General features: G+C 65.4%; 58 protein-coding genes and 1 pseudogene. 27 read left to right on the forward strand and 32 right to left on the reverse strand.

From position 1 onward, the window contains the following. Positions 1-644 precede the first annotated feature (644 nt). A complete protein-coding gene (locus tag KUG43_RS16105; RefSeq protein WP_216910767.1) occupies positions 645-977 on the forward strand; it encodes a hypothetical protein in 333 nt (110 codons plus the stop codon). Positions 978-1,767: 790 nt separating this feature from the next. Here KUG43_RS16105 and KUG43_RS16110 read toward each other — a convergent pair. The 7 genes from KUG43_RS16110 to KUG43_RS16145 form a co-directional block, all read right to left on the reverse strand. After that, complete coding sequence (locus KUG43_RS16110) at positions 1,768-1,980, reverse strand: hypothetical protein (protein WP_216910769.1); 213 nt, start codon at positions 1,978-1,980, stop codon at positions 1,768-1,770. A 90-nt stretch (positions 1,981-2,070) separates the two neighbouring features. Then, entirely contained in the window at positions 2,071-3,192 is a 1,122-nt protein-coding gene (locus KUG43_RS16115; RefSeq protein WP_216910771.1) for a baeRF11 domain-containing protein, read from the reverse strand. 1,074 nt (positions 3,193-4,266) lie between these two features. Next, positions 4,267-5,001: a YIP1 family protein gene (locus KUG43_RS16120; protein WP_216910773.1), complete on the reverse strand. Its 735-nt coding sequence runs from the start codon at positions 4,999-5,001 to the stop codon at positions 4,267-4,269. Between the two features lie 406 nt (positions 5,002-5,407). After that, positions 5,408-5,752, reverse strand: coding sequence for a 4a-hydroxytetrahydrobiopterin dehydratase (locus KUG43_RS16125; protein WP_216910775.1), 345 nt, complete (start codon positions 5,750-5,752; stop codon positions 5,408-5,410). Positions 5,753-6,096: 344 nt separating this feature from the next. Beyond that, the gene (locus KUG43_RS16135; RefSeq protein WP_286194900.1) at positions 6,097-6,252 is read right to left on the reverse strand and encodes a hypothetical protein; all 156 of its coding nucleotides are present in this window, start codon (positions 6,250-6,252) and stop codon (positions 6,097-6,099) included. 387 nt (positions 6,253-6,639) lie between these two features. Continuing rightward, positions 6,640-6,810, reverse strand: a complete 171-nt coding sequence (locus KUG43_RS16140) for a transposase (protein WP_502988623.1) — start codon at positions 6,808-6,810, stop codon at positions 6,640-6,642. Positions 6,811-6,918: 108 nt separating this feature from the next. Next, on the reverse strand, positions 6,919-8,028 hold the full coding sequence (locus tag KUG43_RS16145; RefSeq protein WP_353618066.1) for a DUF2252 domain-containing protein: 1,110 nt from the start codon (positions 8,026-8,028) through the stop codon (positions 6,919-6,921). Between the two features lie 364 nt (positions 8,029-8,392). On the opposite strand from KUG43_RS16145, the gene KUG43_RS16150 reads away from it, so the two are divergent. Continuing rightward, entirely contained in the window at positions 8,393-8,578 is a 186-nt protein-coding gene (locus KUG43_RS16150; RefSeq protein WP_216910777.1) for a hypothetical protein, read from the forward strand. A 313-nt stretch (positions 8,579-8,891) separates the two neighbouring features. On the opposite strand, the gene cynS is transcribed toward KUG43_RS16150, so the two are convergent. Next, positions 8,892-9,338 carry a cyanase gene (gene cynS, locus KUG43_RS16155; RefSeq protein ID WP_216910779.1) on the reverse strand — a complete coding sequence of 149 codons (447 nt, stop codon included), beginning with the start codon at positions 9,336-9,338 and terminating at the stop codon, positions 8,892-8,894. An 846-nt stretch (positions 9,339-10,184) separates the two neighbouring features. On the opposite strand from cynS, the gene KUG43_RS16160 reads away from it, so the two are divergent. Beyond that, on the forward strand, positions 10,185-10,937 hold the full coding sequence (locus KUG43_RS16160) for a lysophospholipid acyltransferase family protein (RefSeq protein WP_353618062.1): 753 nt from the start codon (positions 10,185-10,187) through the stop codon (positions 10,935-10,937). A gap of 25 nt (positions 10,938-10,962) precedes the next feature. Continuing rightward, positions 10,963-11,739, forward strand: coding sequence for an alpha/beta fold hydrolase (locus KUG43_RS16165; protein WP_353618063.1), 777 nt, complete (start codon positions 10,963-10,965; stop codon positions 11,737-11,739). A gap of 158 nt (positions 11,740-11,897) precedes the next feature. Here KUG43_RS16165 and KUG43_RS16170 read toward each other — a convergent pair whose 3' ends face one another. Beyond that, entirely contained in the window at positions 11,898-12,209 is a 312-nt protein-coding gene (locus KUG43_RS16170; protein WP_216910783.1) for a hypothetical protein, read from the reverse strand. Between the two features lie 291 nt (positions 12,210-12,500). Next, positions 12,501-13,406, reverse strand: a complete 906-nt coding sequence (locus tag KUG43_RS16175; RefSeq protein ID WP_216910785.1) for a YihY/virulence factor BrkB family protein — start codon at positions 13,404-13,406, stop codon at positions 12,501-12,503. A 331-nt stretch (positions 13,407-13,737) separates the two neighbouring features. On the opposite strand from KUG43_RS16175, the pseudogene KUG43_RS16180 reads away from it, so the two are divergent. Continuing rightward, positions 13,738-14,949: pseudogene (locus tag KUG43_RS16180) on the forward strand (cytochrome P450); the annotation flags it as partial. Between the two features lie 12 nt (positions 14,950-14,961). Then, entirely contained in the window at positions 14,962-15,231 is a 270-nt protein-coding gene (locus KUG43_RS17390) for a CAB/ELIP/HLIP family chlorophyll-binding protein (protein ID WP_353618067.1), read from the forward strand. 28 nt (positions 15,232-15,259) lie between these two features. On the opposite strand, the gene KUG43_RS16185 is transcribed toward KUG43_RS17390, so the two are convergent. Next, the gene (locus KUG43_RS16185) at positions 15,260-15,439 is read right to left on the reverse strand and encodes a hypothetical protein (protein ID WP_216910787.1); all 180 of its coding nucleotides are present in this window, start codon (positions 15,437-15,439) and stop codon (positions 15,260-15,262) included. A gap of 122 nt (positions 15,440-15,561) precedes the next feature. On the opposite strand from KUG43_RS16185, the gene KUG43_RS16190 reads away from it, so the two are divergent. After that, positions 15,562-15,717, forward strand: a complete 156-nt coding sequence (locus KUG43_RS16190) for a hypothetical protein (RefSeq protein ID WP_216910789.1) — start codon at positions 15,562-15,564, stop codon at positions 15,715-15,717. Between the two features lie 234 nt (positions 15,718-15,951). Here KUG43_RS16190 and KUG43_RS16195 read toward each other — a convergent pair whose 3' ends face one another. The 3 genes from KUG43_RS16195 to KUG43_RS16205 are packed head-to-tail and all read right to left on the reverse strand — an operon-like array spanning position 15,952 to position 18,667. Further along, a complete protein-coding gene (locus tag KUG43_RS16195) occupies positions 15,952-16,821 on the reverse strand; it encodes an ABC transporter permease (RefSeq protein ID WP_216910791.1) in 870 nt (289 codons plus the stop codon). Beyond that, complete coding sequence (locus KUG43_RS16200; protein ID WP_353618064.1) at positions 16,818-17,489, reverse strand: ABC transporter ATP-binding protein; 672 nt, start codon at positions 17,487-17,489, stop codon at positions 16,818-16,820. Before KUG43_RS16200 ends, KUG43_RS16195 begins: the two co-directional genes overlap by 4 nt. A gap of 38 nt (positions 17,490-17,527) precedes the next feature. Next, complete coding sequence (locus tag KUG43_RS16205; RefSeq protein WP_216910793.1) at positions 17,528-18,667, reverse strand: hypothetical protein; 1,140 nt, start codon at positions 18,665-18,667, stop codon at positions 17,528-17,530. A gap of 150 nt (positions 18,668-18,817) precedes the next feature. Between KUG43_RS16205 and KUG43_RS16210 the strand changes: the two genes are divergently transcribed. After that, positions 18,818-19,498, forward strand: coding sequence for a potassium channel family protein (locus KUG43_RS16210; protein ID WP_216910795.1), 681 nt, complete (start codon positions 18,818-18,820; stop codon positions 19,496-19,498). Here the strand turns inward: KUG43_RS16210 and KUG43_RS16215 are convergent. Beyond that, positions 19,483-20,502 (reverse strand): glutathione S-transferase family protein, encoded by a 1,020-nt coding sequence (locus KUG43_RS16215; protein WP_216910797.1) that lies wholly within the window; start codon positions 20,500-20,502, stop codon positions 19,483-19,485. The genes KUG43_RS16210 and KUG43_RS16215 overlap by 16 nt on opposite strands. A 107-nt stretch (positions 20,503-20,609) precedes the next feature. On the opposite strand from KUG43_RS16215, the gene KUG43_RS16220 reads away from it, so the two are divergent. The 5 genes from KUG43_RS16220 to KUG43_RS16240 all read left to right on the forward strand — a co-directional run bounded on the left by KUG43_RS16220 (position 20,610) and on the right by KUG43_RS16240 (position 23,806). Next, positions 20,610-21,782 (forward strand): glycoside hydrolase family 10-like protein, encoded by a 1,173-nt coding sequence (locus KUG43_RS16220; protein WP_216910799.1) that lies wholly within the window; start codon positions 20,610-20,612, stop codon positions 21,780-21,782. Positions 21,783-22,525: 743 nt separating this feature from the next. After that, entirely contained in the window at positions 22,526-22,669 is a 144-nt protein-coding gene (locus KUG43_RS16225; RefSeq protein ID WP_216910801.1) for a CAB/ELIP/HLIP family chlorophyll-binding protein, read from the forward strand. A 164-nt stretch (positions 22,670-22,833) separates the two neighbouring features. Next, on the forward strand, positions 22,834-23,070 hold the full coding sequence (locus KUG43_RS16230; RefSeq protein WP_216910803.1) for a chlorophyll a/b-binding protein: 237 nt from the start codon (positions 22,834-22,836) through the stop codon (positions 23,068-23,070). Positions 23,071-23,103: 33 nt separating this feature from the next. Then, positions 23,104-23,349 (forward strand): hypothetical protein, encoded by a 246-nt coding sequence (locus KUG43_RS16235; protein ID WP_216910805.1) that lies wholly within the window; start codon positions 23,104-23,106, stop codon positions 23,347-23,349. Between the two features lie 13 nt (positions 23,350-23,362). Continuing rightward, positions 23,363-23,806, forward strand: a complete 444-nt coding sequence (locus tag KUG43_RS16240) for a nuclear transport factor 2 family protein (protein ID WP_216910807.1) — start codon at positions 23,363-23,365, stop codon at positions 23,804-23,806. Between the two features lie 99 nt (positions 23,807-23,905). On the opposite strand, the gene KUG43_RS16245 is transcribed toward KUG43_RS16240, so the two are convergent. Both KUG43_RS16245 and KUG43_RS16250 read right to left on the reverse strand, forming a co-directional pair. Then, a complete protein-coding gene (locus KUG43_RS16245; protein ID WP_216910809.1) occupies positions 23,906-24,109 on the reverse strand; it encodes a Nif11-like leader peptide family natural product precursor in 204 nt (67 codons plus the stop codon). A 12-nt stretch (positions 24,110-24,121) separates the two neighbouring features. Then, positions 24,122-24,448 (reverse strand): hypothetical protein, encoded by a 327-nt coding sequence (locus KUG43_RS16250; RefSeq protein ID WP_216910811.1) that lies wholly within the window; start codon positions 24,446-24,448, stop codon positions 24,122-24,124. A 241-nt stretch (positions 24,449-24,689) separates the two neighbouring features. Here KUG43_RS16250 and KUG43_RS16255 point away from each other — a divergent pair, with 241 nt between their 5' ends. Beyond that, complete coding sequence (locus tag KUG43_RS16255; protein WP_216910813.1) at positions 24,690-25,061, forward strand: CopD family protein; 372 nt, start codon at positions 24,690-24,692, stop codon at positions 25,059-25,061. A gap of 15 nt (positions 25,062-25,076) precedes the next feature. Here KUG43_RS16255 and KUG43_RS16260 read toward each other — a convergent pair whose 3' ends face one another. Beyond that, a complete protein-coding gene (locus KUG43_RS16260) occupies positions 25,077-26,108 on the reverse strand; it encodes a magnesium transporter CorA family protein (RefSeq protein WP_216910815.1) in 1,032 nt (343 codons plus the stop codon). 156 nt (positions 26,109-26,264) lie between these two features. Here KUG43_RS16260 and KUG43_RS16265 point away from each other — a divergent pair, with 156 nt between their 5' ends. Then, positions 26,265-26,462: a DUF2256 domain-containing protein gene (locus KUG43_RS16265; RefSeq protein WP_216910867.1), complete on the forward strand. Its 198-nt coding sequence runs from the start codon at positions 26,265-26,267 to the stop codon at positions 26,460-26,462. A 55-nt stretch (positions 26,463-26,517) separates the two neighbouring features. On the opposite strand, the gene KUG43_RS16270 is transcribed toward KUG43_RS16265, so the two are convergent. From KUG43_RS16270 to lysA, 8 genes are read right to left on the reverse strand one after another with little or no spacing between them, the layout of a single operon-like run. Then, on the reverse strand, positions 26,518-28,107 hold the full coding sequence (locus KUG43_RS16270) for a M10 family metallopeptidase C-terminal domain-containing protein (protein ID WP_216910817.1): 1,590 nt from the start codon (positions 28,105-28,107) through the stop codon (positions 26,518-26,520). A gap of 34 nt (positions 28,108-28,141) precedes the next feature. After that, on the reverse strand, positions 28,142-28,642 hold the full coding sequence (locus KUG43_RS16275) for a hypothetical protein (protein ID WP_216910819.1): 501 nt from the start codon (positions 28,640-28,642) through the stop codon (positions 28,142-28,144). Beyond that, complete coding sequence (locus tag KUG43_RS16280; RefSeq protein WP_216910821.1) at positions 28,636-29,631, reverse strand: DUF952 domain-containing protein; 996 nt, start codon at positions 29,629-29,631, stop codon at positions 28,636-28,638. The genes KUG43_RS16275 and KUG43_RS16280 overlap by 7 nt, the downstream gene beginning before the upstream one ends. A 4-nt stretch (positions 29,632-29,635) precedes the next feature. Further along, positions 29,636-30,580, reverse strand: a complete 945-nt coding sequence (gene trhO, locus KUG43_RS16285) for an oxygen-dependent tRNA uridine(34) hydroxylase TrhO (RefSeq protein ID WP_216910869.1) — start codon at positions 30,578-30,580, stop codon at positions 29,636-29,638. Then, positions 30,577-31,557, reverse strand: coding sequence for a biotin synthase BioB (bioB, locus tag KUG43_RS16290; RefSeq protein ID WP_216910823.1), 981 nt, complete (start codon positions 31,555-31,557; stop codon positions 30,577-30,579). The genes trhO and bioB overlap by 4 nt, the downstream gene beginning before the upstream one ends. After that, positions 31,554-32,342 carry an undecaprenyl pyrophosphate synthase gene (uppS, locus tag KUG43_RS16295; RefSeq protein ID WP_216910825.1) on the reverse strand — a complete coding sequence of 263 codons (789 nt, stop codon included), beginning with the start codon at positions 32,340-32,342 and terminating at the stop codon, positions 31,554-31,556. Before uppS ends, bioB begins: the two co-directional genes overlap by 4 nt. Then, positions 32,339-33,154 (reverse strand): diadenylate cyclase CdaA, encoded by an 816-nt coding sequence (gene cdaA / locus KUG43_RS16300; RefSeq protein WP_216910827.1) that lies wholly within the window; start codon positions 33,152-33,154, stop codon positions 32,339-32,341. The genes uppS and cdaA overlap by 4 nt, the downstream gene beginning before the upstream one ends. 48 nt (positions 33,155-33,202) lie before the next feature. Beyond that, positions 33,203-34,618 carry a diaminopimelate decarboxylase gene (lysA, locus tag KUG43_RS16305; RefSeq protein ID WP_216910829.1) on the reverse strand — a complete coding sequence of 472 codons (1,416 nt, stop codon included), beginning with the start codon at positions 34,616-34,618 and terminating at the stop codon, positions 33,203-33,205. Between the two features lie 56 nt (positions 34,619-34,674). Here lysA and KUG43_RS16310 point away from each other — a divergent pair, with 56 nt between their 5' ends. The 5 genes from KUG43_RS16310 to KUG43_RS16330 all read left to right on the forward strand — a co-directional run bounded on the left by KUG43_RS16310 (position 34,675) and on the right by KUG43_RS16330 (position 40,446). Beyond that, positions 34,675-35,145, forward strand: a complete 471-nt coding sequence (locus KUG43_RS16310; RefSeq protein ID WP_216910831.1) for a GNAT family N-acetyltransferase — start codon at positions 34,675-34,677, stop codon at positions 35,143-35,145. 177 nt (positions 35,146-35,322) lie between these two features. Further along, on the forward strand, positions 35,323-37,884 hold the full coding sequence (locus KUG43_RS16315; RefSeq protein WP_216910833.1) for an ATP-dependent Clp protease ATP-binding subunit: 2,562 nt from the start codon (positions 35,323-35,325) through the stop codon (positions 37,882-37,884). Positions 37,885-37,938: 54 nt separating this feature from the next. Beyond that, positions 37,939-39,042 (forward strand): iron-containing alcohol dehydrogenase, encoded by a 1,104-nt coding sequence (locus KUG43_RS16320; protein WP_216910835.1) that lies wholly within the window; start codon positions 37,939-37,941, stop codon positions 39,040-39,042. Beyond that, complete coding sequence (locus tag KUG43_RS16325; RefSeq protein WP_216910837.1) at positions 39,039-39,935, forward strand: alpha/beta fold hydrolase; 897 nt, start codon at positions 39,039-39,041, stop codon at positions 39,933-39,935. Before KUG43_RS16320 ends, KUG43_RS16325 begins: the two co-directional genes overlap by 4 nt. 49 nt (positions 39,936-39,984) lie before the next feature. Beyond that, positions 39,985-40,446 carry a DUF1499 domain-containing protein gene (locus KUG43_RS16330; protein ID WP_216910839.1) on the forward strand — a complete coding sequence of 154 codons (462 nt, stop codon included), beginning with the start codon at positions 39,985-39,987 and terminating at the stop codon, positions 40,444-40,446. Here the strand turns inward: KUG43_RS16330 and KUG43_RS17395 are convergent. Further along, positions 40,397-41,878, reverse strand: coding sequence for a DUF8671 domain-containing protein (locus tag KUG43_RS17395; RefSeq protein ID WP_353618065.1), 1,482 nt, complete (start codon positions 41,876-41,878; stop codon positions 40,397-40,399). The genes KUG43_RS16330 and KUG43_RS17395 overlap by 50 nt on opposite strands. 72 nt (positions 41,879-41,950) lie before the next feature. Between KUG43_RS17395 and KUG43_RS16340 the strand changes: the two genes are divergently transcribed. Then, positions 41,951-42,256, forward strand: coding sequence for a DUF8646 family protein (locus KUG43_RS16340; RefSeq protein ID WP_216910872.1), 306 nt, complete (start codon positions 41,951-41,953; stop codon positions 42,254-42,256). Between the two features lie 32 nt (positions 42,257-42,288). After that, positions 42,289-42,951 carry an LmeA family phospholipid-binding protein gene (locus KUG43_RS16345; RefSeq protein WP_216910843.1) on the forward strand — a complete coding sequence of 221 codons (663 nt, stop codon included), beginning with the start codon at positions 42,289-42,291 and terminating at the stop codon, positions 42,949-42,951. 16 nt (positions 42,952-42,967) lie between these two features. Here the strand turns inward: KUG43_RS16345 and KUG43_RS16350 are convergent, their stop codons facing one another. The 3 genes from KUG43_RS16350 to KUG43_RS16360 are packed head-to-tail and all read right to left on the reverse strand — an operon-like array spanning position 42,968 to position 45,850. Then, positions 42,968-43,873, reverse strand: coding sequence for a phosphatidate cytidylyltransferase (locus tag KUG43_RS16350; RefSeq protein WP_216910845.1), 906 nt, complete (start codon positions 43,871-43,873; stop codon positions 42,968-42,970). Positions 43,874-43,883: 10 nt separating this feature from the next. Then, complete coding sequence (cbiT, locus tag KUG43_RS16355; protein WP_216910874.1) at positions 43,884-44,483, reverse strand: precorrin-6Y C5,15-methyltransferase subunit CbiT; 600 nt, start codon at positions 44,481-44,483, stop codon at positions 43,884-43,886. A 5-nt stretch (positions 44,484-44,488) separates the two neighbouring features. After that, positions 44,489-45,850, reverse strand: coding sequence for an aminotransferase class I/II-fold pyridoxal phosphate-dependent enzyme (locus tag KUG43_RS16360; RefSeq protein ID WP_216910847.1), 1,362 nt, complete (start codon positions 45,848-45,850; stop codon positions 44,489-44,491). On the opposite strand from KUG43_RS16360, the gene KUG43_RS16365 reads away from it, so the two are divergent. The 4 genes from KUG43_RS16365 (at position 45,849) to KUG43_RS16380 (ending at position 51,277) form a co-directional block, all read left to right on the forward strand. Beyond that, positions 45,849-47,564 carry an ABC1 kinase family protein gene (locus KUG43_RS16365; RefSeq protein ID WP_286194905.1) on the forward strand — a complete coding sequence of 572 codons (1,716 nt, stop codon included), beginning with the start codon at positions 45,849-45,851 and terminating at the stop codon, positions 47,562-47,564. The two genes, KUG43_RS16360 and KUG43_RS16365, sit on opposite strands and share 2 nt — an antisense overlap. 66 nt (positions 47,565-47,630) lie before the next feature. Next, positions 47,631-50,483 (forward strand): hypothetical protein, encoded by a 2,853-nt coding sequence (locus KUG43_RS16370; RefSeq protein WP_216910849.1) that lies wholly within the window; start codon positions 47,631-47,633, stop codon positions 50,481-50,483. A gap of 43 nt (positions 50,484-50,526) precedes the next feature. After that, complete coding sequence (locus KUG43_RS16375) at positions 50,527-51,024, forward strand: hypothetical protein (RefSeq protein WP_216910851.1); 498 nt, start codon at positions 50,527-50,529, stop codon at positions 51,022-51,024. Between the two features lie 73 nt (positions 51,025-51,097). Continuing rightward, a complete protein-coding gene (locus tag KUG43_RS16380; RefSeq protein WP_216910853.1) occupies positions 51,098-51,277 on the forward strand; it encodes a hypothetical protein in 180 nt (59 codons plus the stop codon). A gap of 10 nt (positions 51,278-51,287) precedes the next feature. Here KUG43_RS16380 and KUG43_RS16385 read toward each other — a convergent pair whose 3' ends face one another. Further along, positions 51,288-51,533, reverse strand: coding sequence for a hypothetical protein (locus tag KUG43_RS16385; RefSeq protein WP_216910855.1), 246 nt, complete (start codon positions 51,531-51,533; stop codon positions 51,288-51,290). Positions 51,534-51,671: 138 nt separating this feature from the next. On the opposite strand from KUG43_RS16385, the gene rbp reads away from it, so the two are divergent. Further along, positions 51,672-51,965, forward strand: a complete 294-nt coding sequence (rbp, locus tag KUG43_RS16390) for an RNA-binding regulator (protein ID WP_216910857.1) — start codon at positions 51,672-51,674, stop codon at positions 51,963-51,965. 65 nt (positions 51,966-52,030) lie between these two features. Here the strand turns inward: rbp and KUG43_RS16395 are convergent. Beyond that, positions 52,031-52,392, reverse strand: a 362-nt coding sequence (locus tag KUG43_RS16395; protein ID WP_286194907.1) for a sigma factor-like helix-turn-helix DNA-binding protein, incomplete at its 5' end; no start/stop codon positions are given.

The following is a 52,392-nucleotide window of genomic DNA, read 5'->3' on the forward strand; positions in this document are numbered from 1 at the left end:
GAGACACACGAATACATGTAACTATCCCCCCCCCCCCGGATGCCGGACAGGCCAGACAGGGGTGCCGGCTCTCTTAACGTGTTCTACTCTTCGCGCTAGGGTGGACGAATCGAAAGATTGGGTGCGGGGTGTCCGCCCTGTCTGGCGCCTGAGGGTTGAGGTGTGGACGTGGTTGAGGCGGGAAATGCTGCCATGTCCACCCCTTGGCCGCCCCTGTTTCGAGCTGGCTTGCTATTGGGCCCTAGCCATTGGGGCCCATCGGATCGCACCTTTAAAGAGTAAGAAGGGATGCAGCCAATTCGAGACCCAGTCTAAGGCTGAGGCCGACGTCCGTGGCAAGCCACCAGGCTCTCTACTCAAAGCCATGCCCACGTCCTCCCAACCTCGGAAGCTTGGGGCAGGCTGGAGGCGCCTAGACAGCTGCCCAGGCCGGAGTTACGGAGGTCGTGAGTTCAGGAAACAGCAGTCCCCAGAATCGTTTGCCACGGCAATCGACGCAAGCTACAAGATCTTGAGCGTCTTTCGGAGGCACTAAAACTATTCGCCAGACCTGAGTCAGGCCAGATGGCGGACTATCAGCCACGGTACTGAACTCGATGAGATTGCTGCCAAAATCAAGTAGTTGCAAAAGTTTGTGAAGGCAGATGGCAGTCCGGCAATTGAATCGTTACACTTGCAAGCCGCTCGGCGAGATCATGGTTAAAACTCTAGGCATCCTTCAGGCTGCGATCCTCGCACTGCCAATACTGTTGGCCGCCCCAGGAAATGCAGGCAAGTGGAACGACAGGGACTGTAAAAGGGATAAGGACGAAAACGGCAATCGCGTAGAGGTCTGCCGCGACAATGAGTCTATTGGTATTTTCTGGGAAGACGGAGCCTACGTCAATGGCTGGTGCGACGGACGCCAATATGAAATTGATTATACGGGTATAAGCAAGAACGACGCACTAACATGGGTGGACTACTACTGTGAATGAGAACATATGAACAGCATAGAAGATGGCATTTGGATGCAACCAACCCTTCAACTTATGAGACTATGTCCAAGCCGCTTAATTCGGAGGACATTTGTCGCATTCTCGCCAGTGAAACGAATATGAGTCGTTTTTGGCTCTAGAATTCTGCGCTGGGGGGCAATCGGACCGTATGTCCACGTTTCCCGCGGTTCAGCCGCTTGCTTTGCGGCTTGTTGACTTCCGCAAGCCGTGCATTTGGACCCTTCGGGGCGAAGACCCCATCGATGGTCCGGCCGTAGCGGTCCTTGGTCTGAGTCTTCAGCATGACTGTCGATCCGACAAAGCGATTCCATCCCGCCATCGGGGTGCCGGATCAGGAGGCGCGCCCCGCCGCGCTGCTCGCGCACGGACCAACCGCGAGCATCACGCAGGCTGGACTCCCAGGCCTCTGAATGGCTGACGCGTGGCACCAGTGAGCACAAACTGAGCACAAAACCACCCGATTCTGCCCAATCAGTGCCGTTCACGCTCAGTCAGGAAGCCAGTTCTGTCGCGGCATCCGACTTTCTGACTGGCTCCGCGAGGATCTGTTGGAGCACTCGGCCGCAGGTTCGAATCCTGTCGCCCCGATTGACTTTTCAGGGATTGGCTTCTCGGCCTGGTTGGACATGGGTTGGACAGAAGCCCATCGGACTTGAGGTAACGCCTTCTCCTGGAAGGAGATCCCGACACCCCTCGCCTACTCAGGCTTTGGAGCAGTGGCAACAGCTCAAGAAGGTGGGCTTTGAACGCGTTGAGCAGTAGTGGTATTTCAGATCACTCCATCAGGGCTGGTGCGGTCGATAACCTCCATCAGCTCTTGAAGAAACCGCCGAACCTTAGGGCCTTGCTTCGGGTTGTGGACAGTTCCGAAGGCGCGAGCAGTCATCCGCCCCTCGATTTCCTGGACTGTTTTGCTTCCACGGATCACGGCCGTGGCGTCCCTTGCCTTGAACTCTGGACGATGGGTGCGGTGATTGCTCATGTGTGAGCGCCCCTGCTTAGAGGCGGTGCCTCGCCTCACAGAATCACGACAAGTTCTGACCAGACAATCCAGACCACCTAATCCTGCACGTCACAGGGCGTATCGGAGGATGGCGGCTACGGCGGCACCTTCGGGCATGTCCCCTTGCCGCACAGCGAGCACCTCGCCTCCGGAGAGCAGAACCCGCCGCGCGATCTCATCGAGCAAGCCATAGCTGTCTGCCCCAGGCGTCTCTGCCTCGTCGATCCGACCGTCCGTTTCGTTGATCTGCCCATCGATCACCCGGTCCATGTCCACCAGCAGGCTGTGCACCGCTTCAAACGTGGCCGCCCGGGCCACCTGAGCTAAATCTGTGCTGGCCCGGCCCGTGTTGCGGCGCCGATCGAACAAGTCGTGCCAGTCGACCAGCCGCTGGCTGTGGAGCGAATCGAACACAGGGCGAGCGGCCTCGGCTAGCTCCGCATCCGAGCGGCGCTCCGGGCTGCCCTCGATGCCGGCGCTGGCCAGATGGGGATAGGTATTCACCGAGCGGTAAATCGCCCCGAGGCTCTCCACTGCCGCCAGAACCAGCGGCAGCCCCTGACCGGTCAGGTGGTCTCTCAGAGCCCTCTCCACCTGGCGGGCATACTGCCGCAGCCGCACCTTCTTGCCCTCCGAGCCCGTGAGCCGGCCACTGGGGGAGCGGTCATTGATGCTGGCTTTGCCCACGGCCGACGCAGCATCGTTGGGTAGACCGGCCATCGTCACAGTGCTGGCCGGCAGATCAGCCGACACATCGATCAAACGCACACCACCATCGGCAAGCGCCAGCACGTAGCCGCAATGGCCAAAGCTGGTGGCCCGCAGCAGGGGCTTGAGGTGGAATCGGTCGGAGACGGCCACCAGTGACTCGACCGATGTCGGCAGGCGGTAGGTGATGAGGTTCTCGGGGGTGGCATAGGCCACCAGGGAGCGGGCCTGCAAACGCCAGAAAGCGTCGTGGTCGACCAGATCGGCGAAGGCTTCAGCCAGGGCCTCGATGCTGGAGCGTTCGGTGCCGGCGACCTCCAGCTGGCGGATCGCCTCTTTGCCCAACGCTCGGAACTGCAGCCGATCGGCATCGGTGTCGGCGGTGATCGGCGTGGTGGGCAGCACGATCGACACACACGGCCTGTGGATACGCCGGGCGAGGGCGCTGAGTTCCTCTTGGCTGGGCAGGTCGATGTACAGCATGCCGATGTGATGAACGTCAGATGGTGTGCAGTCTGACCCATCCATCTGAAGGCCGGCTCACCGGGTTGCGCTGAGGTGAGTCCTTCGTCGCTCGTCCCAATTCTGCAGCAGATCGCTGCACTCATGGGTGGGCCGCTTCATTGGTGTCGCGGTGTCCATCGAACACTAGTCTCGCCCGACGATCTCATCGTTGCGGTACAGGTGGATGACTCTCCTTTGACAAAAGTGACACCAGACATGGCTATCAACTCACAGATCTTTCAGACGAGTGCCTGTCGTTCTACCATTTTGATCACCTCAGCGTTGCACAGGCCCCTCCATCAACAACAGCTGGGCCCGATCCAATGACCCCACGATCCCGCAGTACCACTTCCTTCCTGAAATGCTCCCTGAACCAGGCCCGCCATTGATGATCATCAGAGTCACTGGTTGCTGAGGTCTTGCCGCCAGGTGGCTCTGCCTTCCCCCCTCCGAGAGCCGGACAGCCCTGACATGCCGGACAGGGGTCTGCCCGCCTCTCTGAGTGGTCTCTTCTACGAGAGAAGGGATCTCATCAATTGTCTGGCTTGATGGTGTCAGCCCTGTGTCCGAGACTGCCGGCGATTGATGCCCATGCTGTCAGGGGCAAATCGGATCGCGTTCTCGGGGGTGGTAGTGGAGGGGGATTCTGCTAGAGATTGGGCCCCAGAGGGGTGACCGAATTCCGTGGTTATCCACCTGTCGTGTTCGTCAGGACCTAGTCTAAATCCCCAATCACCGCGGCTTTGTCAGGCTCGATCGGGAGTGAGAAAAGTTCCGCGGCTGAGGCCACAAAAATGCGAGATCATCTCTAGACATTGCATGCAATCTCGATCGCTGATCACAAAGTCGGCATCGGGATGATGTTGGGGTTGTTGAAGGGGCAGGCGGTGCCGGTCAGCAGTCCCACCATCCAGGCTCAGCCGCGGCCCAGCAGAATGAAAGTGGAGACGGAGTCGTCGTTGACTGGAGTGTCCTGTTGGGTACTTCAGTATCAATTGCCTTAGACCCTATGGAACATCCACTGATGGTGAGGATGAGTGGCTACGACCTCTTTCAGCGCAATGGTGGTATGTGCGTACCGAACATGCCGAGAAGCACGTAATTCAGACTCGGAAAGAAGATGGACGCCGCGGCAAACGTTGCGATGCCAGCCAGTGCGCTGCGCCAGCGGGCTACGGCATGGACTTTTGTTAGGGCGCCCCAGCAGGCGATGAACCAGCCGAAGACCACGAATACTCGTACAGAAATGAGCAAGCCGTAGGCGAGTGCGAGACCAGGCGCAGCATCCGTGAATGCCTGCATCCGCTCCGAGTCCGCCAAGAGTTGACTCGGGTTGATACGCTCAGCCACACCGACCGCAGGGTCGTAGGCACGCAAGACTCCGAGTGTGGCCGTCTCCACGATCACGAGAACGAGATAGAGCGGGCTGACGATATAGAGATAGGCTGAGAAGGTCGCGTCAAAGCTTGCTCGCCCTCTCAAAAGCTTGAACAGGACATGGATGATTGCTGCGAACAGCAGCAAGGCAAGAATTTTGAAAACGGCCATGCTCGCGACGAGGGTTGTAAAATCGGCCTCTTTCCCGAGCTGTGGGAGCTGTAGAAGAAAGCCGATTGCGACTGACACGCCGACGAAGATGAGCGGGCGTGTAAGGTCGCCAGCTTCTTCTTCAATCCACCGTCGGATCGCCGTCTTAGGCCCCGTGACGAGGCTGACAAGGTCCGGGAGATAGCTCGGCAGCTGCTTGAGAACCCGTTCGAGCAGATCTTTCACACTCTTCTCCGTCAAAGGGTGGGTACGGTCAATAGAGTGACATACAAGCCTGACTCACGTTCAACTTGTTATTGGGTGATTCCGCAAACCAGGCACCGCATCTCCCACTTTCCCGCAAACAGGTCTGGTTCATCAGGCTGGTTTCTCTGGTAACCATTGCTTCACAACGCACCCTGGGCAAAGGCCCTTTAGGCATAGGCTTAGATCATGGTTCCAATAATCATCCGTACGTTGCGATACTCAAGTAGGGTTCTTCCGATTTCGTGGTCACCGATCAGAAGGGCACTGATAGGCATAGGTGGGAGAGTGCTCGGGGCAGTTTGCCGGGCTTGGGGAAGGGGTGAGCTGGCCCCCTCACAAACTGTGCTGAGGTTGAGGGCTGACAGGTCAATCTGAAAGTTGTTGAGACAGGGGACTCGCCTCAGGCGTGACCCTCCCCATCATGTTCCAAGGCATTAAATCTAGCTGCCAGAACCATATCGGAGCGGGTCAGTCCATCAGACTTATGGGTGTAGATGATGGCTTCTGCATAACCCCATCCAAGCTTGAAGTCGGCATGGTGACCCTGCTTTTCACAGATGGCGCCAGCTTTTTGCACCCAGTCGAGAGCTAAGCTGAAATTCTGGAAGTTCCAAGCCCTGTGCAAATGATGTCCATCGACAACTTCCCATCCGGGGAGCTCGCCTAGGAGATCACTGATCTCATCTGGGGTCAGCGTGGGGCCGCCGTCTTGACACGGAATGCAAGCTTCGTTACTTAATTGCACGGTTCTACCTTTACAGTCTGGCCTATGAGCAGGATAGCTATGGAGAGGCTGACCTAGGGCGCGTCCCCAAGAGATCGCAAAAACCCCCGTCCATCTCTGCGAAGATGGGTCAACGGCAGCAGATCTGGTGCGACGCCAACAGGAGCGCAGCGGCTCCTTGTTTTCCCAAGTCGCGATCGAGGAGCGTGTCCCGAGCAGTCCGCCGCTGCAGCGGATCCGGAAGCGGGCAGATCAGGCCATCGTTCGGCTCAATCAAACTGGGGAGATGAGCCGGTTCCTGTTGACGTGCTCGGGGGATGGGCGACAATTCCCCGGCTGGGACCGTGTCGAGCCGCAGTGGTACTTCAGATGACCCCATCAGGGCTGCTCCGATCAAGGATCTCCAGAAACTCTTCGATCACACGGCTGACTTCCGGTCCCTTCTCAGGGTTAGGGACCGCGCCGAAGGCGCGAGCTGTCATGCGGCTCTCGATCTCCTGGAGGGTGTTGGTCGTGTCCATCAGCAGTTGGATGGAGATCTCTGCGGTGGAGAAGGGTATGGAACTGATGGGCGGAGGGGGGAGACAAGGGACGCTTCAGAGTTTCCGGCGGCGCTCATGGCGTGAGCGAGAGGCAGCTGGCTTGTCAGGGAGTCGGCCGCATCCCCACGAGCCTAAAAGCGAAGGGGTGAGAAAATTGAAAGTGAATAGCCTGCAGTGGCTGGTATGGCTTTGGCGAACCGATCGCCCCTGGTTGAGCTGAAGGGTTTGAGGGGTTGGCGATGGTCACCCTCGGTATTCCTGAAACGTGCTGGGGGGAGAGCGTGGGGCGGGATGTGGAGAGGGGAAGGGGCTGGAAGGGACTGAGACTGCCTCGGTGGTTAACCATCAGTGCCGATCCCCCTGAGGTCAATTCCTCACTGGCGTGAGACTACTCCCCATGGGTGGATGCTCGCTGGCGCGCTGCACCAGCTGCTTCTTCCACTGGCTCACCTGGATCGGGTGCACCGCATGATCAGCGGCGATTTCCTGGAGCGTCTTGCGGTCACTGATTGCCTCCATGGCGACCCTAGCCTTCAACTCGGGGGTATGGGTAGCGGCATTTGTTTATCGGTGGGAGCAGCTTTCAGGGGCGGTGCCCCGCCTTAGAGGATAACGATGGGACCTGTCCAGAAAATCCAGACTAGCTCAAGCCTCGAGAACAGAATTGCGCGCTTCTTTAAATTGCAGCATCAGAGGGTGGTTTTCTTCAGAGAAAAACAGTGCGATGAAGCACCTTGTACCTACGCTGCCAACCCCGACCACCTTCAGGGCAGCATCTTCAAATCTGTAGCGATCGAAGAGGATGCGACGCTCATCCGAGAGAGTCTGGCGGTAGGCTTCCAGCCCCTCTCGGACAATTGCCTCGAAGTCTTCTACAGCCGGATGGAAGAGAACCGGCGGCTGATCGACAAGGCGGGGTCGCCCACCAACGCTGGTTACAATCTTGGGAAACAGGTGGTCAATGATACGCCCATGAGCTTTTTCGGCTAACTCTTGCCGACGCTTTTTTGCCTTGTCATCAGGAGCCATCTCAATGAGTGTCTCCATATCCAAGCGATCGTACCAAACTTCCAGCGGACTCATGCGGGAATACTGTCGCAAATGCTCCCTATAGGAGCAGACACACTCGATGGCGGCGTCTTCTGAATCATCATCCGACAAGTTGTTATCTCGTCCGGCAATGACAAAGCTCGTTACTAGACGCTTGAGGTCCCACTCCCATGGGGCGGGATGGGTTTCGTCAAAGTCGTTTAGATCGAAAACTATATTGCGCTCCGGGGTGGCAAACAAGCCGAAATTTAAAAGATGACAATCTCCACAGGCTTGAACCTTGATACCGCTGTTCGGAGATCTCGCCAGGTCGTAAGCCATCAGTGGGGCAGAGCCGCGAAGAAAAGTAAAGGGGCTGCGGATCATTCGCCCATAGCGGATCGGAATCAGCTCAGATAGTCGATCATGATTGGACGCTTCAAGGACATCGATGGGATCGCGGCGGTTGGTCGCGGGTGCCCAAGTAACATGGAGCTCGCGGGGTATTTTGTTCCGGAGAGATTTGCCAGTACGGAGGCGCTCCTCCCGAGGGCGAAACTGAGCTTGAGAATCCCCTCTTATTGTTCCTCCTGGTATAGTGCCCGTATTAGTAGTCCTCAGTGATTCAGGTTGCTGTTGCTGTGAGTCTGTCCTTCGCTTCATCCTTGCACGACAAGGTGCGGTCACCCAGTCATGCCAAGAAAAGTTCAAAGTACAACCGACCATCAGCACCCCACCTCGGCTCCTGTTGGAGTGCCTGAATCACGCAACCCAGGTCGATCAGCGAGGCTTCATCGGGAGAATCTCGCCGTGGAGGGTAGGGTTGGTTCAAAGCCCGTCATAGGTTCTTTTGCCGCGGTTGCGAGCGTGGCTTGAGGTCGGAGGAATGGCCTCCTTCTTGTGCCCTAAAGCTCCTCTGCTTCAATCGATCTTGATCTGATCAGCTACCTCAAGGCGATCCCGGACGTCCGGATGCGGCATGGGGTACGGATACCGGCTCGGTATCTGCTTTTGGTGCCGGTGTTGGGGGATCCTGAGCCGCTGCCTGAGCCGGCGAGACCTGGAGCGTTTTGCCATCCGCCACCAGGGCATGTTGACCGAAGCGCTGGGCCTGGAGCTGCGGCGACCTCCATCGAATTCCCCGTTCCGCTACTTCTTCCTGCAGAGGTACGTGGCAGCCCTCTGTGCCGCGATCCGGGACCGGACGATCGCCCAGATCCCAGGTGGTGCAGCTAATCTCGACCAGCTGAACTGCGACAACAAGACCTTGAGATGATCGATCGAGCCCACCGCCGGTGGCGGTTCGGAGTTCATTAACAGTTTGTAGCCACCAGCTTGTTCCGGCTGGGGGAGAGCCCGAAATGGGTGCAGAGGCCCTCGCCGGGGTGGTGATCCGCCTCAGAGGTTGAGATGGACCCTTTTCCAAAAAAATGTGAAACCATCTCACACCCCCCCTAAGTGGGGGTGAGGCCACTGTCAATGATGTTCCGAGTTCTGCTCTGGATCGAAAAGTCTTCGGGCCTCTAGGGCCGAGACCACCAGACCAGCCTGGTGTCACCGAATCCGGCTTTTGATCACTTCGGTTCTGATCACCACTTCTTGTAGGGCAGAAACTTTCCGCACATGCTGACTTTGACCCTGGTGCCGGCCGGATCTTCCACTTTGTCCACCTCCATGGTGAAGTCGATGGCACTCATGATGCCATCACCGAACTTTTCCTGGATCACATCTTTGAGCGGAAGACCATACACTTGCATGATTTCATAGAAGCGATAAATCAATGGATCGGTCGGGAGCTCCGGATCCAGGCAGCCCTTCACAGGAGGGATTGTCAGCTCGTTGGCCAGATTTGGATCCAGATCCAGGGCCTCCAGAAGTGTTTGTGCTTCCTCTGGAGAGGCCGTGGCCTGTCCGTAAAGCAAGCTGGCTATCCATACCTCATCGCGCTGGAGACGTCTTTCAAGCTCGGCAAAACTAACGCCTTTACGGCGCTTGGCGCCCAGCAGGGTTTGGCTGAGAGGGGTCAGTGAGCTCATGGCGCGATCGTGATGGGTGGAATGAGATAAACGAGAGGCGGAAGCCTGATGGAGGCTAGGAGGGCAGTCGGATGGCTACGTTGTTTCAATGGCCCTGGTTTCCATGAGCACTTGCTCTTTCAGCCGCTGCTTCACGGCCAGGATGTCTGGATGGTTTTCATTGGGCAGCGCCGGTCTCTGACACATCGATCAGATGATAAACCGAACAGAAGATTGTCTGCGGAGCTCATGGGGATGATCGTGTCAACGTCTCGCAAGCCTCTCGACACTTTCGCCCACCAGATGAGGATGTCCATCTTTCAGCAACGCTTGAGCTCGTTCCCACGTCCCCATAGGCCTGCAGAACCAGCGCCTTCCTGAATTGTTCCCCGAATCTTGCCCGCCATTTCCGATGTTCCACGCATCAGACGGCTTCAGGTACTGGCGGTAGACGACAGCGTTGCCCTGGTGGACATCGTAAGGTCGCCGTCGCAGGGCCAGCAAGCAGCCGCACTGAGGCGCACAGCGCAAGGTCGCAGCTACCTTTCGATCGCAGTATCCTCGGCTGGCCTTGTGCCGCGGCGAGCACCGCCGGGGCGGGTCATGGAACCTGGGTGAGTGTGGCCCAGGCCTTTGCCTACAGGGGTGGTTGGCGCATCGTGCAGGATGCGCCGCGCAGATCATGAAGGCAGCGAGGCGCGACCACATTGGCGAGACTGAGGCCGTGACATCAGGACTCCGATTCCGGTCAGGAGCTTCTCGATGTGACGTGACCCCCTCGATGTGGCGGTCTCCCGCCGGTACGTCGAGGATGGCTTCCGCCTATGATGATGGATGAGATATTGCCCTGGGTAGAAGAGTAGATACGTGGTGAATGTAGCTATTCCTGAGATTGGCATCAACAGCGAGACTCCTTTGAACGTCTCTCGGAGCGTGCTTGGTGCCGTTGGCACGAAGGTGTCACTGCATCATCCTGAGCGGATTCCCGCAACCAAAAGCATCTTGGTTGTGAGCAACCATCGCAGCTTGCTGGATGCACCCCTGCTGATGGCAGCCCTGAACCGTCCAGTTCGGTTCGCTTGTCACCATTACATGAGCCGCGTTCCTGTCTTGCGGGAGATGGTGTCGGCCATGGGAGCTTTCCCTCTCGATGCACCTGGCGAAAGGCAACATCAGTTTTTTCACAAGTCAGTTGAATTCTTACAGTCAGGACAGGCTGTGGGAATCTTTCCTGAGGGTGCACAGCCAATGGTTCAGGTGAAGCGGCCGAATCAGCTCAGCCCCTTCCATCGTGGTTTTGCCCATCTGGCTCTGGGGGCACAGGTTCGTGATTTGGCCATTCTGCCAGTGGCGATCGCATCAACGCAAGAAGACAAGCATCGGCTCGCACCATTGAAGCTGTTCAATCTTTTTGATCCCACGGAACCTCTGTTCAACTGCGGGGGCTGGCATTCTGCTGTTGTCTATCGCCGTGTGCACCTTCTGATTGGTTACCCTTTATGGATTGACGAGGTGCAACGACAGCACTATGCCGGTCGACACGCAGGCGCGATGGCGAAAGCGTTGACCCATTCATGCATGGAGCAGGTTGCTGCATTACTTCGTTTGGGATTTCAATGATTGAACTTCACTCCCTATGCCAATTGTGAACACAACCCTTGGGCTCCAGACCGCCAAGGTTTCGAAACCAAGTCTTCCGAAGTTTGTCTTTCTGCCAGGGATGGATGGAAGCGGCAAGTTACTGCAGTCGCAAATGGGCACCTTGCAGACAGACTTTGATATCTGCAGCTTGTCGATTCCGTCCAACGACTTCTCGGACTGGAACGGGTTGACTCAACGCGTCGTTCATTTGATCAAGAGCGAAAAGCAACAAGCCCCTGCACGTCCCATCGTTCTTTGTGGTGAGTCTTTTGGTGGTTGTCTTGCCTTACATCTCGCAGCCAACCATCCTCACCTCTGTGATCGCCTGGTTTTGGTCAACCCGGCCTCATCGGCAAGACGTCAACCCTGGATGGAGATGGGCGCTTCATTCACCAAGTGGTTACCAAGTTCCCTGTATCGTCTTTCGACCTTGAGTCTGCTCCCGTTTCTCATCGAACCTCAACGGGTATCGATTTCAAATCAAACGGCTCTGCTGGAAGCCATGGTATCGGTCAAGCCATCCAGCGCCGCTTGGAGATTGTCATTACTCTGTCAGTTCGCTTTGGAGGAACTGCCGCTTGAGCGCATTCAGCAGCCTGTCTTGATTGTGGCTTCAGGCTCAGATCGGCTGCTCCCTTCTGCGGCAGAGGCACGGCGAATCGCCAAGTACCTTCCTAAAGCGAAGACCGCACTGTTGCCAAAGAGCGGCCATGCCTGTCTGCTGGAGACGGAGGTCAAGCTGCACAGTATCTTGAGATCCCAGGACTTTCTATCCACGTGATGGCCTCCAGGGGAGTCGAAGATGAATCTCTTGCCACTACCGGGAAGGATGTGTTGAATGCCCTGACAGACTGTTGTCTGCTGCTCGTCTAAGTTCCCCAGGACAGTGAGACTGGCCAAGGCCAGGCCTGGGGAACGGGTCTGAGAGGCCGTGCGTCCCTATGTGCCGCTCTCGTCGACCAGTTCATTGGTCATCTCATCGACCTTATTGCCATCCTTGGCCCTGTCCTGCGCGTTTGCCTTCTTGCCCGTCTGGCCCCCATCCCCTGTGACAGCGCCGATGCTGGATTGAAGCTTGCCATCTGTTTCTTGTGTTGAGGCGGGGACTTTGTCTGCTTTGGCTCCCAGCAGTGTCTGGGGTTGGGTCACTGGATTTGACAGGGCCATCACTGGAGCTGGAATCAGCAGTGAAGCCATCAGCAGGGCCAACGAAAGAATGGACATCAATAAAGTTTTCATGTCAACTCTCATGGGATGGTCCAGTCAACCCTAATGGCTGTTGATGGTCATGCTGAATGATGTGCAGCGAACATGCATCGACGCGCAGCGCTGACCCATCGAACCTGTTGCGATCTTCCTTGCTGTGATTGGCCTTTGACGGTCATGACATCTTTTGAAGGGCGCACGCCGTATCTCTGGCGATGCCGTTTCATCCCGATTCCCTTCTGGCCAGTGATTCCAGCCAGTGAATGGTTCGTTGGCTTGTCGCAACCGGCAAGGACGACGACTCTTCCTGCCGAGACGTCAACTGGCAGTAGCGCGCTAGCTGCGGAACTCCCGATCAACCACCGCCCCATCAACCACTGACTGCTGCGATGGCTGTCTGAGTTTTACCTGGCTGCGGGAATAGACCTGTGTGAACTCCGCACCAATCAATAGAATCTGCGTTGAATAGAAAATCCAGATCAGCAGAACCACCAGTGAGCCTGCTGCTCCGTAGGTGGAGTCAAAGCTGCTGTTGCCGATGTAGAGGCCGATGGCGGTCTTGCCGAGATTGAACAGTACGGACGTGGCCGCCGCACCCACCCACAGATCTCTCCATGGAACCCGCACATCAGGCAAGTACTTGTAAATCGATGCGAACAGAACCGTGATGACACCCAGTGAGATCATCAAGTTCAGGGCCTGCCCCAGAATCGGGAGTCCTGGCATCCTCCTGTTGAGCGCATCACCAGCGGCAACCAGAAGGCTGGAACGCAGCAGCGACACCAACAGAAGAAAGCCAATGACCAGAACCATGGCAAACGAAAGAAACCGTGAAATCAGAAAGTCGCGCCAACCGCGCCCTGGCTTTGGTTCCACATTCCAGATCGTGTTGAGGGCCATTTGCAGCTGACCAAACACCCCCGAGGCCCCCAGCAGCAACAGCAGGAACCCGACCACCGAGGCCAGCACGCCTCCGGTTCCAGGGCGACTGGCATTCTCAATCATTGCTTGAATCGCTACGGCCCCCTCCTTGCCCACCAATCCTTGGATCTGACGCACCAGCTCTCCCCGAGCGGCCTCTTCGCCAAAGACGGCTCCTGCGACGGCTATGGCGATCAGCAGCAGCGGAGCCAACGAGAAGATCGTGTAGTACGCCAAGGCAGCGGCGTGGAGCGGCACGTTGTCCTGCTTCCATTCAGCAATGGTTTCCCTGATCAGTCGTCTCGATCTCCTAAGTCGCATGGATCATCCTCTTTTCCATCGACCCGTCTCGAGGCTCAAAGCTTAATGGTGGTTGCTGTTACGACCCGCCCTTTTTCGTGCAGCTTGTCTGCATCCATTGAGCACGTCTTGATCCACGGTTCGGGGCACAAACGCCTGTCAGCCAATGACGGTCGCTGCGACGCAGGGTCTTCAGAATGCTTTCCCGCCGAAGCAGCTGCAGCCATCCGAGGAGATTGCCGCCCGTGGCGTCGCACCGTCATCGCCTGGCTGCCAGCCTGGGGGCCAACCAGGACGACGTCGCGTGCCCTTCGATTCCGCCGGCCTTCGGCCCGTCCCCTGCACCCCATCGATGGCTGGCGTGCTCGAGACCCTCGCCTTCCTTCGCGATCCTGATTTCGCCCGCTCGCGCTTCGAGCGCTACGGGGACGTTTACGAAACCAGCCTGCTGGGCCAGCGCACCGTTTTCATCCGCGGCGAGCAGGCCATCGCGGACCTCTTCGCCCAGGGCGACGCCATCCAGGGCTGGTGGCCGGACAGTGTGCGTCAGTTGTTGGGGCCGCTGTCCCTGGCCAACCGCAATGGCGCCGACCACAAGGCCCGTCGTCGCGTGGTGGGTCAGCTGTTCGCCTCCGCGGCCCTGAGGCGTTACAGCCCGGCGATCGTGGCGTTGGTGGAGGGACTCAACCAGGAGCTGCTGGCGGCGCCAGTGCCCGTCGCGCTGGTGCCACGGTTGCGGCGCTTTGCCTTCAGCGTCATCGCCACCACGGTGCTGGGGATCGATGGCGCCGATCGCGACGCCCTGTTCGAGGATTTCGAAACCTGGTGCCAGGGCCTGTTCTCCCTCCCCTTCGCCCTGCCCGGCAGCCCGTTCGCCCGCGCCCGTCAGGCCCGCAAGCGCCTGTTGTGGCGTCTCGGCTGTGTGCTCCAAAAGGCCCAGGCCGCTGCGGCCTCGGGAGCGCCACTCGCCGCTGGTGGCCTCGATCTGCTGGCCGGCGGCCTGGATGAAGCCGGCCTCCCCCTCGCCGACGATGACGTGGCCGAGCAGCTGTTGCTGCTGCTGTTCGCCGGCTATGAAACCACCGCCTCTTCGCTGAGTTGCCTGTTGCTGACCCTGCTGCAGCATCCCGCCGAACTGGGGTGGCTGCTTCATGAGCTCGACGGCCTGTCCTGGCCACCTGAAGAGGGGGATGCCGTGATGGCTTACGACGCTCAACGGGCGCCGCGGCTGGATGCGGTGGTGAAGGAGGTGATGCGGCTGACCCCGCCGGTGGGGGGCTTCTTTCGCCGTACCCGCGAGCCCATCGCCCTGGCGGGTGTGCTGGTGCCGGCCGACCGGGTGGTGCAGGTGAGCATCACCGCCAGCCACCGCCACGGCGCTGACCCTGAGGACCTTGCCGCCTTTCGGCCCCAGCGGCATCTCGAGCCCGACACAAACGTGTTTCTGTTGCCCTATGGCGGTGGTGAGCGCGTCTGCCTGGGCAAGGCGCTGGCGGAGCTGGAAATCCGGCTGCTGGCGGTGGGGCTTCTCAAGCAGCTGCGTTTTGGCTTGGAGCCTGGTCAGGACCTGACACTCATGGTCATTCCCAGCCCCTCTCCGAAGGATGGCTTGCTGGTACGCCCACGCCGCCGAAGCACCGATACCGGTGAAAATGGCGCACGCCCCGAGGCGTTGTCCAGCGAGCCCCGCCGGCATGTGGTCCGTGCTGCAGGCGCCTGGGGCTTCAACGAGCGCGCTGAGACCTTCAACGGCCGGATGGCCATGCTCGGTTTCGTTGCCCTGCTGGCCACCGAATTGGCCATGGGTGGGGAGGCCTTCACCCGCGTCCTGCTGGGCATCGGTTGAATCCTGCACCGGGATGCCATGGACGCTCTCATCCCTGAAATCGCCTGTCCAGCCATTGCGTGACCACATAGACGCCGATGAACATCGGCAGATAGGCGATCCACATGTTGGGCAGCTCAAGCTCCGCGTTATTGATCAGCACCAGCCCCCCGTAGCTGATCAGGCCATAGATCAGCGCTCGACGCAGGGGCCCAACAATTGTTTTCAAGTCGGAAGAACTGATTCGCTTGATTCTATTGGGTCTGCGGCAAGGTCGATGGTCGCCAGGGACTTGAATCTCCAGCAATGGGGAAACTTTATGCTGTGTTTCTGCTTCGCCCCTGGCTTCCCATGAACCGCCCCGCCTTGGCTGTGCTGCTGTTGACCGGCGTTGTGCTGGCGCCCACGGCCGTCAGCGCGCAGGCCTTCGACATGTTCCCGAGCAAGGCTGAGGCGGAAAAGCGTGCCAATGAACAGATGCTGCGCAAGGCGCTTCAGAACGAATGAACCGCCGCCATCTGCTGCGACGGCTGCACCGCACCCTGGTGCCGGTCGCCGCTCTCCCCCTGCTGCTCACGGCCCTGTCCGGTTCGCTCTATGGGGCCCTTTCGGCCCGCGGCATCGAGGCCTTCTGGTTGATGAAGCTGCACACAGGCAACTTCGGGGCCGTCAATCTGCACCCCTATGACTCCACGCTGCTTGGTTTGTTGCTGATGCCGTGGACGGGCGGAAGCCGATCCCCTAACCCCTTCCACGACGGCGCCAGGGCGGGAAGGTCCAGGTCGCTGGTGATGGAGTGGCCCCGCCCACGGCGAACAGGCGATCAAGCCGCAGCTGGTGGTCGACGCTGGTGAGACGTCCATAGGCCAGGCCGACGACAGCGAAGACCCCCAGCGCCGTTGCCGACGCGATCATGAACAGGATCACGATCTGGTAGCGAACGGCCGCCGCCGGCGCCGCCCCCTGGAGGATCTGCCCGGTCATCATCCCCGGCAGGCTCACCAGGCCCATCACCATCATCGAGTTGATCGTCGGGATCATGGCCACGCGGATGGCGTCGCGCACCACCGCCTGGCAGGCCTCCCAGCGGGTCGCTCCCAGGGCCAGATCCGTTTCGACCTGATCGCGCCCGCTGCGCAACCCCTCCATGAAACGATCGAGGCCCAGGGAGAGCCCGTTGAGTGTGTTTCCCAGCACCATCCCCAGGAGCGGGATCAGATACTGGGGGTTGTACCAGGGCTGGGGCTGGATCAGCCCGGTGACCGCCAGGCCCGTGACCAGCGCCGAGGAGGCCATCACCGACAGCAGGCTGTTGAGGTAGATGCCAGCAAAGCGGTGCCGGGTGCGCTGCACGGCGGACACGCCCGCGATCAGCGCCATCGCCGCCCCCACCAGCAGGATCAGGGGCGCGTTGTCCTGGCGGAACAGCCACTCCAGCACGAAGCCAACCAGCAGCAGTTGCACCACCATGCGCACGGAGGCCAGCAGCAGGCTGCGGCCGAGGCCGAGGCGCAGCGCTGCCGACAACCCAACGTTCACCAGGACCAACAGGGCGGACAGGGCCAGGCGGCCATCACTGATCGACAGGGCGCCGGTCGTCGAGGGGGTCATGGCTGCAGTTCCAGGGTGCGGGTGGCGAAGCGTTCGATCTGGTCGCCGTCATGGCTGATGAGCACGGCGGCGCGCGGTTCGGCGGCGAGCCAGGCGATCAGCAGGGCCTCGACGGCGGCGGTGGTGGCCCCATCAAGGGAGGCGGTGGGTTCATCCAGCAGCAGCACCGTTGGATCGAACTGCAGGACCCGCAGCAAAGCCAGCAGTTGCAGCTCACCGCCGGACAGCCGTTCGGCGTCGTAGCGCAGGAACGAAGGGTCGCGCCCCAGGGCCTCCAACCAGCTGGTGATGCGCTCGTGGCTCCAGCCCACTTGCCCGCGATGCTCCCGAAACCGCCACGGCGCGCGAAGGTTCGTCTCCACGGTTCCCCCAGCGGCGACGGGCCGCTGCGCCAGATACGACACCATGGCGCGCCAACGAGGCAGGCCCCAGCCCGCCGGAGGGCTTCCCAGCAGGTTGAAGCGTCCTGCCTGCGGGGGATCGAGCAGGGCCAGGGTCCGCAGCAAGAGGGTTTTCCCCGCCCCCGAGGGTGCCACCAGCCCCAGGCGATCACCGGCGGCCAGCTCGAGGTCCAGCTGGCTCCAGAGCAGCCGGTCCCCCAATCGCCTCTCGAGGTCCTTACCGCTCAGGAGCAGGGAGCGGTCGATGGCGGCGGAATGGCTGGGCACGTCTCACTTTGACCCGCGCCGATCCTTAGGCTCCCCAGTCAACTGCTGCTCACGGCGGATTGGCAGCTGGTCCCTTTCGACGCCAACCAAAGTTCCACGGTGCCTTGGGGCACGGAGCGTGCATACTTCCATGTGCTCAAGTCGATGGGAAGGATTCCCGGCTTTGTATTGCCCGATCCTTCAACGAGGGCTCTGACAGGTGTGGCTGGTGGCTTGAGCGTGTCGATCTGGGCGATCAGTTTCTTGGCCAGGTCGATGTCGCCCTTGTGGAAGAAGCGAACAGAGTTGTACTGACCGCAACTCCTTGCTGAGGGTTCAACAAGCCGGACTCCCGAAACGATGTACCATCTCCTGGCGGAAAGTTGGAGCAGCAGAGGCTCCAGTTGTTCGGCTAAAGCCGGATCATCCAGGTGAACGGTGACAATGGCCAGGCTTGATTCGGTGTAGGGGCTTTCGGCGTGGGCGGCTTCGAGCCTGACCGCATTGAGTTGATTGACCACCCTGGCCTGGGCCAGCGAGCTGGCCACCCTCCTGGGATCGGTGATGGCGTCCTGGGCTAGCTGAGAAACGCTGGCCGCCTGCTCACCATTGCTATCTCTGCCCTCCACTTGTTTACGTAACGCTTCAATCGCCAGGGCCCCGGCTTCGCCGCAATCGGCTTCGATGGCAGCGGCGGGAGTCAGGTTCTTACCACCAAGCTTCAGATTCAGATTGAAGACCTGCTGTTTGTAGTAGTTGTTGCAACTCTCGCCAGAGCTCTTGACAAGACGGTTCAGCACCCTGGCGGCCTGGTCAACGCCATGGTTGAACTGGGTTTGGGTGGCAGACGCTTGGCGGGAATTGTTGTTCTGGGCATTGATCGACTCTTCACCGGATGACCCTTCAATCAGAAGAATCGATATTCTCGCGAGCAGTAACTTATCCCTCGGGGCCTTTTCTTTGCCTGGCTCGGTGTTGAGCATGTGCTCAATTGCCAGGAGGGAAATGTCTCTGCCAAGTTGTTTGGATGTGAGTTTATCGGTGAGATCGCCAACCAGCCCCGCGGTGCGAGATTGTTGGGACAGCTTGTTGACCTCGTTGGATGTGATGGTGGCGACAACAAGCCCGATGGTGCCGGCGATGGCTGCAATGCCCGAGACGATATTGTTGAATGTCCTGCCACGTTCAGAGTCAGTCACTCTTGTCCCGCTGAGATCATCGTCTGGTTTGTAGTCTCAGCGACACTTCAATGCACTCTTGCTGGGTCTCACATTTCTTATTGGTGTTGATGGTGGCCTTCTTTGGCGGCTTTCGATGTCACGATGCCCTCCGGCACCACTGGATTGGGGATGGCGCAACAGGTTGAACGTCGCCAACGGATCCGTTCGGTTCGGTTGCGTCAGCGGGGTGGGGTGCTCCATGCGGAGGAGCTGCAGGGCTGGCGCCGCCATTGGCGCGAGCCCTATCGGTTCATGCTCGCCATTTCCTGGCCGGGCTTTCTGCTCAGCATCGCCGCCAGCTGCCTGCTGCTCGATCTCGCCTTCACGCTGCTCGATGCGCTGGATCTCGATGGCATCGGTGGGGCCCCCGCCGGGCAGCGCCATTCCGTGCTGGATGCCTTTTTCTTCAGTGTCCAGACCCTCGGTTCGATCGGCTACGGGGTGCTCCATCCCAGCAGCCTCTGGGTGAATCTGGTGGTGACGGTGGAGGCCCTGTTCGGGCTGCTGTTCATTGCCGTCACCACCGGCCTGGCCTTGGCCCGTTTCTCCCGCAGCCGCGCCCGTCTGCGCTTCAGTCGTGTGGCCACGGTCGAACCCTGGCAGGGGCACCCCTCCCTCACCTTCCGGGTGGCCAACGTGCGCCAGAACAGCCTGGTGGCCTTCCAGGGACTCGACGAGATCCTGCCTGGCACCGGTGCACTTTCGCTGCAGCTATGGGGCGGCGGATCTGCGGCTGGGGGAACAGTTTCGCGACATGGTGCGGATGGACGGCCCGGACAGCGTCTGCCTCGATTTCAGCTGCTTCGATGAGACGGATCTGCAGCATCCGGCGCTGCGCCCAGAGACTCCCGGTCATGGGGAGCCAACAGATTGATCTCCGGACCCACAGGCACCACGCCCGTGGGATTGATCATGGTGTGGCTCTGGTAGTAGTGCCGTTTGATGTGCGCCATGTTCACCGTTGGCGCCAACCCCGGCTGCTGATAGAGATCGCGGGTGTAGGCAAACAGGTGTGGGAAATCGACCAGCCGCCGGAGGTTGCACTTGAAATGCCCCACATAAACGGGATCGAAACGCACCAGCGTGGTGAACAGGCGCCAGTCGGCTTCGGTGATCGCAGAGCCCAGCAGATAGCGCCGGGTGGCCAGCTGCTCGTTGAGGTCCGCCAGGGTGCGGAAGAGTGGATCCAGCGCCTCTTCGTAGGCCGCCTGGGTGGTGGCGAAACCACAGCGATAGACCCCGTTGTTCACCGTGCGGTAGATCCGTTCATTGAGGCGGTCGATCTCCTCGCGCAGCGCCACGGGATAGAGGTCACCGTTGATGGCGCCCAGGTGATCGAAGGCGCTGTTGAACATGCGCAGAATCTCTGAGGATTCGTTGCTCACGATCGTGCGCCGTTGCCTGTCCCACAGCACCGGCACGGTCACCCGGCCGCTGTAATGGGGATCGGCCACGGTATAGAGCTGGTGCAGGGCCTCAGCGCCCTCATTGGGATCAGGCACCACCCCCTCCCCTGCCTGGAAGGTCCAGCCCTGGTCGCCCATGAACCAGTGCACGACGGAGAGAGGGATCAGATCACCCAGCCCTTTGAGGGCGCGCACGATCAAGGTGCGATGGGCCCAGGGGCAGGCCAGTGACACATAGAGGTGGTAACGGCCGGCTTCGGCAGGAAATCCAGCCTCGCCGCTCGGGCCGGCCGATCCGTCCGGGGTGATCCAGTGGCGGAAGGCCGCCGTTGCCCGCTCGAAGCGGCCGGCGCTTTTGCCGGTGTCGTACCACTGGTCCTTCCAGACCCCGTCCACCAGCAGGCCCATCACGGTCGGAGTCTCTGGGCAGACCATAACGGGGCCTCTGGCGCCACCCGGCCGCTGCTGCAGGGGAGAATCGGACCCATGGTGGAGAGATCAGCAGCGCCGATCCCGTGACGCCAAGACATCGCCCCTGGCGCTGGATCGCGCTGGCCCTCTGCAGTGGCCTGCTGGCTGGGCTGCTGGCGAGCCTGCCGCCCCTGGCGCCTGCAGCGAAGGCCCAGTCCGTCGAACTGCGGGGGGTGTGGCTCACCGCCAATGACATGCCTGTGCTGCGCGACCGCGGCCGCATGCAGGCCGCGGTGAGCCAGCTGGCGCAGCTGGGTTTCAACCGGCTGTATCCGGTGGTGTGGAGCGGCGACGTTGCCTATTACCCCAGCCGCGTCAGTGAGGAGCGCCAGCTGCAGGACTTCAGCTTCAGGGGCCTGCAGGGGCAGGACATCCTGGGCGAACTGATCAGCGCCGGCCGCAACCGTGGGCTGAAGGTGATCCCCTGGTTTGAATTCGGTTTCATGGCGCCACCCGATTCACCGCTGGCGCGTCGGCAGCGCAGCTGGCTCACCCAGAAGCGCGACGGCGGGCTCACCTCCAGCAGCGCCGCTGGCACGGTGGTGTGGCTCAATCCCTTCCGGCCGGAGGTGCAGCAGCTGATCACCGATCTGGTGCTTGAAGTGGTGAGCAACTACGGCGCCGATGGCATCCAGTTCGACGACCACATGAGCCTGCCGCGGGAGTTCGGCTACGACCCCTTCACCACGGCGCTCTACCGCAAGGACACCGGCAAGGATCCACCGGCCAACCCCGAAGACCCCGCCTGGGTGAAATGGCGGGCCGACCGCATCACCGCCTTCATGGAGCGCCTGGCCCAGGCGGTACGGGCCGCCCGTCCTGGTGCCCTGGTCTCGATCGCGCCCAACTACTACGACTTTGCCTACAAGCTGCAGTTGCAGGACTGGCGCGCCTGGGTGCGGCGCGGCATCGCCGATGAACTGCTGGTGCAGATCTACAGGCCCGATCTGGAGAGCTACCTGCCCCATCTCAGCCGGCCGGAGGTGCAGGAGGCCCGTCAGCGCATCCCCACCGCCATCGCCGTGATGAGCGGCCAGCGCAACCGACCCACCCCCTTGGCGCTGATGGCTCAGAAGCTGGCCGCCAACCGGGCCCAGGGACTGGGGGTGGCGTTCTTCTATTTCGAGAGCCTGTGGAGCCTGGGGCCCGAGCCAGCCCAGGAGCGCATCGCCGGGCTGGCTGAAATGTTGGGGGCCCTGGGGCCACCAGTCCCCTAGCGCCGCTGTTGCCGTCGCTTCCCTTCCAGAACAAAGCCCGGAGCGTTCGCCCCGGGCTTCAGGAGTCCTTGGTTGTGTGGTCGGAGCCGCTGGCGCTGGCACCTGGGGCCAGGTGTCTAGTGGGACGTTCCGTTGGGTCCGGGGCACCTGAAGCGGTGCAGTGGACGGCGACGGCGTGACACGCCTGGAACGTCAGAGATCCGTCGAGAGTGTTGGAGCAGGGGCCGGATCGTCAGCGCGCTCCTGATGCCTGCTCCGGGGGGGTGTCTTCCATCACTGAAGCCTCCGAGTCCCGATGCCGTCACCATCGTTCAGCCCACCGATGCGTGCCACACCTTCTGGGTGATCGACACCTGTCTTCACTGGCGGCAACGGGTCTTCATCAAGAGAGCAGCGCCATGGGCATCCGCTGAGTGACAGCGGCCTGCACTCCACTACTTGCTCTTCCGAACCTGCTGCCGCACAAAAGGAGACGGCGTGAGCACAGCGGTGAGCACGGCGCGCCATTCCCCTGCCATGGGTTGACCACCGTTGGCGGCAGGTCCACACCAACCCTCAGGTTGGGGGTGATCAGCACCAGATCGTGCTCCAGAGCTGTGGCTGCCAGCACACTGACGATCGCGGCCAACGCCCGCCCGTCGTCATGGCCAGGCAGAAGCAGACGCTCCTCGCTGAGAGGGCCGGGCTGAGGGACGCAACCGCTTTACACTCTGTTACAGTTCTCGAAACAATCTGAAACACAGATGACTGACACCGCTTCCCGCTTCGGCTTCGTCGCCTTCGCTGAAACCTGGAATGGCCGCCTCGCCATGCTCGGCTTCGTGATCGGCCTCGGCACCGAGCTGCTCACCGGCCAGGGCATCCTCTCCCAGATCGGTCTGGGTTGATCGCCATGGGAACCGACTACACCCCCGCCATCACCGTCGTCGTCGCCCTTGTGGTGCTGCTCACCGGCATGGTGACCTTCGTGCTCAGCCGCCCCAGCGACCTGGAACCCAGAACCCGCTGACCGTCTGACGGCTCAAGCTTTTCCCCCCTTCTTCCTGAACCCATGACCAACACCCCCGCCAACGCCCCTTTTCTGCAGGGCGACGACGAGCGTTCCATCCACATGGAGCAACTCAAGCGCGTTGAACTGTTCAACGGCCGCGCCGCCATGCTTGGCCTGGTGATCGGTGTCCTCACCGAAGCCATCACCGGTTCCGGCATCGCCCACCAGATTGGCCTCGGTGCCCTGACCGACGGCTACGCCGCCTGCCGCACCCAGTTCCTGCCTTTCTGCTTCTGATCGCCCCCTTCTGATGCTGATCACCCAGTCCTGATGCTGATCCCGCCCCCCCTCTGTCCCTTCACGGCCGCCCGGATCGCCGGTCTTCAGGCCACGGTGCTGCTGCTCCTCACCTTGCTGATCAAGGCCAAGGTGCAGATCAAGGCGGCATCGGCCCTGGGCCTGTTCCTGCTGGCCCTGCAGACCCTGGTCTTTCTGACCGCCGCCGGAGCCCTGGGATTGGTGGCCATCGGCGGCGCGGCCATGGTCCTGAGCCGTCCGCGGTCGGCCGAAGCCTGAAGCCTCCACTGCCATGACCGACCCGCTGCAGCCACCGCTGGGTGAGGCCTCACTCAGGGCCCTGTTCACCAAGCCTTACGGCACCCCCGGACCCACAGCGCAGCAGTGGCGGGCCGTCTACGACGAGGACGTTCATTTTCAGGACCCCACCCAGGAACGGCGTGGCCTCAGCGCCTACATCGTGGCCCAGGAGGGGCTCATGCAGCGTTGCGATGACGTGTTCCTTGAGCCTGCAGCCGTGGCCGTCTCCGGGGATACGGCTTTCGTCGAATGGACCATGGGCCTGAAGATCAAAGGCATCGAATTCGTGTATCCCGGCACCACCCGCCTCCGTTTCGGCGCTGACGGCAAGATCGTCGAGCACCGCGACTACTTCGATTTCGTCGGTCCCACCTTCGCCCCGGTGCCCCTGGTGGGAGGTTTCGTGCGCTGGCTCTATGGGCGTTTCGTGGCCTGAAGTCCCCTTCAGGTGGGCGTGCGCTCCGGACGGTGGCGATAGCCCCATCGCCACGGCAGGACCCCATCCATCCGCTGTGCGTCTTGGCTGCGGTGGTAGCTAGCGGGGCCTGCGCATCACGTAACCGGTGCAGACGGCACGATGCAGGGTGGTCACCCCAAAACGGAACCCTTCAGCGTCGGCGATGGCCACCACCTGGTAAGCATCAAGTCCGCTGAGCCTGGTCCGTAGCCTCTCGGAGATCGCCGCATGGGCCAGAAAACGCTCCAGCTGGTCCTGCTCCTCTGCTTCGCCGATGTCCATGGGCCGATTGCCTCAGCGGCCTGAGCCAGTGAGGGCCTTGCTCGCCCTCGCCGATCGGTGATTCCGGGAGGGGCGAGTCTGGCGAGGTCCGGTGAGGCGGGCCAGCCGGGCCAGGGGCGTGCTGGTGCGGCGCAGTGCCTCCTGTTGCCGTTCGCGGTAGGGGCGATCCACCGCTTCCATCGCCGCCAAGTCGTCATGATCGTGGACGCCATAGAGCAGGCCGGTGATCCGCTCCGCGTCCATGGCCTCCGCAGCGGCCTCCTGCCAGAGGCGCTCACTCTGGAAACGGTCGCCCCGCCGGAACTGGGCGTCGGCCAGCTGTCGCGTGAGCGCGAACACCAGCTGCCGCTCTTTGAAGGCGGAGAAACTGCCTTCGAAGTCATGGGGAAAGCAACCGGTGGCTATGGGAGGTGTCCTGCCGCTGGGGTCCGGGGGGTGGCCACTGTGGCGCCGCCCTCCAGGAGGGGTCCACATAATGGTATCGGTTATTACCAGAATTAAGGGGCCCCAGCCGGATTCCTGCCTTGGCCCAATGGCCTACACGCACCGCCAGGTTGGGAGCACGCCCTCCGTCGATGCCATGTCCCCCTTCCCTTGTCTGGTGATCGTTCACGCCCTGGCCGCCACGGTGTGGACCGGTGGCCACCTGGTGCTGGATCTGGGCGTGCTGCCGCAAGCCCTGCGGGAGCGGAGCGCTGATCGCATCCGCGACTTCGAGCCCCTTGGCCTCACAGCCCTCGGCCTGCAGGTGATCACCGGCCTCTGGATGGGCTTGATCCTTCTGCCTGACTTGCATGGATTGTTCGACCCAGCGAATCCGATCGGCCTGCTGGTGGGTACCAAGCTGCTGTTGTTGACCGCCACCGCCGCCCTGGCCGTACACGCCCGGCTGCGGCTGATCCCCAACCTCACGGACGCCAATCTGATCCGCCTGGGGGGTGTGCTGGGCTGACTCCCGAGCGGTGGCTCATCGGTGCCGGTGGTGCCGCGCCGTGGGACGGTTCCGGTCCAGCCTGCTGAGGAAGTAGTAACTGGCAAAGCCGATCACCACCATGGCGAGCATGAAGGCCGGATAGGACACACGCCAGTTCTTGGGGCCGGTGATCATCGTCCATTCGGACATGCCGCCGATGCCCGCCAGCAGGGTCAGCGGCATGAAGATCGTCGTGATCAGCGTCAAGCGCCTGACGGTTGCGTTGGTGTCGTTAGCAGCTTTGGCCATCTGATTGTTGAGCATCGACAGATACATCTCCATCAGGCTGGTGACGATGTCGCGATACGACTCGGTGACCTCATAGAAGCGCACCAGATGGTCGTAGATGTCGCGATAGTGGTAGATTGCCTTCTCAGACACCAAAGGGAAATCCCCCCGGCAGATCTTGCTGAGGATCTCTCGCTCGTGAAACAGGCTCTTGCGCAGTCGCAACAGGTAACGCCGAAACCTGATCAGATCGGCCGGCTTGAAACTGGCCGGATCCGCAATCAGGGCCCCTTCCACACCATCCAGCTCGTCCTCAAGGGCCTCGATGGCCACAAACTTCTGATCAACGACGTGGTCGAGGATCAGTTCCATGAGGTGGGACGGCCCCTGGCGGATCTCGTCAATACTTCTTTCGGCAATCCGCTCAACCCCATCGAGATAGGAGCGCTGCCTGGAATCAAGATGACTGATGCTGACCAGAAATCTCTTGCCGAGGAACAGGTTGATTTCACCCACCTCCAGAGTGCCCTGGCCATACTGAAATGTGTTGAACAGGATGAAGGTGTTGTCTGGGAACTCGTCCACCTTGGGGATCTGATTGTCATCAAAGCAATCTTCGATGGCCAGCGAGTGCAGGCCAAGCAGGCCGACAAGCCCTGCCAGATCATCCCTTGTGGCCTCGCGGTAGTGCAACCAGGCGAAGCCTTCCCCTTCCGCCGCCGTGACAGCCTCCACTGCCGATGCCACGCGCTTCGCTGGGCCATCGCGGCCGATGACAAAGAAGCTGGCGTCAGACACGCGCTCTTGGGCAGATGGCTTTCGCCAGCGTAGGCAGACCTGCTGCCGCGCTCCCAGGCACGCCCAGCCGGGAGGTCAGCTTGAACCTCCATCCTGCCAAGGGTCCACGGCAAAGCCTTCCGTTCCGTCATGCTGGAACTAGTGCATCATGACCGGATGCCCCATCACGTTGATCGCCCCACCAAAACCTGCGTGGTCTGTGGTCGACCGTTCCAGTGGCGTAAGAAGTGGAAAGACGTCTGGGAGGAGGTTCGCTATTGCTCGGAGCGTTGCCGGCGGAACCGCAACCGAGCACTCCCTGAGACTTCCGATCGCTCTCAGATGTCGAATTCCCTCACCAGCGACCGGCACTGAGAATCGGTGACAGGTTCAAGCGTTGCGCTGGATCCTGCAAACAGGAGATGGTGCTTCACGACAGGATCAGGTTGGACGCGGAGAACAGAAGCGGTCCCATCAGCATCACTTCGAAGTCGCTCTTGCCGTTGCCATCGGTGTCGCCTTGCAGCAGGATGTCATTCTGTCCACGGTTTTGTTGAATCCGTAGTTGGCCGGCTTCCCCATAGAACTCCCGAGAGCCGATCCAGGTGAAGTGCTGAAGGCCAGCTCGGTCGCTGTCGGCGTCAACTCTGGAGAGATCGATTCTGTCATCAGCGGCGAAGTCAGTGATCACATCACGCAGCTGCGGATGGCTCAAGCTGCTGTCAGCGCGAACATAGACGAAGGTGTCGCTGCCCCCGCCGTACAGCCCTTTCCACTGGGCCGGAGCTCCAGGCAGACCGAAGAACGCCAGGTCGCGGAAGTTGTTCGGCGCGGACCAGTTCAGGGCCAGAGGGGCCCCAGCCAGCCAATCGGCACCGTAGCCACCCGAGATGATGTCGTGGCCGCCGCTGCCGACGATGCCGTCATCGCGGCTGGTGCCGATGGTGGAAGGGGCCAGGGCTCCGATCGTGAGGCTGACATTGTTGATCGCGGCAACGGTGAACGTACCGTAGTAGTCGTCCTTGGAAGCTGTATAGAAGCCAACAAAGTTCGGATTATTGGCCGTTGGTGATGAACCGGCGGTGTCGGGGAGTCTTCCGGCGGCCTTTTCTGTGGCTGCCTGGGAGCGGAGAATGGAGGTATAGGCATTGGCCTCAAAGGAATAGTTGGGATTCGGTTTGTCTGCGCTTGGATCAGCATTCGTGTATCCGTAATTCCAGACGTTCCAGTTGTGGGCGAACAACTGCTCTCCGCTGGGTTGGGGCACCTGCGCACCCAATCCGCCATTCATGGCGGTCCAGGATGTGTTGGTGGAGAAGTCAAAACCGAAGGCCGGATAGGTCTGCTGAGGATTCAGGCTGCTGGCGCTGGTTGAGCGGGGGTAGCCAAAGGGGGAGGGCCCATAGGGAACCTCCTCAAGGAACTTGATCCAGCCCGCGGGAGCATTCGGCGGCCAGTAGGCCTGTTGTCCGTTCTGAACGGCATTGGCCATGATCACCTGCTGCTGCCAGAGCCTCATCGGGCCAACGAATCGCTGGTTCGGTGCATCCCAGAGATTCGATGGCGTGCCGACCCCTTGACCTGAAGCCGCACTGGTGACGAATCCGCCCGGTGGCAGGGCGGCGAATCCCATGGCGATCTCGGCCGCCTTCAGGAAGCCGAAATTGTGGATCGACCCTGTGCTGTCGGTGATGTTGGTCTGGATGGGATAGGCCCAGTCTTCGATGTAGGACATGTCAGCGGAAAAGCCGCTGGCATCAATGGTGTATTCGTAGAAGGAGAAGGGCGCTGTGGTGTTCCAGCCGATCGGTTCCTGGCCAGGATTGGCGAACAGCGTTGAAGAGCTCGAGACGTAGATCCTCATCTGAGGAGCGGCCTCGATGGCAATGGTGTTCAGGCCTGTCGAGAGTGTGTTGCTCTGCCCGGGTTGGGGAGGCTGAACGGCGAAACCGGGCCCGACGACGTAGTAGTAGAGAGTGCTGCCCGACTGATTGTTGATCGTCAGGGAGGCGGTGGCCATGGTCCAGCTCGTAACCCAAAACCCAACGTAGGTGTCATTGGCTGCACGCCAGCCAGCGCACACTGCGGCGCAGGCCTTCGTCGCAATGGCCCTGCATCAGCAGACCCGCCCCGCCCCACAGCAGCCGTGGGGCCAGATCCAGCGGGCCCCCGCCCAGCTCCCGCAGCGGCGTGAAGCCGAGCCGCCGGAAGTAGCGCCGCAGGCGCCGGTGCTGGCGTTCCCCATCGCGAATCGCCAGCAAGCGGGCCGAGCGGCAGGGCGTGGTCTCCAGGGCCCAGGCAAAGGTGGCCGCCCAGATCAACGGCCCCACGGCTTCGGTGCGCTCGCCCTGCACCCGCAGCGTGTCGAGGCGCAGGCCATCGGCCAGGGGCAGGCACCAACCCTTGAGTTCGCCCAGCAGCAGCGGCGGCTGCTCCGCCCGCGGCCGGGCGACCGCCACCCTCAGCCCCCGCACCCCCGCCATCCCCCGCACCTGCAGCCGCAGCAGCAGTCCGTGGCCCCTGGCCCGCTCCTCCAGCGCAGCCAGGCTCAGCATGGCTGGCCGGCCACAGGCTCCGGAAAGGGCTCGGCGGCGAGCACCGCCTCCAGGGGCAACGGGCCATGGATGTGGGGGAAGCACTCACCCGTGTCCGGAGCCGGTTCCCACCGCAGCGGCGCCGTCAGTCGATCGGGGTCGATGGTCAGCAGCAGCACCTCCCCCGCATCGGCGTAGAAGCGCCCGTAGGTGGCCTCCACCTGTTCGGCCCCGCTGGCATGGATGAAGCCCACGTCCTGCAGTGATTGCCCGCGGGTCGAGCGTTCATACACCCCTGCGGCCCGGGCCTGGCGCCATTCGTCAGCCAGCGCCAGGTGGTAGATCCAACCCTCTGAGCGCCAGGGCCGCCGCGGGGCCCAGGGCCCGGCCATCACCGCCGCCAGTTCGGGCCCCTGCAGGAACCGTTGCAGCCAGCGTTGCAGTGGCACCAGATCACTCTGCTGATCGAAGTCCTCCGCATCGGCGAGCCGGAACTGGCGCACGAAGGGCAGCAGGGCCATGTCGGCCAGGGATGGACGCCTCCCCAGCAGCCAGCCGCCAGCCTCCAGGGTCTCGCTCCAGCCCCGCAGGATCTCGAGCGCCGCGCCGCGATGCAGCTCCCGGTCGTCGCCGGGATAGCGATGGGCGTACTTGAAACGATCCAGATGGTGCTTGAAGGCCCCATCGTTCTGCTCGATCAGGGCGGTGATCCGGGCCCGCTCGCCGCTGCACCGCAGGTCGTCCGGATCCTGCACCGCCAGGGCCCAGTCCATCACCGCCAGGCTGTCGGGCCGCACCTCAGCACCACCAGCTTCCAGCGGCAGCACCAGCACCGGCACGGTGCCAGCGGCGGCGGCTTCCAGCAGCTCGGGGGGCTTGCGGCCCAGGTGCACCTCCCGCAGCTCCAGATCCAGCCCCGGTCTCAGACCCGCCGCCGCCAGGGCCAGCCGCGCCCGGATCGCGTAGGGGCAGCGTCGAAAGCTGTACAGGATCGGCAGGGCGGCCGCCATCCGCTCAAGCGCCGGCGGGGGGCATGACCCGGCCGATGTGCGGTTCGTCGCAGGTTTCGGCCCGCCGCATCTGGCGCTGGCGCTCGGCGAAGCGCTCCCGGTCGGCCGGGGTGAACCGATCGATGCAGTGGCGGCAGCTCACCCCCGCCACGTAACTGTCCAGCTCCAGGTCGGCCGGGGCCAGGGGCAGGCCGCAGGCGTGGCACATCTGGTAGCAGCCCGGCTGCAGCTGGTGGTTGAGGGCCACCCGCTGATCGAAGACGTAGCACTCCCCCTGCCAGCGGCTCTCGGCTTCCGGCACCTGCTCGAGGTAGTTGAGGATGCCGCCCTGCAGTTGCAGCACGTCCTCGAACCCCTGGGCCAGCAGGTAGGCCGTGGCTTTCTCGCAGCGGATGCCGCCGGTGCAGAACAGCGCCAGCCGCCGGGGGCGCTTCTCGGCCAGCAGCGGCCGCAGCCGTTGCTCCACCCAGGCGGGAAAATCGCTGAAGGTCTCGGTGCCGGGGTCGATGGCGCCCGCAAAGCTGCCCAGGGCCACCTCGTAATGGTTGCGGGTGTCGATGGTCAGGGTGCCTGGATCGCCCAGCACGGCGTTCCAGTGCTCGGGCGGCACCGGTACCCCCGTGCCCCGGAACGGCTGCGCCGAGGGCTCGGCCATCGTCACGATCTCCGCCTTGAGGCGCACCTTGAAACGGTGGAACACCCGCCCCTCGGCCTCACTGCGCTTCACCGCAAGGTTCGCCAGGCGGGGGTCGGCCTGCAGCAGCTCCAGCAGGGCAGCCACGCTGGAGGCCGATCCGGCGACCGTGCCGTTGATGCCCTCGGTGGCCAGCAGGATGGTGCCCAGCAGACCGGCCTGGCTCCCCAGCGCCAGCAGCCTGGTTTGCCAGTCGGGCAATTCCTCGCTGGCCAGGGGGACGAACCTGTAGAACGCGGCGACCTGCACCCTCAGCGGCCGGCTGTGGCGGCGAGCGCCTGGCCCTCCAGCTGCACCCGCACCCCGGCGGCCCGCAGCAGCTCCTGGTCGCTGCTCACCGCCGGATTGGAGGTGGTGAGCAGGGTGTCGCCGTAGAAGATCGAATCGGCGCCCGCCAGCAGGCAGAGGATCTGGGCTTCCCGCCCCAGCTGCTCGCGCCCGGCGCTGAGCCGCACTCGGCTGTGGGGCATGAGGATGCGGGCGGTGGCCACCATCCGCACCAGCTCCAGGGGGTCAATGGCCGGCTGCTCCTCCAGCGGGGTGCCCTCCACGGCCACCAGAGCGTTGATCGGCACGCTTTCCGGGTGGGGATCCAGACAGGCCAGCACCTGCAGCAGCCCGGCCCGGTCTTCGGGGCCCTCGCCCAGCCCGATGATGCCGCCGCAGCAGAGGTCGATGCCTGCACGCCTCACCCGCTCCAAGGTGTCGAGCCGTTCCTGGTAGGTGCGGGTGGAGATGATCCGGCCGTAGTGCTCGGGGCTGGTGTCGAGGTTGTGGTTGTAGGCGGTGAGTCCCGCCTCCGCCAGCCGGGTCGCCTGGCCGTCGCTGAGCATCCCGGCGGTGACGCAGGCCTCCAGGCCCAGCTCCCGCACGCCGCGAACCATGGCGAGCATCGCCTCGAAGGGGGCCCCATCGCGGATTTCCCGCCAGGCCCAGCCCATGCAGAAGCGATGGGCACCGGCGTCCCGGGCCTGCCGGGCACGCTCCAGCACCGGTGCCACCGCCAGTGGCTGGCGTCCGTCCAGATCGCTGGGGTGGTGCATTGACTGGGGGCAGTAGGCGCAGTCCTCCTCGCAGCCTCCCGTCTTGACGCTCAGCAGCGAGGCCAACTGCACGTGGTAGCCGGGGTTGGCGCTGCGGTGGACGCCCTGGGCCTGCCAGAGCAGATCCATCAGGGGCAGTTCGAGCAGGGCCTGGATCTCCTGGCGGGACCAGTCGTGGCGCAGGGTCATGGGGCGTTCTCGACACCGGTATGAACACCACCGAAGCGGCGCTCGCGCCCCTGATAATCGAGCAGCGCCGCCAACAGGGCCCCGGTGTCGAAGTCGGGCCAGAGCACCTCGGTGATGTGCAGCTCGGCGTAGGCCAGCTGCCAGAGCAGGAAGTTGCTGATGCGCTGCTCGCCGCTGGTGCGGATCAGCAGGTCGGGGTCGGCGTCGCCGGCGGTGAACAGCTCGGCGGCAAACAGATCCTCGTTGATGCTGGCCGGGTCGAGCTCGCCGCGGGCGGCTCGCTCGGCGAGACGGCGGGCCGCCCGCACCAGCTCGCTGCGGCCGCCGTAGTTGGTGCAGACGTTGAAATGGATGCCGCTGTTGGCGGCGGTGCGCTCGGTGGCATCGCGGATCAGGACCTTCAGGCCCTCCGGCAGGGGATCCAGGTCGCCGAGGAAGCGGATCCGCACCTGCTGGCGTTCGAGCGAGTCGAGCTCCCGGGCGAGCACCCGCTCGAACAGGGCCATCAGGAAGGCCACCTCCTCACCGGGTCGGGTCCAGTTCTCGGTGGAGAAGGCGTAGGCCGTGAGGGCGCCGATGCCCCAATCGCTGCAGTGGCGGAGGGTGCGCTTGAGCGTCTCCACCCCGGCCCTGTGACCCATGGCCCTGGGCAGCCCCCGCTGGCGGGCCCAACGGCCGTTGCCGTCCATGATCACGGCCACGTGACGGGGCAGTCGAGCCGGATCCAGCTGGGCGGGCAGCTGGTCGGGATCGGACGATGGAGTGGTCGCCAGGGCGCGACTCATCCGCGATGTTCCGGCAAGTCCGTGGACACGCTACGCCCCGTGGGTGCGGAGGCCAGGGCCTCGGTGAGCAGGTCGTGCAGCCGGCTACTGGTGATGGGCCGCTCCAGCCGGCCCTGGGAGGCCAGCGACAGGGTGCCCGTTTCCTCTGAGACCACGATGCAGAAGCAGCCGTCGTGGCGTTCGGTCAGCCCCATGGCGGCGAGGTGACGGGTGCCGTAACGGTTCAGGCCCTGGCGCGAGAGGGGCAGGATCACACCGGCCGCCACGATGCGGTTCTTCTGGACCAGTACAGCGCCATCGTGCAGGGGCGTGTCCACGGCGAAGAGGTTCAGCATCAGCTCGACGGAGAGATGGGCGTCGATGCGGATGCCGGGGTTGAGGAAGTCTTCGGGGCGCAGATCGCTGCCCAGGTCGAGCACGATCAGGGCACCGCATCGGGCCTGGGACAGGCGGCCGGCGGCCTCGGTGAGCATGCTCACCGACCCAGACGCCAGCTGATCACGGCTGCGATCGGCGAACAGCACCCCCAGGCGTCCGGTACCCAGCAGTTCCATCAGGCGTCGCAATTCCCCCTGCCACAGGATCGCCAGGGCGAGGCTGCAGGCCAGCACCAGGGCGTCCACCAGGCTGCTGGTCAGTGGCAGGTTGGCGTAGCGCTGCACGAACCAGGCCAGCGCCACCAGAAACAGATAGCCCCGCAGCAGCCAGAGGGTGCGGGCCTCCGTGACCCGGCCGAGCAACAGCAGCCCGAGCAGGGAGGCGAACAGGAGATCCAGCAGCAGGCGGAAATCGATGAGCCGCAGCCAGATCACAACAAGACAGATGGGCAGGCCGGTTCCAGGGAAGGCCGCCTGACGCGGTCAGGTTACCGGCAGGAGACGGTGGGGCAGAACGTCGTAGCGCAGTAGGTCTTCCGGCTGCTCCCGCCGCTGCACCACATCGGCCACGCCGTCATGGACGAACACCGCCGCCGGCCTCGGGATACGGTTGTAGTTGGACGCCATCGCGGCGTTGTAGGCCCCGGTGGCGAACACGGCGAGGACGTCGCCGGGGGCGGCGGCCGGCAGGCGGATGTCGCGCAGCAGCACATCGCCGGACTCGCAATGCTTGCCGGCCACGGTCACCACCTCGGTGGCTTCGGCCAGGGGCCGGTCGGCCAGCACGGCCGTGTAAAGGGATTGGTACGTGATCGGCCGGGGGTTGTCGCTCATGCCGCCATCCACCGACAGGTAGGTACGCAGGCCGGGGATCTGCTTGCGGCTACCCACCGTGTAGAGGGTCAGGCCGGCCGTGGCCACCAGGGAGCGGCCGGGTTCGCAGAGCAGCCGCGGCAGTACAAGCTGGCGCTGGTTGCAGGCCTCCGCGACGGCCCCCGCTACCACCCGCACCCACTCCTGGATGCTCGGGGGGTCATCCGAGCCCACATAACGGATGCCGAGGCCGCCGCCGACATTGAGGTCGCCGCAGGGGTGGCCCAGGGAACGGGCCAGGACCAGGGCCTCCGCCATCACCGCCGCCAGGTCGCGGTGGGGTTCGAGCTCGAAGATCTGGGAGCCGATGTGGGCATGCAGGCCATCCACACGGGCCCAGGCGCAGCCGGCCAGGTGGCGCAGCACGGTCTCCAGCTGGTCGGGGTCGAAGCCGAACTTGCTGTCGAGGTGACCGGTGCGGATGTACTCGTGGGTGTGGCACTCGATGCCGGGCGTGAAACGCACCAGCACCCGCACCGGCCTGGCCCGCCCGGCCGCCAAGGAGGAGAGCAGCTCAATGTCGTTCCAGTTGTCGAGCACCACCGTGACGCCGCGGTCGATGGCGAGCTGGAGCTCCTCGGCTGACTTGTTATTGCCATGGAAGACGATCCGCTCGGCCGGCATGCCGCCCTGCAGCGCCGTGAGCAGTTCGCCGGCCGAGACGGCATCAAGGCCGAGGCCCTCGGAGGCCACCAGCGCCGTGATCGCCAGGGAGCTGTTGGCCTTGGAGGCATAGAGGGCCAGCGCGTCGCCCGGGTAGTGGGCGGCCAACGCCTGCCGGTAGGCCCTGCAGGTGGCCCGCAGGGTCTCCTCGTCGAGCACGTAGAGCGGGGTGCCGTAGGTCTGGGCCAGGTCGGCCAGGGACACCCCGCCCACCTCCAGCCGGCCCAGGGCATCGAGCCGGGCGCTGAGCGGGGCCAGGTTGCGGTTGGGGCTGAGGCGATCGAGGCCCTGCTCGAACGGCGCCGCTGCTTCCCCGGCGGCAGGGGCGACCGAATCGGTCGCCGGAGATGCGCTGGTCACCATGACGGCCTGCCCGGGGAAGAGTTCAAGATGTCTGATCGTAAGGATCTCCGCGCCCTGTGGCTGTGCCGTCCCCGTCACCGCTGCCAACCCCGACCCTGATCCAGCTGGCCGCGAAGCACGCTGGTGCCTGCCTGGAGCTGGATCGGGCCGCCCTCGGCGGCATCTGGAGCCTGGCCCAGTGGCAGCGGGAGCTGGAGGAGAAGGCCAGGCCAGGGCTGGGATTGCGCCAGGGGCAGGAGCTGCTGGCCATGGCCTGCGGCTGGCTGGTGGTCGACGAGCTCCACATCACTCTGGTGGCGGTGGCCCCTGGCCACCGACGCCTGGGACTGGGGAGCCGGATCCTTCAGGAGCTGATGCAGGCCGGGCGGCGCAGCGGTGCTACCAGGGCCACCCTGGAGGTGTCGGCGACGAACGGCCCTGGAAAGGGGCTGTATGAGGCCCTGGGGTTCCGCACCGCCGGCATCCGTCGTGGTTACTACCGCAGTGGCGACGATGCCCTGATCCAATGGGTCAACCTGAAGACGTGAAAGGGTGCGGATAACCGTAGATATCTATACCTACATCCCACAAATCTGGACGTGTTGTTTGTTTTCAGCCAGCTCTGAGCGCCTGCGGCGCAGCGCTTTGGCCTGAGAGTGTCCCTGCGCTCCCACGCAGCCCTTCAATCCTGATAGGTTAGTTGCACTTGCATCAGGTCCCGCCCCATGTTCGAGCGGTTTACCGAGAAGGCCATCAAGGTGATCATGCTGGCCCAGGAAGAGGCCCGCCGCCTCGGCCACAACTTCGTCGGCACCGAGCAGATCCTGCTGGGCCTGATCGGCGAAGGCACCGGTGTCGCCGCCAAGGTCCTCAAGTCGATGGGGGTCAACCTCAAGGACGCCCGGGTCGAGGTCGAAAAGATCATCGGCCGCGGTTCCGGCTTCGTTGCCGTCGAGATCCCTTTCACCCCACGGGCCAAGCGGGTGCTGGAACTTTCCCTTGAGGAAGCCCGCCAGCTCGGCCACAACTACATCGGCACCGAGCACCTCCTGCTCGGGCTCATCCGCGAGGGCGAGGGCGTCGCCGCCCGCGTGCTCGAAAACCTCGGCGTCGACCTGGCCAAGGTCCGCACCCAGGTGATCCGCATGCTGGGCGAGACGGCCGAAGTGGCGTCCGGCAGCTCGGGCAAGGGATCCACCAAGACCCCCACCCTCGATGAATTCGGCAGCAATCTCACCCAGATGGCCGCCGAGGCCAAGCTCGACCCGGTCGTGGGCCGCCACAACGAGATCGATCGGGTGATCCAGATCCTGGGTCGCCGCACCAAGAACAACCCCGTTCTGATCGGCGAGCCCGGCGTCGGCAAGACCGCCATCGCCGAAGGCCTGGCCCAGCGCATCACCCAGGGCGAGATCCCCGACATCCTTGAGGACAAGCGGGTCCTCACCCTCGACATCGGCCTGCTGGTGGCCGGCACCAAGTACCGCGGTGAGTTCGAGGAGCGCCTCAAGAAGATCATGGAGGAAATCCGCTCCGCCGGGAACGTGATCCTGGTGATCGACGAGGTGCACACCCTGATCGGTGCCGGCGCTGCCGAGGGCGCCATCGATGCCGCCAACATCCTCAAGCCCGCCCTGGCCAGGGGCGAGCTGCAGTGCATCGGCGCCACCACCCTCGATGAGTACCGCAAGCACATTGAGCGCGATGCCGCCCTCGAGCGCCGCTTCCAGCCGGTGATGGTGGGCGAGCCCTCCGTCGTCGACACCATCGAGATCCTCAAGGGTCTGCGCGAGCGCTACGAGCAGCACCACCGCCTCAAGATCAGCGATGAGGCGCTCGTTGCCGCCGCCACCCTGGGCGACCGCTACATCAGCGACCGCTTCCTGCCCGACAAGGCCATCGACCTGATCGACGAGGCCGGCAGCCGGGTGCGGCTGCTCAATTCCAAGCTGCCCCCGGCGGCCAAGGAGGTCGACAAGCAGCTGCGTGGGGTGCAGAAGGAGAAGGAGGACGCCGTCCGCCAGCAGGACTTCACCAAGGCCGGTGAACTGCGCGACAAGGAAGTGGAACTGCGCGACCAGATCCGCTCGATCCTCCAGGCCCGCCGCGACGACGAACCCGCCGCCGCCGCCCCTGCCGTTGCCGAAGCGCAAGGATCCTCTTTTGCCGGTATTGCTCCCGCCGATGACGGTGGCACCGATGAAAGCCGTGCCCCCCTGGTCACCGAGGAGGACATCGCCCAGATCGTCGCCTCCTGGACCGGTGTGCCCGTGCAGAAGCTCACCGAGAGCGAGTCGGTGAAGCTGCTCAACATGGAGGAGACCCTCCACCAGCGCCTGATCGGCCAGGACGAGGCTGTCAAAGCCGTGTCCCGGGCCATCCGCCGGGCCCGCGTCGGTCTGAAGAACCCCAACCGCCCCATCGCCAGCTTCATCTTCTCCGGCCCCACCGGTGTCGGCAAGACGGAACTCACCAAGGCCCTGGCGGCCTATTTCTTCGGCAGCGAAGACGCCATGATCCGCCTGGACATGAGCGAATTCATGGAGCGCCACACCGTCAGCAAGCTGATCGGTTCGCCTCCTGGCTACGTGGGCTTCAACGAGGGCGGCCAGCTCACCGAGGCCGTACGCCGCCGTCCCTACACCGTGGTGCTGTTCGACGAGATCGAGAAGGCCCACCCCGATGTGTTCAACCTCCTGCTGCAACTGCTGGAGGATGGCCGGCTCACCGACTCCAAGGGTCGGACGGTCGACTTCAAGAACACCCTGATCATCATGACCTCGAACATCGGTTCGAAGGTGATCGAGAAGGGCGGCGGTGGCCTCGGCTTCGAATTCGGCGGTGGCGATGTGGAGGAAACCCAGTACAACCGCATCCGTTCGCTCGTCAACGAGGAACTCAAGCAGTACTTCCGCCCCGAGTTCCTCAACCGTCTGGACGAGATCATCGTCTTCCGTCAGCTCACCCGCGACGAGGTCAAGTTGATCGCCGAGATCATGCTGCGGGAGGTCTTCGCCCGCATGCAGGACAAGGGGATCAACATGTCCGTCACCGAGGCCTTCAAGGAGCGTCTCGTCGAAGAGGGCTACAACCCCAGCTACGGTGCCCGGCCCCTGCGTCGTGCGGTGATGCGTCTGCTCGAGGATTCGCTGGCCGAGGAATTCCTCTCCGGCCGGATCGGCGAAGGCGACGCCTGTCTGGTGGATGTCGATGACGACAAGCAGGTGGTGATCCGCAAGCAGTCGATCACCCCTCCGTTGCCGGAGCTGGCCGGCGCCAGCGCCTGAGTCGTCGCGACGCCGTACGGCCGACTTCTACATTTCAGTGATCAGACGTCGGCCATGACGGATTCCCTGCAGACCCATGCCATCGCTCCGGCCCTGGTGCTGCGTGGCCAAGGCGCCTGGCCGCAGGCTCTGCCTCGCCTTGTGGCCCTGGGTCAGCGTCCCTTCCTGTTGGGGCGCAGCGCTTCCACCTATGGCCTGCGTCAACAGCTGCTGGTTGATCTGGAGCGGGCCGGTGCCAGCCCGGTGGCCAGCCAGGGGTTCCGCGACTGCTGCGACGAAGACCTGGTGCCCCTGGCCGAACACGCCCGCACTGCCGGCTGTGATGCCCTGATCGCCGCCGGTGGCGGCAAGGTGCTGGATGCGGGCAAGCTGCTGGCCCACCGCCTTGGCCTGCCTTGCATCACGGTGCCCACCAGCGCCGCCACCTGTGCCGGCTGGACGGCCCTGGCCAACGTGTACACCCCGGAAGGGGCCTTCCTGGGCGATGTCGCCCTCGCGCGCTGCCCGGACCTGCTCGTCTTCGACCACCACCTGGTGCGGCAGGCTCCGGCGCGCACCCTGGCCAGCGGCATCGCCGATGCGGTGGCCAAGTGGTACGAGGCCTCGGTGAGCAGCGGCTCCAGTGGTGATGGCCTGGTGCAGCAGGCGGTTCAGATGTCCCGCCTGCTGCGGGATCTGCTGCTGCTGGAGGGGGAAGCCGCCCTGGCCGACCCGAACAGCGAGGCCTGGGTACGGGTGGCCGAGGGCTGTGCCCTCACCGCCGGGCTGATCGGCGGCATCGGCGGCGCCCGTTGCCGCACCGTGGCCGCCCATGCCGTCCACAACGGTCTCACCCAGCTCGCCGCCACCCACGGCCAGCTCCATGGCGAGAAGGTGGGCTTCGGGGTGTTGGTCCAGCTGTGGCTGGAGGAGCAGCTGGCCGGCAATCGGCTGGCGGCCCAGGCCCGTCGCCAGTTGCTCCCCTTCTTCCGCCGGTTGGGGCTGCCCACCGATCTCGAGGCTCTTGGGCTTGGCGGTGCCACCCTCGAGGAACTGCGTCAGGTCTGCCGCTTCGCCTGCCGCGAGGGCTCCGACCTGCACCACCTGCCCTTCGCGGTGGCCCCGGAAGACCTTCTGGCCGCCATGGTGGGCGCCACCGCCGACCGGCAGCAGGCGTGAGCGCCAGCCTCGTCAGCGCGCCCACTGGCCGTGAGCTGGTCAGCGCCGCCGCCGACTCCCTGCTCGACCCGTTGGGCCGCGCTCTGGCGGGCCAGGTGCAGTGGTGGGAGCTGCCCGGGCACCCCGAGCGCTGGCCGGTGGCGGTGCTGGGGGAAGGGCCGCCCCTGCTGCTGCTGCACGGTTTCGACAGTTCCTTCCTGGAGTTCCGTCGCCTGGCTCCCCTGCTGGCCACGCGTCACCGGCTGCTGATCCCCGACCTGCATGGCTTCGGCTTCTGCCCCAGGCCCGCCGAGCGCGATTACACCCCCGAGGCTGTGCTGCAGCACCTGGAGGCCTTGCTGGAGGCGTTCGATCGCCAGGGGCTTGCCGCGGAGCAGAGGCTGGGCCTGATCGGCGCCTCCATGGGCGGCGCGGTGGCGGTGGCCCTGGCCCGGCGCCAGCCCGGGCGCTTCGAGCGGTTGCTGCTGCTGGCCCCGGCCGGACTCACCGGCCGCCCCATGCCCCTGCCGCCCCTGCTGGATGGGCTGGGGGTGCGCTTCCTGGCCCTGCCGAAGGTGCGCGGCGGCCTTTGTCGCAGCGCCTTTGCCGACCCCGATCGGGATGTGGGGCCGGCGGAGCTGGAGATCGCCTCGCTGCACCTCAGGGCGCCGGGCTGGGCGGAGGCCTTGCGACGCTTCGCCCGCAGTGGCGGCTTCGCCGGCTGCGGCGCGCCCCTGCCTCCCCAGCCGCTGGCGGTGCTCTGGGGCGCCGACGACCGGATCCTGCGCGCGCCGCAGAAACAAGCCGCCCAGGCCCTGCTGGGCTCCCGCATCACCGAGCTGGCGGCCTGCGGCCACCTGCCCCACATCGACCAACCCGAACGGGTTGCTGCCGCCTGGCGGGCCGGGGCCTGAACCGGCCATCCTGGAAGTCCCGGCCCTGCGCCTCGCTCCCCACCTCCCCATGACCCCGTCCTTGCCGCGCCATGTGACCGCGTTGCTGCTCGTCCTGCTGATGGGGTTGGCGGGGCTGGGCCTCCCGAACCCCGCCCAGGCCTCACTGCTGCATCTGGAGGGGCCGGTGCCCGAGGAGCTCGGGGTGCACGGCGGTTCGCTTTCCCCCTGTGCGGCGCCGGCCCACTGCGCCAGGGTCGACTGGCGCATCAGCGATCCGGCGGCGGCCCTGAGCGCGCTGGTGCCCGTTCTGGAAACCACTGAGGGGGTGCGGATCCTCGAGCGCGACGGTGCCTACCTGCATGCCACCGCCACCAGCCGGCTGTTCGGCTTCGTGGACGACCTGGAACTGCAGGCCCTGCCCTCCGCCGGTGTGCTGCAGGCCCGCTCCAGCTCGCGGCTGGGGGATTCCGATCTGGGCGTCAACGCCCGTCGGCTGGAGTCGCTGCGGCAGGAACTGCCTGACAGCTGAACTGTTCGATGGCCCCCCGGCGGTGCAGGAAGCGGGGCTGCTGCGGATCCTCGAGGCTCCACCACCAGAGCCCGTCGGTGTAGCTGGGCGGACCGGCATTGTTGGTGCGCGGCAGCTGCAGACGTAAGTCGCGCCACTCCAGCAGCACCGTGGCGCCTGGCACCGTGCCAGCGGCGCTGTTGGGGATGCCCGGGGCATCCACCGCCCCGTTGTCGCTGGTTGCCAGCAGCAGGTCGCCGTCACAGCGGTAGGGGACCGCCTCGGCTGCCGCTGCCATGGCCGGCCCCGCCAGGGCGAGGCAGAGCAGCAGCAGGGCCAGCAGCCGGCCCGCCAGGGCCTGGGCACTGCGCAGGGCACCCTCGATGCGTCCGAAGCCCTGTCCATCGATGAAGTCACCGCAAAAGGCCACCCGGCTGGCGGGACAGACCATGGCGGCGGGGGGAAGGCCGGGGGTGACGGGGAAGGCGGCCCCCCAGCGCATCAGCTGGCGCTGGGCCACCCCCGCCAGGGCGTCACCGCCGCTGGGCCGCTGCCCGAGCCAGGGCTCCAGGGCGCCGGCGACGGCCCCCTCCAGGGCCTCCATCGCCAGGGCGTCGTTGGCCGTCGTGGCGTCCGGCACGCCATGGGCCACGACGCCGCAGCGGCCATCGGCCAGGGGCTGGATCGACAGCCGCCGCAGCCCCCAGCGCCGCTGGGCCTGGCTGTCAAAGCTGAGCAGTCGGAAGGGCAGGGCCAGCCATCGGGCCGCCGCGGCGGGCTCGATCGTGAGCATCAGGTTGGTGCGGGTCTCCATCTCCATGCTGGCGAGGGCGGCGAGGGCCGCCTCCAGCGCTCCATCGCCCAGGCCCTCTGCCGCCCGCTGCAGCGGCAGCTCCGACCAGCCGAACCGCTCCATGGCGCGGGGATGGGCCAGCAGGGTGCCGCTGAGCACCAGCCAGTCGGCCTCGCCCAGCACCGCCCCGTTGGCGTCTGCCAGCTGCCAGCCCCCTTCGGGGCGAACCTCCAGGTGGCGCACCAGGGTGCCGTAGTGGCCCATGGGGCTGGGCACCCCCTGGGCCTGGGCCAGGGCCAGCAGGCCACGGCAGAGGTCGTCCATGCCCTGGAGGCCCCGGTACAAAACACCGCGCAGCAGGGGATCGGCCTCGGCTGGCCCCAGGGTCCCGTTGGTCTGCAGTTCCGCCGCCGGCTCCCGCCAGGGCACGATCCAGCCCCCCGACCGCAGGGGCGCCACCAGTTCCGGTTCGGGGCCCTCCAGCAGGTTGAGCAGGGGTGCTCCGTGGTCGAGCTGCCAAGCGGCGTCCTGGCGGGAACGACGGGTGGCGGCCCGACCTCCGGGACCCCGACCCGCCTCCCACAGGTCGATCGGGCCGCCCCAGCCACCGCGCCGCAGCCCGGCTGCCAGGGCACAACCGGCCACCCCGGCGCCGATCACCGCGAGTGATGGCGCGCTAGGCCGCCGTGACTGGCCAGACTCAGCTGAGGATCCAGCCATGCCCTGATGACGATGACACCTGAAGACAAGACAATCCTGGCCGGGTCCGCCCCCTGGCTGGGGGCCCTGCTCAATGTCGTGCCTGGCCTGGGCACCGGCTACATCTACCAGCGCCGCTGGCGGGCCTACTGGATCACCTCGGCCCTGGCCACGGCCTGGTTCCTGCTGGGCGCTGTTCTCGGCGGAGCCGCCACCGCCACGGACCTGACGGCGCCCGACCCCCGCAACCAGCTGATCGGCCTGGGGGGATTGCTGCTGCTGGCGGCACTGACGGCTGCGGAGGCCTTCCGCGAGGCGCGCCGGGCCCGGATGGAATGAGAATCTGAGGAGTCCTGTGCGCCTGCTGGCGGATGAGCGAGACACCCGCCGGCGACCGTCCCTCCGAGACACCTGAATCCGCTGGCCCCGTGATGGGGCTGCTGGCCCGGGGGCTGGAGCTGTGGCTGCGGCAGCAGTGCGAGGCCATCGAGCGGCTGGAGATCCGCCTGGAGGGTTCGGGGCTGCGGCTGCTGCGGGGGCGTCTGGATGGGGTGCGGCTGCGGGCCCGGCGGGTCGTGTACCAGGCGATGGAGATCGAGGAGGTGGAACTCCGCTGTGACGGCATTCAGGTGCGCATGGGGTCCCTGGTTCGCAACCAGGCGGTGAGGCTGGAGCAGCCCTTCCGCATCCAGGGGCTGGTGAGCTTCAGCGGCGACGGCCTCAGCCGTTCCTTCAGCACACCGGCCTGGCGCGGCCTCGGTGATGGCCTGGCCGACGACCTGCTTGGGCTCACCCCCCTGGCGGGACTGCGCATCCGGGAGGACCGGCTGGTGCTGCGGGCCTTCGCCAGCGGCGATCGGGAGCCGGTGGAGCGGGAGGTGGCGGTGCGGGCCGATGGCGGCACCGTCGAACTGCGTTGCGCCGAGGGGACGCCCCACACCCGGCTGCCGATGGATCCCAACATCCGCATCGAACGGGCCGAGCTCGGTGCCGGCCTGCTGCACCTGGAGGGGGAGGCCCGGGTCTCCCCCTGAGGGCCCAGGCAGACGCTCAGCCCCGCTGCAGCAGGGGCAGCACCAGGGTCACCGCGGAATAGACCACCGCCGGCACGAACAGGTAGCTGTCGATCCGATCGAGGATGCCGCCGTGGCCAGGGATCGCATCGCCGGAGTCCTTGAGGCCCGCATCCCGTTTCATCATCGATTCGGTCAGGTCGCCCACCAGGGCGAACAGGGACACCACCGCCCCCAGCACCGCCCCGATCAGCCAGCCCCAGCGCCAGCCCAGCAGCACCCCGCCCACGCCACCCACCAGCAGGGCGCAGAGCACCCCCCCCAGGGCCCCCTCCACCGTCTTGCCCGGGGAGATCGGCGAGAGGGCGTGGCGGCCCAGGCGCCGGCCGATCATGTAGGAGCCGATGTCTGTCGCCACGATCATCAGGCAGGCCAGCAGGGTGAGGGCCATGCCGGGGCTCCAGGGCCAGCCCAGCCCATCGAGGGCGGGGGCCAGGGCGGGGTCGGTGAGATCGCGCAGCTTGATCCAGTGGCTGGGCAGGAAGCCGAGATAAAACAGCCCGAACACCGAGGCGGCGATGTCGGCGATGGTGCCGGTGACCGGCTGCAGAAGCAGCCACCCGCAGATCACCGCCCCGGAAGCGGGCAGCACCGCCGCCGCCACGTCGCCCGCCACCCCGCCCCCCGGCCAGAGGCTGCCGGCGGCCACCTGGGTGGAGACCAGCAGCAGCTGCACCGCCACCAGGGTGGTCTTGGTGGCGGGACGGATGCCCTTGAACTGGGCCATGCGGAAGAACTCCAGCAGGCCCAGGTGCACGATCACCCCCACGGCGACGGTGAACCACCAGCCGCCCAGGCCCACCACCACCAGCCCGAAGCCGCCGGCCAGCCAGCCGCTCAGCAGGCGGGAGATGGACGTGGCGGGGCGGGGGGCGGGAGGCAAGGGCTGGGGCTCAACGCTCGGCGGCGATCACGAACAGCGGTTCGGCGGCGGCCAGCTTGGCCTGGCTGCCGCGGCGCTGCATGCGGTGCACGGTGGCCTGCACCACCTGTACATCGTGGGCCCCCAGCTGGGCGAGGGTGTCGGTGGCCTTGACCAGACCCTCCAGGTTGACGGTGCTGATCACCAGCCGTCCGGAGGGCTGCAGGGCCCCCCAGACGGCCCGCAGCACGTCCTCCAGGGGCCGGCCCACCTCCAGCAGCACCCGGTCGGGGTTGGGGGGGAGCAGGGCCAGGCCCTCCGGGGCCTCGCCGGCGTGGATGTGCAGGTTGTGGATGCCGAAGCGCTGCCGGTTGCGTTCCAGCAGGTCGATCGCCTCCGGATCCCGCTCCAGGGTGTGCACGGCGCCGGTGGGCATCAGCCGGGCAATTTCCAGGGCCAGGGCGCCGGTGCCGCCGCCCACGTCCCAGACCAGCGAATCGGCCCGGGGGCGCAGGTGGGCCAGCAGCATCACCCGCAGCTCCAGCGGCGTGGGGCTGAAGCCCGGGGCGTCCTCAAAGGCGCTGTCCGGCAGCCCGGGGGTGACGAAATCCCAGTGGAAGGGGTTCGGCAACGGGCTCACGAACCGGCCACGACGCTCACCGTATCAGCGATCTGACCGGGCCAGAGACGCCGTTGCGCCAGCAGCCAGTCGGCGCGGGCCGGATCGATCCGCTCCCCCGGCACCAGCAGTGGAATCCCCGGCGGATAGGGACAGATCGGTGCTGCAGCCACCCGGCCGGCGGCCCGCTCCAGGGGGACGGCCTCGGCGGGGCTCCGCCAGGCCACGCCGATCGGCAGCTCCGGTGCCGCCAGCAGCGGCAGGGGGGGCGGCGTGAACGGGGGCAGGGGCGGCCCGCCGAGGGCCCGGCGCAGGCCCTCCAGCTGGCGCGGCAGGCGCCGCTCCACACCCCGGGGCGGGTTCAGCCCCAGGCAGAAGGTGAGGGCCCCGGGTTCCGGCAGCTCCGCGATCACCCCCCGCTCCAGCAGCCAGGTGTCGGCCTCCAGGCCGTTGATCCCCAGCGGGGCCGTGGCCAGCACCAGACGCAGGGGATCGCCGTTGGCGACCAGCGGCAGGCCCAGGCCCTCCAGCCGGCGGCGCAGTCGGCCCGCCCGGGCCACGGCCCTCTGGCGCTGGTGCCGGCCGGCGGCGCTGGCGCCGTGCTCCAGGGCCGCGGCCGTCGAGGCCAGCAGCAGGGCGCTGGGGCTGGAGGTCTGCAGCCACAGCAGGGCCCGTTCGATGGCGGCGGGCGCCACCCGTTCGCCCTGGGCCAGCAGCGCCGCGCTCTGGGCCAGGCCGGTGCCGCTCTTCTGCACGGAGAGCACCACCAGATCGGCGCCGGCGGCCAGGGCTTCGCCGCCGCCGTGGGCCTGGTCCACCAGCACGGGCAGGCCGGCCTTGTGGGCCAGGGCCACCAGGGCCGGCAGGTCGGCCACCAGGCCCTGGTAGGTGGGATCCACCAGCACCAGGGCCGCCACCGGCTCGCCTGGCAAGGCGGCGGCCGCCGCCAGCACCCGCTCCAGCCGCTGTGCTTCCAGGGGCAGCCACAGGCCGGTGAGCGGATCGCTTGGCAGGTTGTACAGGAGCGGCTCAATGCCGCCCAGCACGCAGCCGTGCAGCAGGCTGCGGTGCAGGTTACGGGGCAGCAGCACCCGGGATCCCGGCGGGCTGAGGGCGAGCAGGGCCGCCTGCAGCAGTCCCGAGGCCCCGTTCACCCCGAACCAGCAACGCTCCGCCCCCAGCAGGGCCGCCGCCCGCCCCTGGGCTTCGGCCACCGTTCCCTCCGCTTCGAGGGGCCCGCCGAAGCCGGGCAGTTCCGGCAGATCCCAGCGGCCCGGTGGCTGGCGCAGCAGCCGGCGCAGGGCGGGTGCCAGGGCCCGGCCCCGGCCATGGGCCGGCAGGTGCAGGGCCAGCGGCGCTGACCGCCAGAAGGGGCCCATGGACCTGGGAAGACAGTTCCTAGAGTCTGACGATCGCTGCGGCAAGACACTGGCAGAGGCCGTCACCCCAACGCCCACCTACGACCCCAACGGAGATCTGCGCTGGCTGCTGCTGCGGCCGTGGGTCCTGGTGGCAAGGCTGATCGTGGTGATCTGGCGGCTGGCGGGGCTGGCCCTGCGGCTGGCGGTTCAGTCGAGCAGCACCGATGCCCGGGTGCAGCAGCGGCTGGCCCGCGCCATCCTCGAGACCCTCAACGACCTCGGGCCCTGCTTCATCAAGGTGGGGCAGGCCCTCTCCACCCGTCCCGACCTGGTACGACGCGACTGGCTGGAGGAGCTGGCCCGGCTCCAGGACGATCTCCCCCCCTTCTCCCACGCGGTGGCCCTGGCGCTGATCGAGGAGGAACTGGGGGGCCCCGCCCACCAGCTGTACGAAGAGTTCCCCGATTACCCGATGGCGGCCGCCAGCCTGGGGCAGGTCTACCGGGCCCGTCTGAGCGAGGGCCACTGGGTGGCCGTGAAGGTGCAGCGGCCCGATCTGCCCTTCGTGCTGCGCCGCGACCTGGTGATCATCCGCTCTCTGGCGGTGCTGGCGGCCCCGTTCCTGCCCCTGAATCTGGGCTTCGGTCTCGGGGCGATCATCGATGAGTTCGGCTCCACCCTGTTCGAGGAGATCGACTACCGGCGCGAAGCCGACAACGCCGAACGCTTCGCCACCCTGTTCCAGGACCACCCCGAGGTGACCGTTCCGGCGGTGGAGCGCAGCCTCAGCAGCCGCCGGGTGCTGACCACCAGCTGGATCAATGGCACCAAGCTGCAGAGCCGGCGTGAACTGGAGGCCCACCACCTGGATCCGGCGGCCCTGATCCGCACCGGTGTGATCGCCGGGTTGCAGCAGCTTCTCGAATTCGGCTATTTCCATGCCGATCCCCACCCTGGCAACCTGTTCGCCCTGCCGGGCAAGACCAACGGCCTCGGCCATGTGGCCTATGTCGACTTCGGCATGATGGATTCGCTCAGCGATTCCGACCGTCTCACCCTCACCGGGGCGGTGGTGCACCTGATCAACCGCGATTTCGACGCCCTGGCACGCGACTTCGTGGTGCTCGGCTTTCTCAACCCCAGCACCCCCCTGGGTCCGATCGTGCCGGCCCTTGAGCAGGTGCTCGGTGGTGCCCTGGGGGAGAACGTCGGCAGCTTCAATTTCAAGGCGATCACCGATCGCTTCTCGGAGCTGATGTACGACTACCCCTTCCGGGTGCCGGCCCGCTTCGCCCTGATCATCCGGGCGGTGGTGAGCCAGGAGGGCCTGGCGATGCGGCTCGACCCCGACTTCCGCATCATCCGCGTGGCCTACCCCTACGTGGCGAAGCGTCTGCTGGCTGGCGACACCGCCGAGATGCGCGAGAAGCTGCTGGAGGTGATCTTCGATCGTGACGGCCGCCTGCGGGTGGAGCGGCTGGAGAACCTGCTGGCGGTGGTGGAGAACGGCACCAGCTCCACCGACCTGCTGCCGGTCGCCCGCGACGGCCTGCGCCTGCTGCTTGGCAAGGAGGGCACCAGCCTGCGCCAGCGGCTGCTGCTGAGCCTGGTGAGCCACGACCGGCTGCACACCGATGATCTCCAGGCTCTGCTGGGGCTGATGGGCCGCACCTTCTCGGCCCGCAAGCTGGCCACGGGCCTGCTGGCCCGCCTGAATCCGCTCGCCGCCTGAGGCCCCACGGGTGCGCTGAGCGCCGGGCCAGGCGAAGCTGGGTCGTGACTCCGCCTGCTGCGGCTCTTGACCGAGGCACTGCTGCTGTTCGCCCTCCTGCTGCTGGTGGCCGGGTGGATCCTGCAGACCCTGTCGATGGAGCGGCGCCTCAGGCGCCTCGAACGCCACACGGCCTCCCTCAGCCAGCGCTTCTTCGCCCTCTCGCTCTGGAGCGAGGCCCTGGAGAAGCGCCTGGCGGGTGACCCCTGGCCCGGCCAGTCGGGAATCGCCCCTGTGACAACCCGGGCCTTGGACGCCGCCGTGGAGCCCGCGCCCGTGCCTGTGGCACCGCTGCGGCCGTCCAGGGGCGCGACCAGACCCTGGAAGCGAATCGAGCGGCTGCTGGTGGAGAACTGGAGCGGCCTGCTCGGCGTGCTCGTGGTGGTGGCCGGTGTCACCTTCATCACGATCCATGCGGGGTTGCGGCTGGAGGCCAGGGAGCGGTTCCTGGTGGCCCTGCTGGCGGGTGGGCTCCTGGCCCTGCCCTCACTGCTATGGGGCCGGCGACAGCGCTGGCGGGATCTCACCGACGGCATGCGCAGCGGAGGGGGCGCCCTGGTCCTGTTCGCCTGCGCCGCCGCCGGTGGCTTGCCCCAGCTCGGTCTGCAGTGGGTGGAGGACCCAGCCCAGGCCCTGGCCCTGCTGGCTGGCGGCGTCGCCGTCAACCTCGGCCTGGCCGCCATCGCCCGCACCGCCACGATCGCCTCCCTGCACGTTGCCGTGAGCCTGGTGCCGCTGGCGATCGCTCCCCAGGGTGGACCGGCCCTGGCGATCGCCACGGCCATCGCCCTGGTGGGTTCTGAGCTGCCCCTGCGGCACCGCTGGCAGCGGCACCGGTTGGTGGTGAGCTGGGTCTACGGCCTGTTTCAGGTCGGATGGTTTCTGGCCAATGGCCCGGCGCTGGCCGTCTCCAGCGCCCTGACGACCGGAGCTGCCCTGGCGGCGGTCCTGGTCTTCGGCCTGGGATTGCTGCGGCTGCACCGACCTGGGGCCGCGCCGCCCCAGCTGCAGGCCCTGCCCGTGGCCCTGCTGCTGAGCCTCTGGGGCGGCCTCGGCCTCGCCCTGCTGCTCTATCCCCGTGAGGCGGCCGTGAGGGCCTTGGCCCTGACGCTCAGTGCCGCCGTGGCCCTGCTGCTGGGGCGCAACGCCCGACGGCGTGGTCCGCGCTGGCTGGCCCTGGGCGATGTGCTGGTGGGGCAGAGCCTGGTGCTGACCGCCCTGCTCAGCCTGGCGCCCCTGGTCGCGGATGGGCCGTTGCTCGCCGGTGCGGTGCTGCTGGAGTGCCTGCTGTTCCTGGGCCTGGCGGTGCGGGAGGACTCCGGGCCCCTGCGACGCATCGGCTGGTGGCTCAGCGTGGCGGCGAGCCTGCTGCTGGCGATCACGGGCCTGGTGGCGGCGCTGCTGAGTCGCGATCCGGTGGCCCAGCTCCAGGCCGGTGCCGTGCTCACCGGCGGGGCCGCCCTGACGGCCGCGATGCAGGGGCTGCTGCAGCGCCGTGGCGTGCCGCTGCCGCTGCCGCCCCTGCTGGGCTGGCTGGCCGGCGGCCTGATCACGGTGGGGCCAGCCCTGGTGGTGCCCGAGGACTGGCGCTCCCCCCTGAGCCTGGTGGTGATGGGGGCGTTCCTGGTGGCGGCCAGGCGCTGGCGCCCACCGGGTCTGCTGCTGGGCGTCAGCGTTGCCATCGGGGCGGCCCATGGCTTCGGCTGGCTGGCGCTGCTGGCCCAGTCCCCCTGGCCGGCCATGGCCCTGGTCGCTCGACTGCTGCCCCTTGGGCTGCTGGCCGTGCTGTTGATGCGCTCGGGCGGCGGCAGCCGCCAGCAGTGCCTCGGCCTCGGTCTGCTGGCCGTCGATGCGGGGCTGGGGGCCCTGTGGTGGCTGGAGCCGATCTCGCCCCTGCTGCCGGGGGTGGCCTGGCTGCTCCTGGCCGCCGGCGCCCTGGCGGCCACCCACCGGCTGCGGGGGGCGGCCGTGCGGGCCGGATTGGTGCTGTCCCTGGTGTACCTGGCCGGATTCGGCGTCGCCTATCTGCTGGTGATCGGGCCCAGCCAGGAGCTGGTCACGCTCGGGGCCCTGCAACTGCGGGGACGCTGGCTGGTCGAGCTGCTGGCGATCGCCGTGTGTCTGCACGGCTGGTTCTTCCGGGCGGGAGCCGACCTGGAGCGGCTGCGGAGCTGGCAGGTCGTCCAACCCTGCTTCCTTGAGGGTGCCCTGCTGGGCGTGGCGCTGACGCTGCAGGGGGAGATCAGTGCCCCCTGGCGACCCGTCGCCTGGTCGCTGCTGGCCCTGGTGCTGGTCTGCCCGGCCCTGATGCGGCTGTTCGCCATCCGCCTGCAGGTCTACGGCGTGGTGGCCTACTGGCTGTCGGTGCTGGCGCTGGTGCACAGCCTCGGTGGTGGCCTGTCCCCCTTCCCCCCCGTCACCGGAGCGGCCCAGGCCTCCGGGGTGGTGGCGATCGCGCTGCAGGCGGCGTTCGTCGTGGCCTCCCACCGCTGGCTCGACCTCGAACGGCTGGCCCAGCCCGGGGGATGGCCGCCGCTGGGATGGATCGGAGCGCGGGTGGCGCAACGCCGCAACCTCTGGCTGTACTACCCCCTGTTCGTCGCCGTGGCCCTCGTGCTGGCCAGCGGCTACGACCGCGCCCTGCTGACGCTCCTTTGGACCGGCGAAGCCTTCGCCATCTACGTGCTCGGGATTGTGCTGCGGGAGCCCCAGTTCCGGCTGGTGGCCCTGGTGGGCCTGGGCGCCTGCCTGCTGCGGTTGCTGGCCATCGACATGGCCCAGGCGGACCTGGGTCTGCGTGGTCTGGTGTTCATCGGCGTGGGCCTGCTGCTGCTGGCCCTGAACGCCATCGTCCACCGCCTGCGGAGCCGATTCAGCTGACGGGGCGGCACCGGCGCCTAGGGTCGGGCGCGATCGCCTCCTGATGCTTTCCGTGACCCAGCTGCTGGCCGCCCTCTCGACTGCTCCGGTGACCCTGCAGCAGGCGGGGCTGGACCAGGCCAGCGGTGATTTCGGCGATCTGGATGCCCTGGAGATCCTGCTGGAGTACGCCCCGCTCACCTACCCGCCGTACATGCTGGCCGGGATCGGCCTGGCCATGGCCGTGCTGTGCGGACTCACCTTCGCCAAGATGATCCAGAACCGGCTGGAGGGCTGGAAGCAGGACCGGCTGGCCCTGCTGCCGATCTCCAACCTGGAGACGACCCTGCCCTACGCGGGTCTGGTGATCGGCGTGACCCTGTTCATCGGCGCCAGCCTGCAGGTGTTCGGCTTCGCCGCCGGCGCGGCCCTGCTGGTGGCCTTCGTGCTGTCGCTTCTCACCGGTGGTGCCCTGTGGGTGCAGTTGGAGCGGCTGATGGCCCAGGTGCAGGACGGCACCTTCCGTGCGGTCGACTTCGATAACTTTGACCAGTTTTTCTGATCACCCAGTGCGGGTTGCCGCCGCCCGCCCACCGGCAAGGCCTTGTAACGTAATGAAATATCGCAACACGGTCATGGAAGCCTCCCTTTCGATCAACCGCCAGTTCTCGATCGCTGTTCACTCCCGCGCCATCGACAGCTGCAATGACATCGAGGAACTCCGCAAGGTCGCCAAGACCCTTCTCTCCGCCTGGCAGCACCAGGCCGAATTCAGCGAGCATTACGGCGCCCAGCTCCTCGGCATGCGCCGCTGACGGCCGGCGCTCAGGGCGCCTCGTTTCCGTTGTCCCCGTCTTCGGAGCCGCCATGGCCCCGGCTCCGCCAGAGTTTCAGCCCCACTCCGCCCCACAGCAGGCTCCAGAGCACGAAGGTGATCAGGGTGCCCAGCTGCCCGCCTTCGAGGTCGTAGACCCCTGCACCGATCAGGCCTGCATCGATCAGCGAGCCGCCCACCCCCCAGCCGAGCACCCAGAGCGCCGCCAGGGCGATGGCCGTTGCCTGCTCCTTCATGCTTCGCCCTGCGCAACGGCCCCAGCCTGCCAGCCCAACCAGGCTGTACGCTTCTACTGATTCAAAGATTTCTCTTCGGCGAGTGACAACGTCCCGAAAGGGCTTTCGACGAATCCGTTCATAATTGTTTCTCTGTTCATGACGATTTACGTTGGAAATCTCTCCTTCGACGCGGAGGTAGATGATCTCAACCATCTGTTTGCGCAGTATGGAGCGCTGCGTAACTGCAGCCTGCCCCTCGACCGGGAAACCGGCCGCAAGCGCGGCTTCGCCTTCGTTGAAATGGCCAATGAGGCCGATGAAACCAAGGCCATCGACGACCTTCAGGACGTCGAGTGGATGGGGCGAATGATCCGTGTCAACAAGGCCCAGCCCCGCACCGGTGGTGGTGGCGGCGGCGGTGGCGCCGGCGGCGGCCGTCCCCGTTACTGAAGCCAGGTACCCCCTGCAGGCCAAAGCCCCCGGAGACGGGGGCTTTTTTGATGGGCCGTAGGGGCTCAGGCCACCAGATAGGCCTCAAGGGAGCGGGAGTGGTGGCGAATGCCTTCCAGGGCACGCCGCTCCAGGTTGCGGGTCTTGTCCCGGCTCATTCCCAGGGTGCGGGCGATGCCGGTGAGGCTCATCGGCTCCTCGCCATCGATGCCGTAGCGCATCTTCAGCACGCGGCCCTGCAGTTCCGGCAGCTGCTCGAGCAGGGCCCGCAGGTCGCCCTTGAGGCACTCGCCGTCCACCAGCTCGGCCGGCAGCAGGTCGTCGCCGGAGAGCAGATCCAGCAGCTCGGTGTCTTCGCCATCGCCCACCTTTGTTTCGAGGCTCACCGGCTGGCGGGCGCGGCAGAGCAGGTCTTTGACTTCCTCTT

The organism is Synechococcus sp. CCY 0621, assembly GCF_019038465.1.
Taxonomy (GTDB): Bacteria; Cyanobacteriota; Cyanobacteriia; order PCC-6307; family Cyanobiaceae; genus Cyanobium.

What these genes read in the sequence shown, in the direction of transcription:
- KUG43_RS16315 (WP_216910833.1), top strand. Translation starts at nt 35,323, where the DNA reads ATGTTCGAGCGGTTTACCGAGAAGGCCATCAAGGTGATCATGCTGGCC.
- KUG43_RS16210 (WP_216910795.1), top strand. Translation starts at nt 18,818, where the DNA reads ATGGCGCAACAGGTTGAACGTCGCCAACGGATCCGTTCGGTTCGGTTG.
- KUG43_RS16265 (WP_216910867.1), top strand. Translation starts at nt 26,265, where the DNA reads ATGCCCCATCACGTTGATCGCCCCACCAAAACCTGCGTGGTCTGTGGT.
- KUG43_RS16215 (WP_216910797.1), bottom strand. Translation starts at nt 20,502, where the DNA reads ATGGGCCTGCTGGTGGACGGGGTCTGGAAGGACCAGTGGTACGACACC.
- KUG43_RS16360 (WP_216910847.1), bottom strand. Translation starts at nt 45,850, where the DNA reads ATGGGCCCCTTCTGGCGGTCAGCGCCGCTGGCCCTGCACCTGCCGGCC.
- KUG43_RS16110 (WP_216910769.1), bottom strand. Translation starts at nt 1,980, where the DNA reads ATGAGCAATCACCGCACCCATCGTCCAGAGTTCAAGGCAAGGGACGCC.
- KUG43_RS16320 (WP_216910835.1), top strand. Translation starts at nt 37,939, where the DNA reads ATGACGGATTCCCTGCAGACCCATGCCATCGCTCCGGCCCTGGTGCTG.
- KUG43_RS16270 (WP_216910817.1), bottom strand. Translation starts at nt 28,107, where the DNA reads ATGGCCACCGCCTCCCTGACGATCAACAATCAGTCGGGCAGCACTCTC.
- KUG43_RS16175 (WP_216910785.1), bottom strand. Translation starts at nt 13,406, where the DNA reads ATGCGACTTAGGAGATCGAGACGACTGATCAGGGAAACCATTGCTGAA.
- KUG43_RS16330 (WP_216910839.1), top strand. Translation starts at nt 39,985, where the DNA reads ATGACCCCGTCCTTGCCGCGCCATGTGACCGCGTTGCTGCTCGTCCTG.
- KUG43_RS16340 (WP_216910872.1), top strand. Translation starts at nt 41,951, where the DNA reads ATGACACCTGAAGACAAGACAATCCTGGCCGGGTCCGCCCCCTGGCTG.
- KUG43_RS16135 (WP_286194900.1), bottom strand. Translation starts at nt 6,252, where the DNA reads ATGGACACGACCAACACCCTCCAGGAGATCGAGAGCCGCATGACAGCT.
- KUG43_RS16280 (WP_216910821.1), bottom strand. Translation starts at nt 29,631, where the DNA reads ATGGCGGCCGCCCTGCCGATCCTGTACAGCTTTCGACGCTGCCCCTAC.
- KUG43_RS16245 (WP_216910809.1), bottom strand. Translation starts at nt 24,109, where the DNA reads ATGGACATCGGCGAAGCAGAGGAGCAGGACCAGCTGGAGCGTTTTCTG.
- KUG43_RS16380 (WP_216910853.1), top strand. Translation starts at nt 51,098, where the DNA reads ATGGAAGCCTCCCTTTCGATCAACCGCCAGTTCTCGATCGCTGTTCAC.
- KUG43_RS16190 (WP_216910789.1), top strand. Translation starts at nt 15,562, where the DNA reads ATGAACCGCCCCGCCTTGGCTGTGCTGCTGTTGACCGGCGTTGTGCTG.
- KUG43_RS16235 (WP_216910805.1), top strand. Translation starts at nt 23,104, where the DNA reads ATGCTGATCCCGCCCCCCCTCTGTCCCTTCACGGCCGCCCGGATCGCC.
- KUG43_RS16150 (WP_216910777.1), top strand. Translation starts at nt 8,393, where the DNA reads ATGTTGACCGAAGCGCTGGGCCTGGAGCTGCGGCGACCTCCATCGAAT.
- KUG43_RS16195 (WP_216910791.1), bottom strand. Translation starts at nt 16,821, where the DNA reads ATGACCCCCTCGACGACCGGCGCCCTGTCGATCAGTGATGGCCGCCTG.
- KUG43_RS16105 (WP_216910767.1), top strand. Translation starts at nt 645, where the DNA reads ATGGCAGTCCGGCAATTGAATCGTTACACTTGCAAGCCGCTCGGCGAG.
- KUG43_RS16365 (WP_286194905.1), top strand. Translation starts at nt 45,849, where the DNA reads ATGGACCTGGGAAGACAGTTCCTAGAGTCTGACGATCGCTGCGGCAAG.
- bioB (WP_216910823.1), bottom strand. Translation starts at nt 31,557, where the DNA reads ATGACCCTGCGCCACGACTGGTCCCGCCAGGAGATCCAGGCCCTGCTC.
- KUG43_RS16275 (WP_216910819.1), bottom strand. Translation starts at nt 28,642, where the DNA reads ATGCTGAGCCTGGCTGCGCTGGAGGAGCGGGCCAGGGGCCACGGACTG.
- KUG43_RS16255 (WP_216910813.1), top strand. Translation starts at nt 24,690, where the DNA reads ATGTCCCCCTTCCCTTGTCTGGTGATCGTTCACGCCCTGGCCGCCACG.
- KUG43_RS16225 (WP_216910801.1), top strand. Translation starts at nt 22,526, where the DNA reads ATGACTGACACCGCTTCCCGCTTCGGCTTCGTCGCCTTCGCTGAAACC.
- lysA (WP_216910829.1), bottom strand. Translation starts at nt 34,618, where the DNA reads ATGGTGACCAGCGCATCTCCGGCGACCGATTCGGTCGCCCCTGCCGCC.
- KUG43_RS16115 (WP_216910771.1), bottom strand. Translation starts at nt 3,192, where the DNA reads ATGCTGTACATCGACCTGCCCAGCCAAGAGGAACTCAGCGCCCTCGCC.
- KUG43_RS16145 (WP_353618066.1), bottom strand. Translation starts at nt 8,028, where the DNA reads ATGGTCGGTTGTACTTTGAACTTTTCTTGGCATGACTGGGTGACCGCA.
- KUG43_RS16230 (WP_216910803.1), top strand. Translation starts at nt 22,834, where the DNA reads ATGACCAACACCCCCGCCAACGCCCCTTTTCTGCAGGGCGACGACGAG.
- KUG43_RS16240 (WP_216910807.1), top strand. Translation starts at nt 23,363, where the DNA reads ATGACCGACCCGCTGCAGCCACCGCTGGGTGAGGCCTCACTCAGGGCC.
- KUG43_RS16375 (WP_216910851.1), top strand. Translation starts at nt 50,527, where the DNA reads ATGCTTTCCGTGACCCAGCTGCTGGCCGCCCTCTCGACTGCTCCGGTG.
- KUG43_RS17390 (WP_353618067.1), top strand. Translation starts at nt 14,962, where the DNA reads ATGGTCATTCCCAGCCCCTCTCCGAAGGATGGCTTGCTGGTACGCCCA.
- KUG43_RS16170 (WP_216910783.1), bottom strand. Translation starts at nt 12,209, where the DNA reads ATGAGAGTTGACATGAAAACTTTATTGATGTCCATTCTTTCGTTGGCC.
- rbp (WP_216910857.1), top strand. Translation starts at nt 51,672, where the DNA reads ATGACGATTTACGTTGGAAATCTCTCCTTCGACGCGGAGGTAGATGAT.
- uppS (WP_216910825.1), bottom strand. Translation starts at nt 32,342, where the DNA reads ATGAGTCGCGCCCTGGCGACCACTCCATCGTCCGATCCCGACCAGCTG.
- KUG43_RS16345 (WP_216910843.1), top strand. Translation starts at nt 42,289, where the DNA reads ATGAGCGAGACACCCGCCGGCGACCGTCCCTCCGAGACACCTGAATCC.
- KUG43_RS16385 (WP_216910855.1), bottom strand. Translation starts at nt 51,533, where the DNA reads ATGAAGGAGCAGGCAACGGCCATCGCCCTGGCGGCGCTCTGGGTGCTC.
- cynS (WP_216910779.1), bottom strand. Translation starts at nt 9,338, where the DNA reads ATGAGCTCACTGACCCCTCTCAGCCAAACCCTGCTGGGCGCCAAGCGC.